At 46.8% G+C, this 49841-nt stretch carries 38 protein-coding genes, 2 tRNA genes and 1 pseudogene; 22 read left to right on the top strand and 19 right to left on the bottom strand.

The features are described from left to right. Positions 1–356 precede the first annotated feature (356 nt). The 5 genes from B3K42_RS00525 to B3K42_RS00505 form a co-directional block, all read right to left on the bottom strand. Positions 357–1478, bottom strand: a complete 1122-nt coding sequence (locus tag B3K42_RS00525; protein ID WP_110991208.1) for an aminotransferase class I/II-fold pyridoxal phosphate-dependent enzyme — start codon at positions 1476–1478, stop codon at positions 357–359. A 110-nt stretch (positions 1479–1588) separates the two neighbouring features. Beyond that, positions 1589–2872: a histidine kinase dimerization/phospho-acceptor domain-containing protein gene (locus B3K42_RS00520; protein WP_110991207.1), complete on the bottom strand. Its 1284-nt coding sequence runs from the start codon at positions 2870–2872 to the stop codon at positions 1589–1591. Further along, on the bottom strand, positions 2862–3548 hold the full coding sequence (locus tag B3K42_RS00515; RefSeq protein WP_110991206.1) for a response regulator transcription factor: 687 nt from the start codon (positions 3546–3548) through the stop codon (positions 2862–2864). The genes B3K42_RS00520 and B3K42_RS00515 overlap by 11 nt, the downstream gene beginning before the upstream one ends. A gap of 6 nt (positions 3549–3554) precedes the next feature. Then, a complete protein-coding gene (locus B3K42_RS00510) occupies positions 3555–4229 on the bottom strand; it encodes a hypothetical protein (protein ID WP_110991205.1) in 675 nt (224 codons plus the stop codon). Positions 4230–4350: 121 nt separating this feature from the next. Then, the gene (locus tag B3K42_RS00505) at positions 4351–5235 is read right to left on the bottom strand and encodes a DUF4382 domain-containing protein (RefSeq protein ID WP_292596228.1); all 885 of its coding nucleotides are present in this window, start codon (positions 5233–5235) and stop codon (positions 4351–4353) included. A 325-nt stretch (positions 5236–5560) separates the two neighbouring features. Between B3K42_RS00505 and B3K42_RS00500 the strand changes: the two are divergent. Continuing rightward, positions 5561–6112 (top strand): annotated as a pseudogene (locus B3K42_RS00500) (acyl-CoA dehydratase activase-related protein); the annotation flags it as partial. Between the two features lie 236 nt (positions 6113–6348). Here the strand turns inward: B3K42_RS00500 and B3K42_RS00495 are convergent. From B3K42_RS00495 to B3K42_RS00475, 5 genes are all read right to left on the bottom strand, one after another. Continuing rightward, positions 6349–7542 carry an FprA family A-type flavoprotein gene (locus B3K42_RS00495; RefSeq protein WP_292596226.1) on the bottom strand — a complete coding sequence of 398 codons (1194 nt, stop codon included), beginning with the start codon at positions 7540–7542 and terminating at the stop codon, positions 6349–6351. Positions 7543–7621: 79 nt separating this feature from the next. Further along, positions 7622–8683 (bottom strand): ABC transporter permease, encoded by a 1062-nt coding sequence (locus B3K42_RS00490; RefSeq protein ID WP_292596224.1) that lies wholly within the window; start codon positions 8681–8683, stop codon positions 7622–7624. Further along, entirely contained in the window at positions 8676–9839 is a 1164-nt protein-coding gene (locus B3K42_RS00485; protein ID WP_292596221.1) for an ABC transporter permease, read from the bottom strand. The genes B3K42_RS00490 and B3K42_RS00485 overlap by 8 nt, the downstream gene beginning before the upstream one ends. A gap of 9 nt (positions 9840–9848) precedes the next feature. Continuing rightward, positions 9849–10742 (bottom strand): ABC transporter ATP-binding protein, encoded by an 894-nt coding sequence (locus tag B3K42_RS00480; RefSeq protein WP_414674481.1) that lies wholly within the window; start codon positions 10740–10742, stop codon positions 9849–9851. Between the two features lie 104 nt (positions 10743–10846). Beyond that, the gene (locus tag B3K42_RS00475; RefSeq protein WP_292596217.1) at positions 10847–12613 is read right to left on the bottom strand and encodes an ATPase; all 1767 of its coding nucleotides are present in this window, start codon (positions 12611–12613) and stop codon (positions 10847–10849) included. 534 nt (positions 12614–13147) lie between these two features. Here B3K42_RS00475 and B3K42_RS00470 point away from each other — a divergent pair. Further along, on the top strand, positions 13148–14422 hold the full coding sequence (locus B3K42_RS00470) for a fasciclin domain-containing protein (protein ID WP_292596215.1): 1275 nt from the start codon (positions 13148–13150) through the stop codon (positions 14420–14422). Between the two features lies 1 nt (position 14423). Here the strand turns inward: B3K42_RS00470 and B3K42_RS00465 are convergent, their stop codons facing one another. Further along, entirely contained in the window at positions 14424–15365 is a 942-nt protein-coding gene (locus tag B3K42_RS00465; protein WP_292596213.1) for a hypothetical protein, read from the bottom strand. 394 nt (positions 15366–15759) lie between these two features. Between B3K42_RS00465 and B3K42_RS00460 the strand changes: the two genes are divergently transcribed. The 10 genes from B3K42_RS00460 to B3K42_RS00415 all read left to right on the top strand — a co-directional run bounded on the left by B3K42_RS00460 (position 15760) and on the right by B3K42_RS00415 (position 31287). Then, on the top strand, positions 15760–16881 hold the full coding sequence (locus B3K42_RS00460; RefSeq protein WP_292596210.1) for a succinylglutamate desuccinylase/aspartoacylase domain-containing protein: 1122 nt from the start codon (positions 15760–15762) through the stop codon (positions 16879–16881). A 32-nt stretch (positions 16882–16913) separates the two neighbouring features. Continuing rightward, entirely contained in the window at positions 16914–18653 is a 1740-nt protein-coding gene (gene ggt, locus B3K42_RS00455) for a gamma-glutamyltransferase (protein ID WP_292596208.1), read from the top strand. 22 nt (positions 18654–18675) lie between these two features. Further along, on the top strand, positions 18676–19239 hold the full coding sequence (locus tag B3K42_RS00450) for a DUF6305 family protein (RefSeq protein WP_292596206.1): 564 nt from the start codon (positions 18676–18678) through the stop codon (positions 19237–19239). A gap of 56 nt (positions 19240–19295) precedes the next feature. Then, positions 19296–20363, top strand: coding sequence for a succinylglutamate desuccinylase/aspartoacylase family protein (locus tag B3K42_RS00445; RefSeq protein ID WP_292596204.1), 1068 nt, complete (start codon positions 19296–19298; stop codon positions 20361–20363). Between the two features lie 10 nt (positions 20364–20373). After that, positions 20374–21738: a TRAP transporter large permease subunit gene (locus B3K42_RS00440; RefSeq protein WP_292596203.1), complete on the top strand. Its 1365-nt coding sequence runs from the start codon at positions 20374–20376 to the stop codon at positions 21736–21738. Positions 21739–21947: 209 nt separating this feature from the next. After that, positions 21948–23195, top strand: a complete 1248-nt coding sequence (locus tag B3K42_RS00435) for an MFS transporter (RefSeq protein ID WP_292596201.1) — start codon at positions 21948–21950, stop codon at positions 23193–23195. Positions 23196–23228: 33 nt separating this feature from the next. Next, positions 23229–24350: a hypothetical protein gene (locus B3K42_RS00430; protein ID WP_292596199.1), complete on the top strand. Its 1122-nt coding sequence runs from the start codon at positions 23229–23231 to the stop codon at positions 24348–24350. 242 nt (positions 24351–24592) lie between these two features. Continuing rightward, on the top strand, positions 24593–27670 hold the full coding sequence (locus B3K42_RS00425; protein ID WP_292596197.1) for a PD-(D/E)XK nuclease family protein: 3078 nt from the start codon (positions 24593–24595) through the stop codon (positions 27668–27670). Next, complete coding sequence (locus B3K42_RS00420) at positions 27651–30575, top strand: UvrD-helicase domain-containing protein (RefSeq protein WP_258367316.1); 2925 nt, start codon at positions 27651–27653, stop codon at positions 30573–30575. Before B3K42_RS00425 ends, B3K42_RS00420 begins: the two co-directional genes overlap by 20 nt. Beyond that, a complete protein-coding gene (locus B3K42_RS00415; RefSeq protein WP_110990630.1) occupies positions 30565–31287 on the top strand; it encodes a PH domain-containing protein in 723 nt (240 codons plus the stop codon). Before B3K42_RS00420 ends, B3K42_RS00415 begins: the two co-directional genes overlap by 11 nt. 11 nt (positions 31288–31298) lie before the next feature. On the opposite strand, the gene B3K42_RS00410 is transcribed toward B3K42_RS00415, so the two are convergent. After that, positions 31299–31375: transfer RNA gene (locus B3K42_RS00410), tRNA-Arg, on the bottom strand. 15 nt (positions 31376–31390) lie between these two features. Continuing rightward, positions 31391–31480 (bottom strand) — tRNA-Ser (locus B3K42_RS00405). Positions 31481–31935: 455 nt separating this feature from the next. Between B3K42_RS00405 and B3K42_RS00400 the strand changes: the two genes are divergently transcribed. The 4 genes from B3K42_RS00400 to B3K42_RS00385 all read left to right on the top strand — a co-directional run bounded on the left by B3K42_RS00400 (position 31936) and on the right by B3K42_RS00385 (position 34344). Beyond that, a complete protein-coding gene (locus B3K42_RS00400; RefSeq protein WP_110990628.1) occupies positions 31936–32403 on the top strand; it encodes a GNAT family N-acetyltransferase in 468 nt (155 codons plus the stop codon). Between the two features lie 220 nt (positions 32404–32623). Further along, complete coding sequence (locus tag B3K42_RS00395; RefSeq protein ID WP_258367315.1) at positions 32624–32908, top strand: DUF2905 domain-containing protein; 285 nt, start codon at positions 32624–32626, stop codon at positions 32906–32908. 14 nt (positions 32909–32922) lie between these two features. Further along, positions 32923–33960: an L-threonylcarbamoyladenylate synthase gene (locus B3K42_RS00390; protein WP_110990627.1), complete on the top strand. Its 1038-nt coding sequence runs from the start codon at positions 32923–32925 to the stop codon at positions 33958–33960. 27 nt (positions 33961–33987) lie between these two features. Then, positions 33988–34344 carry a hypothetical protein gene (locus tag B3K42_RS00385; protein ID WP_110990626.1) on the top strand — a complete coding sequence of 119 codons (357 nt, stop codon included), beginning with the start codon at positions 33988–33990 and terminating at the stop codon, positions 34342–34344. 1 nt (position 34345) lies between these two features. Here B3K42_RS00385 and B3K42_RS00380 read toward each other — a convergent pair whose 3' ends face one another. The 4 genes from B3K42_RS00380 to B3K42_RS00365 all read right to left on the bottom strand — a co-directional run bounded on the left by B3K42_RS00380 (position 34346) and on the right by B3K42_RS00365 (position 39693). Further along, complete coding sequence (locus B3K42_RS00380; RefSeq protein ID WP_258367312.1) at positions 34346–35773, bottom strand: HD domain-containing phosphohydrolase; 1428 nt, start codon at positions 35771–35773, stop codon at positions 34346–34348. Between the two features lie 80 nt (positions 35774–35853). Next, the gene (locus B3K42_RS00375) at positions 35854–36903 is read right to left on the bottom strand and encodes a P1 family peptidase (RefSeq protein ID WP_292596192.1); all 1050 of its coding nucleotides are present in this window, start codon (positions 36901–36903) and stop codon (positions 35854–35856) included. Next, entirely contained in the window at positions 36858–39032 is a 2175-nt protein-coding gene (locus B3K42_RS00370; RefSeq protein ID WP_292596190.1) for an ABC transporter permease, read from the bottom strand. Before B3K42_RS00370 ends, B3K42_RS00375 begins: the two co-directional genes overlap by 46 nt. Then, positions 39025–39693, bottom strand: a complete 669-nt coding sequence (locus B3K42_RS00365) for an ABC transporter ATP-binding protein (protein ID WP_110990623.1) — start codon at positions 39691–39693, stop codon at positions 39025–39027. The genes B3K42_RS00370 and B3K42_RS00365 overlap by 8 nt, the downstream gene beginning before the upstream one ends. Positions 39694–39817: 124 nt before the next feature. On the opposite strand from B3K42_RS00365, the gene B3K42_RS00360 reads away from it, so the two are divergent. The 6 genes from B3K42_RS00360 to B3K42_RS00335 all read left to right on the top strand — a co-directional run bounded on the left by B3K42_RS00360 (position 39818) and on the right by B3K42_RS00335 (position 48110). Then, positions 39818–40387: a 5' nucleotidase, NT5C type gene (locus B3K42_RS00360; protein WP_110990622.1), complete on the top strand. Its 570-nt coding sequence runs from the start codon at positions 39818–39820 to the stop codon at positions 40385–40387. Between the two features lie 20 nt (positions 40388–40407). Next, entirely contained in the window at positions 40408–42909 is a 2502-nt protein-coding gene (locus B3K42_RS00355) for an alpha-amylase family glycosyl hydrolase (protein WP_110990621.1), read from the top strand. A 42-nt stretch (positions 42910–42951) separates the two neighbouring features. Continuing rightward, complete coding sequence (locus B3K42_RS00350; protein WP_110990620.1) at positions 42952–43287, top strand: DUF4258 domain-containing protein; 336 nt, start codon at positions 42952–42954, stop codon at positions 43285–43287. Positions 43288–43381: 94 nt separating this feature from the next. After that, positions 43382–44953 carry a tetratricopeptide repeat-containing diguanylate cyclase gene (locus B3K42_RS00345; protein WP_110990619.1) on the top strand — a complete coding sequence of 524 codons (1572 nt, stop codon included), beginning with the start codon at positions 43382–43384 and terminating at the stop codon, positions 44951–44953. Between the two features lie 14 nt (positions 44954–44967). Continuing rightward, the gene (locus tag B3K42_RS00340) at positions 44968–46530 is read left to right on the top strand and encodes a tetratricopeptide repeat-containing diguanylate cyclase (RefSeq protein ID WP_110990625.1); all 1563 of its coding nucleotides are present in this window, start codon (positions 44968–44970) and stop codon (positions 46528–46530) included. A 743-nt stretch (positions 46531–47273) separates the two neighbouring features. Further along, positions 47274–48110 (top strand): MBL fold metallo-hydrolase, encoded by an 837-nt coding sequence (locus B3K42_RS00335; RefSeq protein WP_110990618.1) that lies wholly within the window; start codon positions 47274–47276, stop codon positions 48108–48110. Between the two features lie 521 nt (positions 48111–48631). Here B3K42_RS00335 and B3K42_RS00330 read toward each other — a convergent pair. Continuing rightward, positions 48632–48970, bottom strand: coding sequence for a DUF86 domain-containing protein (locus tag B3K42_RS00330; protein ID WP_110990616.1), 339 nt, complete (start codon positions 48968–48970; stop codon positions 48632–48634). Next, positions 48967–49266, bottom strand: coding sequence for a nucleotidyltransferase family protein (locus B3K42_RS00325; protein ID WP_110990615.1), 300 nt, complete (start codon positions 49264–49266; stop codon positions 48967–48969). Before B3K42_RS00325 ends, B3K42_RS00330 begins: the two co-directional genes overlap by 4 nt. Positions 49267–49841: the final 575 nt, after the last annotated feature.

Raw genomic sequence — 49841 nt, 5'->3', positions numbered from 1 at the left:
GTTCTGAGAGAGCCTGGGGGTGAAACCCCCCTGGGCTACTCACCAGATCCAAGTTGCCAGAATCAGAAGAACGATACCAGTTTTCGGTTGGCCGTTCTCCGAGAAGAGTTGGTCGCTCTTAAGAGCCCCCTCTCCGTTCGGCGATTATAGCTTCATCCAGAATCATAGAGGAAAGAAAAAAGACGCTCTAAAAGCGTCTTCACTCGTAATAATATCACGAATAATCGTTAAAGTCAACCGGTCTTGCTGTTGCCGGTAGGTTAAGAAATCTCGCTCGGGGATCCGTAATTCTTTTGGCTTTGTCGATCTGAATTTATTATTCACATATAGACAACAGTGGTCGCTTAAATGAATAATCATCTATCGGATGACTCCAGAAACTCATCCAGCCGGTCCAACCCTTCTGCGAAGCTCTTTCGGCCGAATCCCATTCTAAAAAAGCCGCCTTCAAAATCGTACATCGATCCGGGAAGAAGTAAAATTCCCGCGCTTTCCAGGACCGCCGAGCAGAAGTCTTCAACATCCCCTCCAACGAAATGTACAAAAGCTATGGGTCCTGCCTTTGGCCTCGAAACTTTGAACTCCGACGAGTGCTTCTCGAAGAATAGGGCAGCTCGATCCCAGTTCTCAACAACTATCGCTCTGTTCCTTTTCAGGATCTTGTCACCTACACACAGCGCCTTCCAGGCAAGATACTCCGAGGGCGCGCTGTTACAGATCGTAGTGTAATGTTTGAATCTAGTCATTGATTCCAGGACACTTTTGTTGTGAGATACAACCCAGCCGATTCTCAACCCGGCCAATCCGTAAGATTTCGACATCACACCCAGTGCAAGAGAGTTGTCGGAAATATCTGCAAAGGACTCCTGCTTCTCTATGGATTGATCAAGCTCAAGCCCTCTGTAGACCTCGTCGGAGAAAACGAAAATCCCCCTTTCTTCGGTAAAGGAAGCGATCTTCATCAGATCTCTGTTAGAAACAAGGTATCCGGTCGGGTTATTAGGATTGTTTATCACAACCAGTTTAGTTTCTGGGCGAACAAGATCCCTCAGCTCATCTACATCAAAGCTCCATTCTTCACCGCTTCTTCTCAGTTCCCAGCGGGTCACTTCACATCCGATTGCGTTGGCGACTTCGTACAGTGACTGATAAACTGGAAACTGGCAGATCACATGGTCGCCTTTCTGAAGAAAGACATTCATGAAGTTGAAGATCGCCTCTTCAGCGCCTGAGTGAACCAGAACCTCGTCCGTTTTGACGCTCGCGTAAAGCCTGGCAATTTGCGCCCTCAAATCGCGATTGCCGGGAACTTCGGTGTAGCCAAGCCACGTATCCATGAACTTCGAGGGGGGTTCCCCGTTCATTTTCAGCAACTCGCCGATCGTCATGGCTTCACAGTCAGACTGAGCAAGAAGGTGTGGTGCGTCGAACTCGTGCTTTTCAAAGTAAACTTCCAGTTTGAAATCATTTAGCTTCATTTTCTTCCTCCGGCTGTCAGTGATACTCGATCTTACCAGACTACTCTCAAACTGGAACCTATGAATGGATGCAGACGACGAGTCGGCCGGCTTCCAGGACGTGTCTTATGCTATTGAGAACAGGTCTCACAGGGAAATTCGATCATGAATCTATTGACACCCTCTTTATGTTCGTAATCAAGCCTAAGATTGTGCGCACGCAAAATCGACAAGACCACTCTCAGACCGAGACCGTATCCCTGACCTTTCACTTCCTTCACGGATTCTTCAAGGTTCATGAAATCGACGGCTTTTCCCTTGTTGGAAACAGATAACAGAGAGAATTCCTCTTCACGGGTCAGCCTGATCTCCACAGAGTCGTCCGTAGAATACTTGCAGGCATTGTCAAGAAGATTCATTACAACGTGCTCGATCATGTATCCGGAGGCATTAATCATTATCTCGGGGAGGATCTGTATTTCAATCTCTTTGTCGGGATGAAGAATCATGATCTTCTCAGTAGTCTTCAAGACAAGTCGGGAGAGATCTATCTCTATCTTCTCGATTGGTACCGAAGTCTCTGAGCGCGACAGAAGCAGATACTCTTCAGAGAGTCTTATGAGCTTTTCCACTTCCTCAAGGGTTTCTCTCAAGGCTTCGTGCATACTCTCTTCCGAAGAATTGCCGGTCAAAGAGAGCTGAAGATTCGATTTCATTACTGCGAGGGGCGTTCTCAACTCGTGAGCGATTCTTGAAGAGAACTGCTTTGCATCGTTAATCAACTGCTCTATTCTACTCAGCGCCTTATTGATTTCGCTTTCCAGCTTTGAAACCTCGTCTCCACTCTTCTTCAGCACAATTCTGGCATCCTTTAGTCCCGTTCTGCTGATTAGCTCCATTTGGTTGCCGGCCTCTTCAAAAGGTCTTATCAGTTTTCTCGTGAATATTGTTCCAATGAGGCTTACGGCCAACAGGATCGATAACGAGGAAAAGACCACTACTGCAAGAACAAACTTCAGATACTCCTCAGACTTTTCGAGATTGTAGAAAGTCACGAATCTCTCTTCGGCTCCTTCGATAAGCTCGACAGTCGCTCTATATCGATGGTCACCTTTTGTGCCGATTCCTGCAACTTCCTTGAACAGTTCCGGTTCAGCCCGAAAACTCGCTACTGGTTCATCTTCTATGTATATGGCGAATCCAAAGTCTTCATTTCCCGCAAGGCTCAGAAGTCTGTTTTCTTGACCTGCGAATTTGTACGTGTTGACTATATCGTTATGAAATGATAGGAGAAGATTATCTATCCTGCGAAATTCCAGATTCCTCAGGACAAAAAAGACCGTCAGGCCCAGTGAAATCACCACGGTGCCGTAAGTTACAAGGTAAAGGAGTGAGATCTTTCCCCTAACCGTCATCTGCCAAGCTCCTGAATCTGTACCCCTTTCCCGGAACTGTCTCGATCATGTTATACATCCCCGCCGATTCGAGTTTCCGTCTTATGTAGTTAATATAGACATCAACAATATTGCTGCGCGGTTCAAAGCCTGTTTCCCAGATCTTGTCGGTTATCTCTTCTCTGGAGAACACGGTTCCCGGGTTGCGGAAGAGCAGTGCGAGGATCGAAACCTCTCTCGAGGTTAGGTCCAATCTTCCCCCGGAGCAGGCGAAGACTTCCTTTCTCGAATCGTAACGTAGAGGACCGTACTGAACTATCGACTCTATCTTCAGCTGATTCCGTCTTACAAGAGCTCTTACTCTGGCTTCTAGCTCACGCAGATCGAATGGTTTGGGAACGTAATCATCGGCTCCGATCTCAAGTCCTTCAATCCTGTTGTCAACTTCGCCCAGTGCGGTGATTATTATTATAGGAACATTGGACTTTATCTCTTCTCTCAGAAAGCGGCAGAATTCATAACCGTTCATGCCGGGCAGGAGGACATCGAGAACAATGCAATCATAGCTACGCTCAAGGGCAAGATCAAGTCCTTCTTCTGCGTTCTGAGAGGCATCCACAAGAAATCCCGAACGCTCAAAAAAGGAGACGACATTATCGAGAAGTCTTTTCTCATCTTCAACTATCAAGAGTTTCATCGAGCATCAATTCTTTCCGTTTTCTTTGCCGGGAGGAGTGTCTGGCTTGCCCGGATCGTTGGGCTTACCTGGATCGTCGGGCTTGCCTGGATCCTTGGGTTTGCTTGGATCATCGGGTTTGCCTGGCTTTTCCGAAGGAGTCAAATCCTCTTCCTCGCCCAGTGCTTTCTCCAGTCTTTTGCTGGCCTCCTCAAGCGCCTTCTCATTTGCCATTACATTTAGCGTTGAAGCAAAACTGCTTCCTAACCTGTAAGATTTCGTCTCGGTTATTACATGCCAGAAGTGACCGTTCTCTTCCTGTACAAGAAAGATACCGCGAACCTCCTCCCTTGACTGTATAGAAACAAGAGAGAAAGCGTCAATCATCTTTACTTCTGATGAAATGCCGACCTCGCTAGCTTCGCTTATTTCTGAAATCTCACCATCTGAAGAGAGCGTGACTACTCTGGAGTCGGTCACAACCCTTACCAACCCTTCGGGAAGAACAAACATAGCGAGAATCTCGCCAGCAGCTATCTGCTGCACCTTCAGAATTAAGGTGATGCTGACTGATAGCTCAAAGTCCCCGCCCCCAACCAGGTAACCAAGCAAAGACTGCTCGCTTTCAAGCACAGTACCAACCGAAAGTGCGGCTGAAAACATAAAAACAATAGCGGAGACAAGACAAATGACTCTCTTCATATGAGCTTCACCTTCACTTCCGCAAACCAATGGCAGTATTGAACAGATGAACCCCTCGTGCTTTCCAGTTAATCAATCCAAACTCCTTGATGACAAATCGAGATTTAACTCTTTGCAACACCTATTTCTCAACCAAGACAATTGTACCAAGATCGACGTCTTTGTCTGCAACGGTAACTGAAATGGATTGATATCTGGATTCGCTTTCATCGACCGAGAATCCCTCATCCCCGTAATTGTCGAAGAACTCCAGTCTATACTCCCCCGGGCCAACCTTGCAGAATCTGAATTCGCCTGCTTCCCAAATCGGATTGTCGATATGGGTAAACGTCGTAAGAGCCTCGTCTTCACCTTCGGGAAACAGCGCTACAAGGAGAGGCAACTGATCCGAAGAGACAATTCCCGTTACATCAAAAAGGCTTCCGTGGCGAACATGGATTACGGGCGTCATGTGGACCTTGTCTTCGTGGCTCTTCTTCTCGCCTGAGATCTCAGCTTCACTGACGATGTCCTCCCACCGGCCGTTGATTTTCAGTGACTTTGACAAGTCAAAGTCAAGAACAACGTTCGTCACAGAACCTTCGATGATCTCGAGGCCCAGATTGTTGATCTTCAGTGATCCAGAGTTGACGGTGACTGGATAGACTATCTCATTGGCGGTCATAGTTGCCGCAGACACTTCTATCCGCAACTGGTTATATACACCGACGACTCCTGTAGTGTCGGGCAGTTCGAAAGTCGTTCCCACCAGAGTAAGAATGTCTACTTCAAATGGTTCGTCCACAATCACAAAAGGCTCGTATTCATCTGGAGGAACCTCCTCGGACCCATAGAGCTTTATGCTTTCAATCCTTACCATAAGAGAGTCAATCTCTTCGATAGGGATTACCGCATCGGTAAGAACAACTCTCACCGTTCCCCTGTCAGCCTCTGGCAAAGTAAGATCCACGCACCCAGAGAAGAAAAACGCAAAGACCAAGACAATCAAGAATAGTAGCTTTTTCATTTTCTTTACCTCCCTTCTTCGTTTGGTATTGAACCAAGTTTATCCAGGATGTTATTAAAGAGAGATTAAACCGACGCTCGCAGGAGTTGTCCGAACCTGGTCCTGATCAGAAGCTACTACATTGCCAGCATTGTTCCAGTCGACAACGGGTGCTATATTTTATATTGGCCAAATGTCAGGACCTGTCGGTACGGGCCAGTGAGGAAGAGATAAGTTGAAGATAGGAATACCTGGAGCTCTCTTATATTATTATTACGGGCCGTACCGGGTCCATCTGTTTGAAGAACTGGGAATAGAGGTAATCACAACGTAAAAGACCGACAAGAAGACGATTGAGAGAGGGATCGGGGTTTCGGTTCCCGAGATCAGCGTTCCAATCAAGATATACAACGGTCACGTCCTCAGGTTGGTCGATCAGGGCGTTGATTACGTATTTGTGCCTAGAATGGTTTCAGTTGAGAAGGGCAAGTACTTTTGCCCCAAGTTCATGGGACTACCCGACATGTTAGAACATGGAATCCCGGCCGCCAGGTCGAAGTTGCTCGCACTTGAGATTCAGAGCAACACTGAAGACATCACTTCACCAAGGTTGATTTGTCTCATTGCCGGGAAACTGGGTGTCTCCAGGAGCGAGATCCGAAGAGCCAGTCATTCCTCAGCTAGGAGATGGAAGAAGTTCAGAAATCTCTGCCTGGAAGGTAAGACCATCAAAAAGGCGTGGGCCGAACTCGACGGGGGTGCCATAGGCCCGCGATTCTCGCTCTCGAAGAGATTGAGAGAAAAACTGTGGAATCTTCCTTCAAGTTTGACTATCTCAATCTCGATTTCAGGCCTTCCAGCTTCATTTGCAACGGTTGTTCGAACAGCTGCGAGGTAATCGACGCGAAAGCCGACGGAGAAATAATCGCAGTTTGGGGCGACCGGTGCGGCAAACGGCAGGAGCAGCTTAGAAGAAAGGAAAGAGCCTCTACTACCTGAGAGGCTCCTTGTCGTTCCTTCTGAAATCCTTAAAGATGAGCTATTCAGTATGAAATAGATCTTTCGATGATATGCGCCGATCACACTTCTCACAGAATGTGTCCCGATCGACTTTGCAGAAGGAGAGGCAGCAATTCATGACCTTATCGCCGCTGCCATGTTCAGACCCAGTTCAACGCACTTGTCGAGATCCTCTTGCGTTGGACAACTCTTCGACTCAATCACCGGGCCCACCTGATCGCACTTCGATCTCGAAGCGAACTGCTGAAGTTCTTTCAGGGCTCCCCCGCTCCAGGTATAGGAACCGAAAACTCCTATCTTGTGATTTTTCATCATCCTGTTCTCTATCGCGCTAACCAGTTGCTTCATCGGAGGGAAGAGCTCCGCATTATAGGTACAACTCCCCATCACTAGGCCCTTGTATCTCCAGATGTCTCTTATGATAAACGAAATGTGCGTCGTAGAGATATTGTGAACCCTGACTCTCTCGACGCCTCCCTCGACAAGACCGGAAGCCACCGCCTCCATCATTTTCTGTGTGTTTCCATACATTGAACCGTATACCAGAACGACGCCTTCCTCTGTCTCCTGTCTGCTCCAGCGATCGTAAAGATCGAGAATCCTTGAAGGGTTCTTTCTCCAAACGGGTCCGTGAGTAGCGCAGATAACCTTTATGTCAACACCTTTGAGTTTTTCGAAGGCCTTCTGAACCATTGCACTGTATCTACCGACTATGTTTGAGAAGTACCTGAGCACCTCGTCCTCGAAAAAATCGACATCAACTTCGTCGTCAAATATCCCGCCGTTCAGTGTGCCGAAACCTCCAAAAGCATCTCCGGAAAACAGCACCCCCGTGGTCTTTTCAAGTGTCATCATCGTCTCTGGCCAGTGCACCATAGGGGTCATGTAGAACCGGAGGATCTTTGAACCAATGCTCAACTCCTCGCCATCCTTGACTGCGAATGTATTGTCTGCTACACCATAAAATGCATTGAGCATGTCTATCGTTTTCTCATTTCCGACCACACTCATTTCAGGGAAGGCCTCTTTAAGGACCTTGATCGAACCGGAGTGATCTGGCTCCATATGATTAACCACGAGATAATCGATCTTCTTTCCAGCGGGAAGAAGCGACTTTATCTTGTCGAGATATGCCGAGAAAAAAGGCCCCTTGACAGTGTCGATGAGAACGACCTTTTCATCGATCAGAATATATGAGTTGTAGGAAACTCCTCTTGGAAGCGGCCATAGGGCCTCGAAAAGATGAGTCTCAAAGTCATTCACTCCTATCCAGTGGATCCCTTCAGCGATTTTTACAGTTTCACTCACTCAAAAAGCCTCCTTTCAGATTCTTTATATAAACATTGTTTGATCATGTTTTCTCGAAGAACAAATCATGCGCTCTTTCTCAAGAAGCGCTCAAATAACGCTTTCCAGTGAAGTAAAGAAGCAATACTCCACTGAAAGACAGCACGATATTAGTAATAACAAAGTACGCTGTGGAAACCAATTCTATCCCAAGCGAATGTCTTATTAGTTCAGCCACGTACTTTACGGGAAGAAAGATCGATATAGTTCTCAGATAACCGGGCAGGAATGTCAGTGGAAAGTATATTCCTGCAAGAAAGATCATTATCACCATAAGTATACTGGCTGCCGAATCGGCCGTTTCCGGATTCCTGAAGAGAAGTGTAAGGAAAAGGCCAAGAGCCATCATCCCGAGAGTTGATGAAACTATCGATATAAGGAAAAGCGGCCAATCAATCTGAAAGCTTGTCTTGAACAAGAGTCTGCTTACTAACAAGATCAGGATGATTGACACCAGACTGACCAGGAATCTCGTCAGAGTGCTTCCAAGAATGAAAGTCATGGGTTTGAGCGGAGTGATCTTGAATCTATCAAGTACTCCCCTCTTTCTGTACCTTCCAAAGACGCTGATCACTGAAAACATTCCGGCCGAAAGGAGTGAGATTGCTACGACGCCTGACATCATATAATCGACATCGGTTGCGCGAACTCTTCCGGCTGTCTCGGGAATGTTCTCAACAACAATCACCGATTTCACATTGTTGATTTTCTTCTCAACGGCCGCCGAGATACTTGCCCTTGCCATTTCTATTGTACTAAGTTGACCAACATCACCCTCACGGTAGAGATAGGAGATTTTCTCGCCATCGAATGTAACTCCCAGCAAGATATCCCCGCTTCTTATCTCTTCTTCCAGGCTCGTCTCATCATCGAAGTGGCTTAGTCTCCATGCCCCCGTCTCCTCGATAACCGGAGAAATATCGTAACTTCCGGTCTGATACAGCCCTACGGAGGGCTTTTGATAATCACTGGAGCCACCGAAAAAGAAACCGAAGAGCAGGAATATCATTGGGAAGAACAGCGTGAAAAAGACTTCCAGCTTGTTTCTGAACGCTTCCTTTGCAAAGGCGATGAAGACAGCTTTCAACTTGTTTCTACTCATAGCCCATCACCTTCTTGAAATTCACGGCAAAAACGACCAGTGAGAATGTGGTCCAGATTAGAGGTACCGCTATCAGCCAGCCAACCGAAAGCGGCGCGAACTGGTAGCCCATTACCCTTCTACTTAGCTCAACAAGATAGGTGGTTGGTAATGCGTAGACCAACCAACGGATACCCCATGGGAGATCGAATACGGGGAAGTAAAGGCCCCCGAGAAACATCATTATCTGGTACAAGCTCTGCCCAAGAACGCTAACTGTTGAGAGCTTCTTTGAGAAGGAAGCTATCATTAGACCGAAAGATACCGTAACAATCATTGAGAAGAGCAGAGTCAAGATGAACCTGATATCGAAGATTGAACCGCCCACCCTGTACACAAAAGTGGCCATAAGGTACAGAAGTATTAATGAGATCAGCATAGTTATTATCAATTTGAACAAGTGACCCGCGAAGTATTCAAGAGATCTCAAAGGAGTTGTGTAGAGTTTCTTATTCACACCGGACACTCTGTACTGAATTAGACCAAAGGGGCTGTTTAGAAGAGCTACCGAGAGAATCATCATCAAGGCAACCCCCGGAAAGATGTACTCTTTGTAGTCAAAGGGCTGTTCTTCAATTGCGGAGATAACTCTGGTCTCCGTGACAATATCGAGAAAATCTCCCTCGCCCCGCCGTTCGATCTCGAGATTCACTTCGTTTATTACTTCCTCGATAATGCTCGAAGCGATTGTGGACGATTCCTTGCCGCTGATATAGTGAACTTGAAGGGGCACTTCTCCCATCTTGAGTGCCAGCGCGCTTGTCATTTTAGCGTTGGTTCCGGCGGGAATGACGAGCACGATATCCTGTCTTCCCTCTCTAAGATCAACTAGAGCATCATCGATTGACCCATACTCCTTCTTGACAAACGGACCGCTCTCCGAGGAGATCCCTTCAATGACTTCATCGATAATCTTTCCAAATCCCGCAAGATTTTCCTCCCTCACAATCCCGATTCTGAAACTCACTCCCTGAGTATCGTTCCCGTAAAAGGACCCGAAAACCGATGTCAGGATGAAGTAGAGAATCAACGGAAATATGAAACTCCAGAACATTACCTGGAACTCTCTGATTTCGCTCTTGAAAAGCCCTGACGTGAAATTCCACAATCTGCTCATGGAATCACCTCAGTCCCTCAGTTTTCTGCCGGTAAGGGTGATGAAGACATCCTCCAGATTGGGCTTTCGAATCGTAACGTCGTCCAGGAGTAGACCAAACTTCTTGGATCTCTCGAAAAGCCTGCCTAGAATTCTCTCTACATCCCTCGTTGTCACCGAATACTCGCGGTTCTCAACATGTTGAAGACCTTCCATATCCAGAAATTCCTTAGGTACTGGATCCTCTCCCTGAACACCGAAAGTGACGATATTCTCAGCATCGATAGAGTCAATGAGCTCATCCAAAGTCCCTCTAGCGATTATCTTCCCGTAATCCATTATGATTATTCTGTCGGCCAATCTCTCTGCCTCTTCCATGTAATGAGTCGTAAGGATTATCGTCTTTTCCTTCTTCTTCAGAGCCAATATCGTCTCCCACAACATTCTCCTTGCCTGAGGATCCAGTCCGGTAGTCGGTTCATCCAGAAATACTACTCTCGGATCATTTACAAGAGCCACTGCAACCGCCAATCTCTGGAGCTGACCTCCCGAAAGATTCTTGGTGTAGGTTTTCTCTTTATCTTCCAGTGAGACCTCTTCGATCAGGTCTTTTGATGGAATACTCTTCCGGTAAAGACCTCTGAAAAGGTCAAGAGTCTCCTTCACAGAGAGATATTCGAAAAAACTAGACGACTGGAGCTGAACTCCGATCTCCTCCTTCACTCTTTCACTGGAAGGAGGGAGTTTCTCCTCGAAATACTCTATCTTACCTGCGTCGGGTTTTCTCAATCCTTCGAGCATCTCCACAGTTGTGGTCTTGCCGGCACCGTTGGGACCCAAAATGGCTAGCACTTCTCCCTCTCTGAGATCGAATTCAATTCCGTCAACGGCCTTTGTTTCGCCATAATATTTCCGGAGATTCATCACTTCAATTACGGTTTTCGACACTTCTATCACCACCCAACCGATACGTCTGTCATCGCCAATACTTATAGATTCTACCAGCTGTAGCAGGTATTAGCTCTATCTCAATCCTGCTCGTCTATAGCCTTCAACAAAGCCTTCGCGGCTCGCATAGGCCCGTCCATCTCGAATCCCGGTATTCCTAACCTCGTCCTGACCTCGCCAACGGTTACCCCCGCTTCTATCATGGCTTTTAGATAACGATCGGCTATTACCTCATGTTTATCTCGCCTTTGAATTGCTCCAAAAGGATTCGCGAAGTAACTGTAGGTCAGACCCTTTTCGGATGTAGTCCCTTTGGCTATCCTGGCGCCCATCGAAAAGACCTTCGCCGCTTCGGCAGGGTCACTGAAAATGCGAAGGTCGTCCTCGGTGTTCTCGTCGAAGTTGTTCGCATAGAGGAAATAATCAATCTTTGTCGGCTTAATTATCTCCGTATAGTTGGAATAGGGGACAATCACCCTGGCGTTTATCTCGTTAGGGTTCATGAATATGCTTCGATCCATCGTTGAATAGGCGTACCCCGGCTGAAGATCATCCAGACGCACAAAGGCTCCTGTCTCAGTACCGTAAGCGACCACGGAACCGGATGAAGTTATGTCGAGAGATCCCATGTCATCGATCAAGATGTTTACCTCGGACACTTCCGAAGAAAGCCTGTTCAAAGCGTCGAGGGTTTCGGACTTACCGGCTCCGCTGTCGCCAATCAGCATTACGTTGGCCTTCTCCCCATTCCTAAGTTTTATGTTCGCCAGGGCACCGTGAATCGGCAACCTTCCCTCGTCGATAACAAGAAGATTGTGAATCGTGAGTATCATCTTCTTCATATACCCAAAATAGTCGATCGTGGGATCGTCTCCGACTACGCCCACATAAGTGCCGTCGTCTTCTCTGTAAATAACTCCGTTGAAGTCCCCTGTCTCTTCGAAGAGAGAGTTGTCTAATCCCAAAACGTATATGCCATCTGGCTTCTTGTGCTTGACGATATCGAAGCTTGCGAGCTCGAATAGATTCCCCAGACCGGCGGCCAGAGCCAGGTACTCTTTGTTGACCACCACGAAGACAAGTTTGGAGCCTACGTGAATGGGGAACAAGAACCAGTCTTTTCCCGAAGAAATATCCAGTCTTCTCAGAACGGGCTTGTCGTATACCTTAAACAATCCCTGTCTTTTGTTTGACCTGGTATAGAAGATTACCGGCGGCTCGAAGACTATACTCCAGACGCATGCCATGTCGTACAGAAAGTCGGCTCCGGCTACCCTAACTCTCTCATCTACTTCAGGGCGGTCCACAATGAATCCCACCTGAGCACCCCCCGGCTCCTGTCTCAAAATCTTGAGTCTGACGTCGGAAACATTTATCAGTATCTGCCTGTAAAGGCTGAGTACTAAACCCTTGAGATCGGTGTTAGTTCTTACAAGAACCATCTGCTTGAAAATTCTATCGAAGCGATTCGGGGTGTACTCATCCCTCTTGACAATGAATCTGTGCTTGTTTCTCCACAGAGAAAACAAGCTCTCGACAAACCTTACAAGAAGTTCTTTCTTGTTGCTCATCTTTGGGAAGGAATAATACGGCGAACCGTCAATCTTCTCAATCGGATCGATCGTAAGTGCAAGAAGAAGCTCTATAATCCCCTCGATATCGTACTTTCTGGAAATATCTACCGTATCTGTATTCTTCAAGAACGGCTCGAACAATGAAAGAAGCGAATTCTTCTTTTCTTCCGAGTCCCTTATCAACTCGTCGAGAATCTCTTTGAAGGTGTTGCTGTTAAGTATTTGAGAAGAAGCATTGTATGCTACTTCACCATTAATCAGAATACTCCTCATTGATCATGGCCTCCTCATTTCAATGTAAGTATATTATACTTGCAGGTCCGTTGATTTCCTTTCGTTTCAGTGAAGATCGTACAATTCAAGCGTTTGGCCGGCAAAGTGAACCTTCGGGCGGTTCGTCTTCAAATGAAATTCAACTTCTCTTCGAGTCGACGATATTGCTGTTTGTCCGCTCTCCAATTGGAGCAATGAGTTTTCATTCCAATATTTGTTATAGCAGGGTAAATATAAGAAGCAACTTACAAAGAACAGTGCTAGAATTCAAGTGATGCGGACATGAGCCGCGAGGAAAAGAGGTGTCCAGTATGGCGGACAAGAAGAAAGAAGTTAAGAAAGAAGCAAGAAAAGAAACCAAGAAAGAAAAACCAAAGAAGTAATTCCTCCAATACCTACTCCGGGAGGCGGGTGAAGATTGCCCGCCTCCCGTTTTCATTTATACACACCTCACTTTGCTCCGGGAAATAAGATATTCGATGTAGAATCCTGATGTGAGCGACTTCTTCTAAGTCAAGAAGGGAGGGTGAAGCGATGAGAAAAAGAATAGGTTTGCTGGTTCTGTTTCTTGCAGTAATAATAGCATTTGGACAGAAAGACATTCTTTCAACCCTGCACGATGTTGAACAGTTGAGTACCCTTACCGAAATGGTTCAAGTTGCGGGACTTGACGATCTTCTTTCCGGTCCGGGACCCTTCACATTATTTGCACCTAACGACAGTGCCTTTCTGCAGCTGCCGAATAAGACTGCGGAAGACCTTTCAAACAACCTGTCTTTTATGCGGAGAGTTCTTCTCTTCCACATAGTTCGAGGAAGCCTATGCTCTCAAGTGATCGTCCAGAATCCAGAGCTTGAGACGCTTCTCGGTCAGTCACTTGCGATCGATTCAAGAGGCGGAATTAGAGTTGACGGTTCAACGATGGTGGTCAGGGACATCCAGGCATCGAACGGCACTATTCATGTAGTAGATTCGGTTATATTCCCCCGTGAAGAACCCGACATCGCTCAGGTAATGAGGAATACCGGAATACTGGACGTGGCAATATCTGCTTTTGAAGAGACGGCCGTTGTGGATGCTTTGAAAGGTGAGGGCCCGATGACCGTCTTCGTGCCGAGCGATGTTGCCTTTGCCAGAATACCGCGTGAAACAATGGAAGCTCTACTAAGTGACATGGAATGGCTAAGAGAGGTGCTTCTTTATCACATATCGGAAGGTCTCTTCGCAACTGGTGATTTGATCTTTGAAAACGAATTGAGATCGTTGCAAGGAGAGATAATTGAGGTGAAAGTAGCTGAGTCAGGACTCTGCGTGCAAAACACTCTAATAAGCGTGCCCGACATAGAGGCCAGAAACGGAATCATTCACGTTATCGATCATGTGATGTTCCCCCGGAATTCGCGAAGAAACCTGCCATCAATCAAGGAGACTCTAGAAGAAAAGGGATTCGATCTCATGCGGTCGCTTCTCGAAACACTGGATCTAGATATCCAATCAAATGAGAAGCATCGTATCACCGTCTTTGCTGTACCAAATGAGGCACTCCTCAATCTCGAAGAGTATCCTAAGTTGATTTCCAGCGACCGAGAATCCCTGGAGAAACTGCTCGCCTTTCACGTCATTCCAAACGAATACCTCCATTCTGAACTGAGGATCGCTCAGACAATATTTGCAGCTAATGGAAAGCCCTTGAACATAAGGATAAGTGATCAGTCAACCGTAAACGGAATCCCGATAATCGAAAGAGATATTCTGTGCAGAGACGGAGTAATCCATGTAATCGAATCTCCTTTAATGCTGGAACGGTAGTCTATTTAGCAGCTCTCTTTCGGATAATCATCTTTCCGAGGGATACCAATCCCCTCGATGAGGCCACGCTTCCAAAGGCAAGCGTTCCAAGTTTTCCGCCGGCTCCTCCGAAGTGATTCGCGCTATATATGAACATTATCCCCATAATCAGTCCACTGAAGAGGACTGCCGTTTCGCTTCTTAACTTCTCTCTGGAGGACATGCCAACAAAGGAGGCAGCCATCACAACGGCCGCCAGTACTGCCGCGTTTTCGGCACCAAATGCGGGAAGGAGTAGCCCTCCAAGCAGACCGACCAAACTGGAGGCAAATACAGGGCCGTTTCTCAGCCTAATGCTTAGTAAATAGGTTAGGACGGCCGCGCCAAGACTGAAGAGCATTATGCTGACTCCAAAGTGACGAAATTCCACGAGCTCATCGAGCAACCTGCATCTGGAACTGATTGAAACAAGTATCCAGCTACTAAAGGCTATCGCTCCGAGCTTCCCGCCATATCCCTTGAACACATCCCTTGTCAAAAAGAATATTGTACCCGCGATCACTCCTGCAATGACAGTGTGTCCGAAATCATGAAGTACATCGGGAGAGACCATCCCGACAAAGGCTCCGCAATAGACCTCCACAGCATATTCCTTCACAGTGGCAGCACCGACGAGACCGACAAGCGAAGCTGCAATAATAGCCCCTAGGCCGAGGTAAATGTTGGCGAAATATGCCGAAAGTGTGCCTGCAACAACCGCTATCAACACCATCGGGTATCCCTTCAGTTCCTTCGGGACCGGTTGTTTTGCCGGTAACTCCCGGAAAGCTTCCCAGACGAAACCTACGACGATTATGGAAAGAAAGGGGACCATGAAGCTCTCCGATTCAAGCGACGAAACTGCCGTTTGAACAAAGAGAAGAAGAGTCATGAAGACCAGTATCGTGAATCCCAACCATCTCATCTTCAGCCTCCAAAGCATCTGTAAGAGAGTATTAGCCCGTATTGGTTCCCGAGCGTAATTCTTACATCAAGATTCTAGTTCGTACACTTAACACACATGGGTCGATTCAGTTATCACTTGCCGTACAAAGTCAATTGTGAAAAATCAGGCAAATGCTGAAGCAGTTTCCCTCTTTTCGAGTCATTTATCTTCTCGTCAATGATAGGTTGATATTTCTGTAAAGACCATTTTAAGTGCGATTAGGTAGTATAATGATTATATCGTACCATCATTTTTGAGCCCCCAGATTACTGATTAAGTCTCAATGACCTCGAGGTGTTTTTTCTGCCTGGCTCCTTGATACAAGGATTATTCATTATCAGATAATCTTCCAGGGCGGAAAGGGTTGGTATCCTTGAAAAGACATTTCAAATTCCTGATTTTCGTTGCTATTGTTGCAGTGGTTGTGGTTTTATCAGCCTTTTCATTTACCGCCATGTGGGAAGATCCACCGATTATTCCCGGCTCCGGCGTGACGGAAATCAGAATGTTGAGCGAATGGCTGCCCTCTATTGAAGGCACGATGCTGGACACTGAGGTTTATGTGATCAACGGCTCCGAAGAGGGGGGAAAGTTTCTCCTTCTCGGCGGGACGCATCCCAACGAACCAGGCGGTACTCTTGCAGCAGTTGTCTTTATCGAGAACGTGTCTGCAGTTTCGGGAACTATTTATGTGATACCTAGATCCAATCACAGCGCCTTTACCCACAATGATGCGATGGAAGGTTCTCCTCAATTCTTTTCAATACAATTGCCTGACGGCTCGCAGAGAGTCTTCAGATTCGGTTCACGGAGAACTAATCCCATTTCTCAGTGGCCCGATCCAACAATATATCTTCACCCGACGGGAGCCACTCTTGGAGGCGGAGAAGTTTCTAACCTGAACAGGACCTTCCCCGGACGAGAAGACGGTTATTCTACCGAAAAGGTAGCTGCCGCTATTATGAATCTTGTGCTTGAAGAGGAGATAGATCTGGTCTGCGATCTGCACGAGTCTTCACCGGAATATCCAGTAAACAATGCAATCGTCTTTCACCAGGATTCCGCAGAATTGGCAATTATGACTCAGATGATGCTCGAGATGGAAGGTGTCGACATCAGACTTGAAGAGTCTCCAGTCAATCTCAGAGGGCTTACTCACAGAGAGATCGGAGATAATTCAGACGCTCAAGTTGTTCTCCTCGAAGTATCTAACCCTTCCCAGGGAAGACTGCGGGGAAAGACAACGGAAGATCTCGTTACAAAGGGAATCGACAAGTTCTATTTGCAGGCTTCCAAAGACGGGAAATTGTTCGCTCCATATAACGAAACCGGATATCCTCTTGATCTCAGAGTCGCGAGACATGTGGCAACAATCAGAGTTCTGATCGATTCCTGGAACATGATGTTTCCCGAGAGGATGATCCTTCTTTCGGACATTCCGCCCTACGAGGGGCTGGTTGATGGTCTGGGGACTTATCTCAATCCAGTTTCATGAGAAACACACATTTCTAGATTGGAGGGGAAAGAATGAAAAAAGTAGTATTACTTGTTACACTTATCGCCTTTGCATTTACGGCCTCGTTTGCTACCGTAACTGCTCCGACAGTTGCCTCGAGCAACGGAATGGTGGCTGCAGTCAACAATTACGCAGCTGAAGTCGGCGCAAGGATTCTCGAGATGGGAGGAAATGCTGTTGACGCTGCGATTGCAGTGAGTTTTGCTCTTGGCGTTGTCGAACCCTACGCGTCCGGTTTAGGCGGAGAAGGCTATGCCGTAATCACAATGGCCGATGGAAGCAAATTCGCTATCGACTTCAGGAGCGCCGCTCCGATGGCTGCCTCTTACGATGCTCTTTCAGAGCTCGGACTGACCTTAAGCAAAGCAAATTACACTCCAAGGGGGGCCTGTGTTCCAGGAGTTCTTGCCGGAATAAAGAAAGCCTGGCTGCTCGGAGCAACAATGCCTCTTAAAGATCTTATCCAGCCGGCAATCGATCTTGCAAGAGATGGATTCATAGTTGACGAGACGTTCGCCCAGACAACTTCCGACAAATACGAGCTGGTACTCAAGAACGGCTTCGATTTCTTGAACGAAGGTTTTGTCTGGGAAGTCGGGTCAGTATTCACAAATCCTCAGCTGGCAGAGACTCTTGAAAGGATAAAAGAGGAAGGCATCGATACATTCTACACGGGAAGCCTAGCAGATGAGATCGAAGAGTTCATGATTGAGAATAACGGTTTCATGAGGAAATCAGATCTCGAGATGTACAGTGCGATCGTAAGGGAACCACTTCACGGGACTTACAGAGGTTACGACTTATACGTTCCACATCCGCCGGTTTCCGGCCCTCAGTTTATCGCCGTTCTCAATACTCTTGAGAACTACAATCTTCCTGCAATGAGCTGGGACGATCCTCTGGCAGTTCACATTATTCAACAGGCACTTGTTCTTGGAGACGTCGACAGGAGAGCCTACATAAGCGATCCCGAGTTCTACGACCTCCCTTACGAAGCCTTCATGAACAAAGAATATGCGAAAACAAGATTCATGGTGATCGATCTGTCACAGGCCTTCGATCCCGCTTCTTACTACGACTATCAGGGAAACGCTTACCCCTTCGCCGACGGATCGTCGTACGAAGAGGTTCTTCTCGAAGCTCTCGAGTCGGTAGCCGCTAATGAAAGCGGAGTAGAAGAATCGCCATCGACAACCCATTTCTCTATTGTTGACAAAGACGGAAACGCCGTAGCCTGGACCCAGACGATCTCGAGCTTCTTCGGTACAAGCGTTTATTTCAAGGGTTTCTTCTTCAACAACGAAATGGCCAACTTCGCTTCCTCATACAGAGAAGGAGACGTCATCAACCTTACCGGCGGAATGAGACCGCGAACGACTATCTGCCCGACAATAATTCAGAAAGATGGAAAGGTTCGCTGGGTAATCGGTACACCTGGAGGCGGAAGAATAATCTCCACCATGGTTCAGCTGGCGGTTGACCTGATTGACTTCAACATGCCTGTGGACCAGGCAATAAGAACTCCCAAGTTCGTAGGATACACAACTTACAAGGATCTTAGAATTGAAGAAGGCTATCCGCAGACCACTCTTGACTTCCTCGAAAAGGTTCTTGGCCACGATCTAAATGTGTACTCCTACCCCGATCTCTTCTTTGGCGGCCCGAATCTTGTTTCTGTTGAAGAAAACGGTTTGATGATTGGAGCCGGCTCCATAAGAAGATTAGGATCTGCTTCTGCACCAGAATTTTAAGAAATAGAAAGGATGATGTGATTTGAAAAGGTTACTTATTGTATTTCTGATTATCGGCGTCGTGTCTGTAGGATTTGCTGCAGATGGGACCGAGCAAGGATTCATTCTTGAAGAACCCGTTGCAGTTACTTCGGCCGGGCAGTCTCCCGGTGCGCTACAGTTCACAGTAGTTGCAAAGATGATCAAGCTGCAATACACTTTTGAAAAGCTTCTTAGCGTTGAGACCGTAGAAATCTCTCAGTTCAAGACCCTTGTGCTGGTCGTTGGAGCCAGTGGAAAGGGCCTTGGGGCTGCCAACATAGATATCGAGGCAGAGATCCTGAGAGTGAAGTCACTCGCCGAAGCGGCAGAAGAAAGTGGTGTAAAGGTAGTTATCTGCAATCTTGAAGGCGAATCTAGAAGGGGGCCGTCTTCCGACAGAATAGTCACCGAACTCGCACCTTTTGCAGACGCATACTTTGTAAAATCAGACGCTGATCAAGACGGTTTCTTCACTACGTTCAGCGAAGAGGCCGGAGTACCCCTGGCAACTTTCGAAAAGACAGTTGACCTGAAAGACGTACTGGCCAAATACTTCGGCAAATAGCAATATGAATAGAAGGGGCGCACTCCTGCGCCCCTTATTTCTTTGGAGGAAAACTAATGAGAATAAAAGCAATTCTACTTGTGGTTCTATTTCTGACTTCCGCACTCTTCGGAACTTTTTTCAGACCGGATGTGCGTCCCGGATACGGTGTTACCGACATCGGCTGGTTGTCTGACTATTTCTCTCCACTGCGAAACACGAATATGGATACTCCCGTGTATTTCATGGACAGCGGCGTCGAAGGACCGACCTTTCTTCTAATGGGAGGAACCCATGCGAGAGAGATCTCGGGCACAACGGCAGCGATAGTCTTCATAGAGAATGTTATAGTTACGAAAGGCAGGGTAATCGTAGTTCCCTTTTCAAATATCAGCGCGGCTTCAATAGCTGACGAGACGGGAAAGTCACCTCATCTGATACCGATTGAAAGCAGATCCGGCTCAAGGTTCCTAGTGTACGGCGACAGAAGAACCGATCCGCTTGATCAGGGCATTCCTGATCCTGAGATCTTCAAACATACTCAATCTGATTTCACTCTCGATGATGGGGCGGAATCCAGGAATTTGAACAGGCAGTATCCGGGAGTTGCAGACGGAAATCCTACTCAGCAGCTTGCCTACGCAATAATCCAGCTCGTAAAAACCGAGAACGTAGATTTCAATCTTGACATGCATGAGAGCGGAACGCCTGACAGCTACATCGACAGCAAGGGAAATCAACGATCAGGTAGCAGCCTGGCTTACACACTGGTCTGTCATCCTGATGCTCTGGAAATCGGGGCGGTTGCAATAATGGAGATTGAGGCATACTACGGAGTCTCAATGAAGTTGGAAGAATCAAACAAGGCCTTCAGAGGTCTCAGCCATCTTGAGATACGAGATGCCACAGGCTCGCTTTCATTCCTTTCGGAGACACCAAATCCAGGACAGGATTCATGGAGAGATAGATTTGATGTTATCAACGATCCCGATTATCCGTTGAGCCATAGGGCAGGTTTACAGCTTCAGATAATAAGATCTCTGTTCGGTGCTTACGAAATGATGATTGGTGAAACGGTAGAGGTCGAAAATCTTCCTTCTTATGAGGAAGTCATGCAGAATGGGATATTCTCTTACTTGAACTGAATTTCCGGGGGTGAATGTCATCTATACGCCTGAAGTCTGGTATTTTTTAGTAATGCTGATAACGTTCGTGGGTCTGGCAATTATTAAGATCCCAATTTCCGTTTCATTGATGTTCTCCGCACTTGCTGGCTCAATAGTCTTCGGGGAGTTCTTCCCTCTAAGGCATCTCGTGGAAGGTGGATTTGGCTACATTGACACCATACTTGTGATTGGCTCTGCGATGATTTTCATGGAATCGATCAAAGTGTCTGGCCTTCTTGATACAATTGCAGGCAACATGACGATCGCCCTTCACAAGAAACCAACCTTTCTTCTCGTATTGCTCACTTTCTTCATAATGATTGCGGGCATGATAACCGGGTCGTCAACGGCTACAGTCCTTACTACCGGTGCAATTGCCTTCCCGGTGCTGAAGAATCTCGGATTGAGCAAGCGAAGAGCTGGTTCTATAATCGCAATGAGCGGAATCTACGGCATGATAGCACCTCCGATCAACTTGCCCGCAATGATCATCGGTCAGGGCGTCGACATGCCTTACATTGGATTCACTACCCCTCTTCTTCTTATGACTTTTCCCCTGGCAATTGTCACCTCGCTCATAATCGGAGCTCGCGAGGTAAAACCGGTCGATCTCGAGGAATTCAGGAAAACCAGAGAGAGGGAACCGATCAAGGGCTTTGCAGTGTACTTGCCTCTGATTCTCATGGTAATACTTATGGTTCTGGAAAACGTGAGCTGGGGCTTCTCCCTCGGTCTGCCCCTGATTTTCATGCTCTCCGCGATAGTCGCAACAATAACGGGGGCAAAAGGCAATCTATTGAGGATCTCAATATCGGCCATACAGAACTCTCTTGGAATTCTATCAATACTCATCGGCGTGGGAATGTTTATTCAGATCATGACACTGAACGGCGTCCGGGGTCTTATTGTGGGCTTCCTCAACGGCCTTCCGCAAGGAGCTCTACTGGCCGGAATCGCTCTGGGTATTCCGGCCTTTGGCGCTGTCTCATCTTATGGCTCAGCTTCGGTGCTTGGAGTTCCCTTCTTGCTTGCCTTTCTTGGCAACAACGATATCGTCGTCTGTTCGGCTCTTTCTCTGCTCGCCGGCCTTGGAGATATGGTGCCGCCAACGGCCCTTGCGGGCATATTCGCCGCTCATGTTGTCGGAGAGAAGAACTATTTCAAGATCTGGCTAAGCTCGATGCCCGCCTTTTTCATTACGATGATATTCGCTACCATTACCATAATCCACTCGAACGCGGTGGGAAGATTCGCAAACAGCTGGTACTTCTATCCAGTTTTCATAGTTGGTCTTGTAATCGTTGCGGTCGCGCTTCTTTTGGTAGATAAGGGAAAGGAGATGCCGGTGTCGTGACATTCCTATATATTGCGATTGCAGTTTATCTTGCTTCCGTTCTAATTTATTCGGCTTATAAAACTGCGAAGAAATGGGAGTGGGTCATGAGCGCTATGATACTCATCCCGCTAATCTTAAGGATCTTTCTTATTAAGTAGAACTACCGCACCCGGAGAGTTTTTCCAGAGTATAATTTCTCTAGGTAAACTCTTCGGGAGGGGTAGTAGTTGCAGATTAAACGAGACAGTCAATTCTACAGATTCGCTGCGTACGGTTTTCTGAAGAACCTTCGTTTCTTTGATCCATTCTTGATACTATTCTTCAGGGAGATGGGCCTTTCCTTTCTTCAGATAGGAACTCTTATATCCGTAAGAGAAGTAGCCACAAATTTCCTTGAGCTCCCAACTGGAATAATCGCCGACTTGTACGGCAGAAGGTTATCCATGGTGCTGTCAATGGTGTCCTATCTTTCATCTTTTATGATCTTTTACTTTTTTCCCAGTTTCTATGTCTATATGATAGCCATGATAGCTTTCGCGTTCGGAGAGGCTTTCCGTACAGGAACTCACAAAGCGATGATACTGGAATATTTGAGAATCAATGAGATGACCGACATGAAGGTTCATTACTACGGAGCGACTCGAGCGGCATCACAGTTTGGATCGGCAATCAATGCTTTAATAGCCGCCTTTCTGGTATTCTACTCTGGCAGCTACAAGATAGTATTCCTTGCTTCTGTCCTGCCTTATGCCGCCAATCTCGTCAACCTGATGCTCTATCCCAAGGAACTTGACGGCGAGTTGAGATCCGGAGAAAAAAGAGAAACGATCAAAGCCTTTCTGGGGATTTTCAGGAATGGAGACGCTCTCAAAGGAGTGCTAAATTCCTCTCTTTACGATGCGTTTTTCAAAGTTGTTAAGGAATATCTTCAACCGATCCTCAAAGCCCTGGCTCTCGGACTACCAATAATGATAGCCTTCAGCGCAGAACAGAGGACGTCCGTAATCGTAGGCATAGTATACTTCGTGATCTACATTGCCACAAGCTATGCCTCCAAAAACGCTGGAAGACTAAGCGGCAAGTTTGGAAATGAAGCGAGAGCCCTAAATTACACGTATATTTTCGGTGCAGTTCTAATCATATTTAGCGGTCTGCTTCAGATCTTCGCGTTGCAGGTCTTGGCTGTTGTCATCTTCTTCTTTTTGTTCATCCTTGAGAACTTTAGACGCCCCATCAACATAAGCTATATCAGCGATAACATTGATCACAAAACGATGGCTTCCGGTCTCTCGGTAGAATCACAGTTGAAGACTCTGCTGATGGCGATATTCGCTCCCTTGATTGGCTTCATGGCCGACAAACTGGGAGTAGGTTCGGCAATTACGATAGCCGGGGCAGCTATGCTGGGCCTCTTCGCCTTCGTTAAACTTAACCCTCCTAAAACAGTCAAAGGGAGTGAAAGGGAAGGTGCCTAGTGAACAATAAAAGTCGAACGGAGGTGATATCTTTTGAGAAGCGCATGCTTAGTGATCATTATGTTTCTTCTTTCCACGACAGCACTAGCTGTTGATTCAGACATTGAGAGTGCTTCAGGAAACATCGAAAGGATAACTGTTAGCCAGGTTATCTATAGCGAAGAGGCCGGCGTCGCGAAACCACAGAAAAGGGAGACAAAGAGAATAGAGGTATTCTCTGAGCAAGGATTGCCGGTTATTACCGCACTTCACACGAACGGAAAGGAATACAGCAGAGTCGAATATACCTACGATACCGCTGGCCTGGTTCTGGAGAGTCGATATTACAGGAACGCAAGTGCAAACTTCACTTCCAAAACACAGTTCAGCTATGATTCTTCCGGTAGAGTCATAGAAGAGAAGACATATGACTACTGGCCCCCGCTTCTTGGACCACACAGACTGGTTGAAAGAGTCGAGATCACTTATGAACTGGAAGGTCGGGAGATTCTCAGAGTCAGAACAAATCAACTCGGTGCGGTTCTCTCAAAGACCAAACTCATTCTTGACGAAGACGGTAGAGTTCTGGAAGAATCGGTTTTTGATGGAAGCAACAAGCTCACTTCCAGGGTAATTTATGAATATGACGACTTTCGTCTTTCGAAGATCGGTTCAATGAACAACTTGCTTTCTCTGAACGAAGAAACGATAATCAGTGATGTGGATTTCATTTTCGATAGAAAAATCAATACTCTGTCAGGCGAATCAGTCGTTCAGAGTCTGAGAAGAGTGTCGGACGGGTACTTTGAAATTGTCGAAAAGCATGAAGTGGGCGGGGAAGCTGAAGGGAACGTTCAGGTTTCACTCCCTGTGGAGCCCTTCTATGTTTCTCGAGAATACTCGGGCTCTCTGAAGACGGCCATTTGGAGGAATGCTGAGGGAGATGTCGTTCTTCTCGAGGCCTTCTGCGGAGACGAAACATTGGTAATTGCCGAATACAGTTATGATTCAACCGGCTTGCTTACCTCCAGGGAATACATTTCGGGAGAACTCCACCTAAGGATCGACTACACTTTCGATTCTCGAGGAAACTGGATTGAAGAACGGCTGTATAAGGAGGAAAGCGATAAGTTCAGGCTCTTGTCAGCAATTGAGAGGATAATCGAATACTATTGAAGTGAGCTGGCCGTCATAGATGATAGATCCGGAATTCCTCACAACGACTTTCGTCGTTACTGGCGTCGAGAGCTGCATAAACAGGTAGATCGAATAAGAAGCTAATGTGTCCCAAGAAATCTCAGTTTGATCTTCTTCAAGATTGAACGGAGTATCTCTTTGCGAAAACACTTCCGGAATCCAGTCGCTCTTTGCCTGCACTGCTTTGTGGGTGATAGAATCTTACCAGTGGGAGGAGATCTATGAGAATCACGCTTTTCATCGGGCCTTCGGCCTCCGGAAAAACAGAAAGAATGCTTCAAGAGCTAGAGGCAGTACACAGGAAAGACCCGTTTTCCTATTTTTTTGTTGGTCCTTCCGGCGATCATGTCAGATATTTCAGAGAAAGCTTCATCTCAAGAGTTGGAACGATTCCCGCTTCCAGATTTCTTGCGATGGATCAGTTTGCCGTCGAGCTTTTCAGCACACTTAATCCGGCATCGTTCCATGTGGGAAACCATCTGATAAGGATGGAGATTGGGGATATTCTCGATCAAATTGGAAGAGGGGAACTCGCTGATTCGCCGGTATTCGTCGACTATCTGCTTGAAATGGTGCACGATGTAAAGGAAAACGGTGGTTTTGGAGAGATATTCTCTGAAGACGATGAGGTGTCGGCGATTCTCAAGTCAATCTATGTCGAGCTCCAAAACAGATTGTCAAAGAAGGGCATTTTTGACACTTTCGATGCTTACACTCAAATCGATGACTGCGAAAGGGATCTCAGATCCGGGGAGTTTGGCAACTACTTATTCCTTGATGGGTTCCACGACTTCAGTCACGCTCTTAAGCATTTCTTCAAGGCCGTAATTCCAGCTTATGACGAGGTTTTCATCACCGTTCCCCAAGAGCCCGGAAAGGAGTTCCTGTTTTCGAATATCGATTCGATTCTGGAAACGGTAGATGAAATAGGCGAGAATCTACCCGAACTGGAGATCAGAAGGATTTTTTTCGAGAAGACGCCACCTTCCGGCGGATTCGAGAGTTTCAAGGACTCTCTATTCTCATCCTCAAGCGCGAAGCAAGCCTGCGAGTCGGTCGATGTAGTTGTTTACCCCGATATCTTTGCGGAGATTGAGGGCATATCAAGGTTTGTGAAGTCCTTGCTCATATCTGGGTACGAACCGGGCGACATTTCAGTTGTAGCTTCGGACTTCTTCGCTTACAGAAAACTGCTTTCGGGAAAGCTCCGGGAATATGGAGTTCCCAGCAGAATTGAAGGTGATGAGCAGCTCTACTCCTCGCTCTCGGTCAGAAGGTTGATTCTTCCTCTAGAGACTGCCGTTCTGGGTTTCCCGCCTGAGAAGATCATCGCAATGGGCGACTGCGGTTATGGAGGAGAAATCGATTCGAGATTTCTTGAGTCCGTGTCTTCAATGTCTAGAATAATATACGAGAGGGCAGGTCTCAGGCTCTCGCTCCAAAAGAGAAGACTCTCCTGGCAGGAACACCTTGGAAGGCTTGTTCATCACATTGAAGCGAGGCGCGAGGCCATAATCTCACTGGCCGAGGATGAGCTTGAACTGAGAGCTGCGGAAGAGCTCGCAGGGATCGTTGAACGTATTAGGGGTGATCTCCTGCCCGCCATTGAGAAGATTTTCGCCGTTCTTGAACCTTTCAGAAGCTTGAGAAAGAGGGCTGTGGAAAGTTATCGTGAAATGCTGATAGCCTGGGAGAGGGAACTCTCACTGACAGATACCTTCAATGAGTATCAGGATGATTTGCAGGAGCAAGAATTCGCGGCAGTCAGAAGACTCTTTGATCATTCTCTCACCGATCTCGAGAAACTCCTCAAGTTCATGGGCAAGGAGCTGATCTCTCCGCAGGAGTACTACCGGTATCTGATGCTTGTGCTCAGGCATGACAAATTCCCTCTTTCGAGGAGCAAAGCAAACAGAGTCGAAGTGCAATCGCTGATAAATTCGCGCTTTGCGAAGAAGAAGATCAAGCTGTTTGCCGGCTTCGTGGACGGCGCATACCCTCATGTCAGTTTGAATCCATTGTACAGTTTCACCCAGTTTGGAGAGATCAAGCCCAGGGACCTTCTTCTGGATGAGGAGATGCACCAGAGACTGAATCTACACATATCAGTAAGTTCTGCACTTGAGTCTGTAAGGTTTACTCTGCCCGAATCAACGGTTGACGGCGAACCAATTCTTCCATCTCCTTACCTGAAGAGTGTTTTGGAGAGTTCGGGGCGTGAAATCGTTCGGGAAGGGAGAATGGCCGGCAAAAGATTCGGATATATTCCGGAACTGGGATCATCGATGAGTGAATCAGAGCTGAAGATTGCGGCAGCAAGACTGTTCAGAAGCGAAGCATGGAACGAGCTTAAGGAATTTGGGCCACTGAAACCGCTCGATTCAATCCTTTCCCATTTTGGAAGAGAGTTAAGCTGGTCTATCGAAAAGACAGGAGACCTCGGCAGGATCGTCGGCAAGGTTTTCTCATTCTCGCGTCTGAAGTCTTACGACGATTGCCCATTTTCATTCTTTCTTTCCTACATTGTAGGTCTCGATGTCTCTTTGGAAAGGATTTTTGAGCTGACAGCCCTCGATGAGGGAAACATTTTCCATTCCGTTCTTAGAGATTTCTTTTCCGGAAAGACCAAGGACTGGCAGAGTTCTCTATCCGAGAATATCTCCAGACACCTGATGCACGACAGCAAGGTAGTCTTTCGGTTTGAATTCGAAAGGCTTAAAGAGATTCTCAGAGACTACATTACGGAAAGAGAATCCAAAAAACCGAACTTCATGCAGGGAGATTTCGTTCCTTTCGCTTTCGAGAAAGCCTTCGGAATTGGAGATACGAAACCCGTAGAACTGCAGTCTGACTTCTTCTTGAGAGGCAAAATCGATCGACTTGATCTCGATGAATCGAGCCGCGCAATGTATCTCATAGATTACAAAAGAGGCGACAGCGGTGACGAGAAGCAGCTTCTCCTGTATTCAATCGTTGCGGACAGGCTCTTTCAAGAGAAAGGATACTATGTTGCAGGCGGGGTTTTCAAGACACTGATCGGAAGGGTAGTCAACAAATCTGCCTTCAGAACGATTTCTTCAGACGAAGAGAAGTCCTGGGAGTTTGCGAACAAGAGAAAAGCAGAAAGAATCGTTAGAGAGTCTCAGCTTTTTGAATGGCTCCGGAAGATAACCGAAGGAATCTATTCGGGCAGATTTCCGCCCTCGTTCATCCGTTCTTCGAACCAGTGCTACAACTGCAAATTCGCAGCTGTCAAGAGAGCGATCACCTGGAGGGAAGGTGAGTCAGAGAGTGAATAGCGACATGTTTGTCACCGCTTCTGCCGGTACAGGAAAGACATATACACTGGTTAAGGAGTATGTCGGGGTATTTGAAAGAGCATTCAGGCTTGGCGAGCAGCTCGATGTCCACAACGTGGTTGCAATTACCTTCACCAATAAGGCTGCAAGAGAAATGAAGGACCGTGTAATAAGCGAATTTGATCTCAGGATCTCTCACGCTGAGCCGGGCAAATGGAAGTTCTTGAGAAGCAAGCTCTCATACGCCTGGATCTCCACCATTCATTCTTTCTGCGAAAGGATACTGAGGGAGTGCGCCCTCTTCGCGGGAATCGATCCGGGATTTCAGATTATCAACGGAATGAGGAGATCTTCTCTTGAGGAAAAGGTTGTAAGGACCTACTTCGAAGAAAACCTGGAATCCATTGAGCCGCTCATTCGGCTGATGGGACTCGACAAGGCGTTTAAACTGATGAAAGATGCATTGTCGAGGGAGAGGCACTCATTCTATCTTAACCCCTCTCCCGTTGAGTATTCAGGCAGAGATCTGGGCTCGGATGCCGAAATAATCATCGACGGTTCGAAGTCATTCGCGGAATCTTACAGGGCAATTCTGTCTGATTACGAAATGAGAACTACGGGTTTCGGGCTCCTGGACTTCGATCAACTCCTGACCAGAACGAGAGATCTTCTGCTGAAAATGCCTGATGTGCAACAGAAGTACAGCAATCGGTTTAGATACATCTTTGTTGACGAATTTCAGGATACAGATGAGCTTCAAAACGAAATAATCAGATTACTCAAGGCCGAGGGCAAGAACAATGTCTTCTTCGTAGGAGATGCCAAGCAATCCATATACCGTTTCAGAGGAGCCGATGTATCGGTCTTCAACAAGACAATGGAGACCTTCAAAAGAAGCGGAGCGGGTGTCAAGAATCTCCGAATCAATAGACGCTCACATCCCGACCTTGTCTCATTCCAGAACAGATTTTTCAAGAGAGTGATGCAAGAGAACCCTGAAGGCCAATTCTTCCGTTCAGTTTATGAAGAAGACGTCGAATCGATCCCGTATGAAATTGATACTAACGCCTCAAGAGTGAGAATAATTGGCAGCGAGACCTCGGACGACTCAAAAGGAGTGGCAAAGTCTATAAGGGCGCTTCTCGAAGAGGAAATTGTTTTCAGAAACAAGTCAGGAGAATGCGTAAGGCGTCAAATAACTCCTGGAGACATTGCTATCCTCTTGAGAACGTTTTCCAGAGTCTCGAGTTACGAAGGAGCTCTCGAAGAGATGAATATTCCCTTCTACACCATCGGCAGCAGAAATTTCTACGAAAGGCCGGAGGTAACCGGTCCCCTATCCTGGCTTGATCTCCTCGTCGATCCCTTGAATGACAACAATCTCGCGTCGTTCTTGCTATCACCGGCCTTTGGAGCTACACTGGATGAAATGCTCTCGCTGAGGGCCAGACAGGACATGAGACGTGTTCCGCTGTATTTCGTTCTGCAGGAAAGCAACGATGAAAGATTTGGCCAGGTGAAGGAGTTGCTCGATAGATTCGGGAAGCTCAAGCATATACTCTCCCCGAGCGATATTCTCCAGAGATTTGTTGATGAAACGGAGTATCTGGCAAAGCTCGCGACACTTAAGTCCGGCGAGAGAATGATTGCCAACGTGAAGAAGCTTATTGAGCTAGCTCAGGACCTTGATAGAATGGGTAGTTCGCTTCGCGAGCTTTCCTCAAACATAAGGGCGTTTGTCGACTCGAGCGATGAATCTGAAGCTACTCTCGAGACAGAAGAGTCAGACAGCGTCAAGATACTTACTGTTCACAAGTCGAAGGGACTGGAATTTCCCATTGTTGTAATTGGCGACATGTACTGGAAAAAAAGAAATTCCAGTAAGCGGCTCTTCTTTGATGAGAAGGGATTTCTCATAACGAAGAGTAAGCCTGACAGAGATGAAGAGGGCCGAATTGGACGACTGGCCAGACAAGAAGAGGAAAAGGAACTGGAAGAAGAGAAGCGGACACTTTACGTTGCCTTATCACGGGCACGTGAAATGCTTATCCTTAGCTTAAACGGGAAAGGAGACTCTTCACGCCCGTGGTCAATTTTGCTTTCAGGATCTCTGCTCGAGCCGGAAAGCGGCGAGATAAACAGTTACTTGAAGGAAATAGCCGAACCGTTCTTTCCAGGGGAATTTGCTTCCCTTGAGGACAAATCCTCCAGAACTGAATTCTCATTACCGAAAATCACTTCGGTAATGCCGGTTGCCGATTCCTCTTACATCAAATACCTCTCCCCGACCTTCATAACTTCTGACTACGAGGCCGAGTTCGAAACTGAATCAGATGCCGGAAGTCCGGACCTCGTTAAGCGAACGGCAAATATCGGGTTACTGGCTCACAGCATCCTGGAACCGCTGGGAATGAAAAGCATTCAAGGACTTCCCCTAACTCTGAAATCGATCATCGATGGAGGAAGGCCAATCTCTGTTGACAGGGTTAGCTTCAGCGACGATGATCTGACTGAAGTGAAGAGAGTTCTCTCCGGACTGGTCCACCATCAAATCATCAAGGAAATTGAAGATTCGGAAAGAGTGTTAAGCGAATTCCACTTTCAACATGGGTTTGGGAAGTATGTTTTGATCGGAATTGTTGATAAACTATACTTGAAGGACGGAAAGTGGAGGATCGTAGATTTCAAATACGCGAATTGGAGTTTCGGATTCATCGAGAAGTACCGATTCCAGATGCGGTTCTACCTCTACATTCTCAGAGATCTCTTGTCCCCCGTTGAAGCGACACTGCTCTTTCTCAAAGACGGAAAGGAAGAGAAGATTGTACTTGAAGATCAAGAGAGCTTCGAGGCGGAACTCCTTCAAATGATCTCAAAAGTCGGAGGCGATACGAATGAACCTTAAACCAACACGTCGCTCTTTTATGATCAGGTACTTTATCTACCCTTACTATTTCCTTCTGGGAATCGTTTTCTATCTGAATTTTGATCTGTCGGGCATAGACGGAAACAATCGCCTTTTTCTTATAGGAATCTGGATAGCCTTGACAGTAGTTCCAGGAATTCTACTGGCTTTCTCCCGAAGGAGATTCGGCTGGTTCTTCTGGCCGGCGCTTTTGAATGCTGCCGGCTGGTTGATAAGGTACGTTTTCCCCGAGAAGACCTACAATGATCTCAAGCCGCTGTTCGACAACGGGCCGGTCCTTCTTTTCATTGTTGCAGGGCTGCTCGGTGTCGTCTTCGTGGAGATTTACAGGACATCTTTCAAGTACGATCTCAGCGATGCCGGAGTAGAGATTACCCACGGAATGTTCAGCGCAAACTCTCATATGATTGTTGCCAGACACATTACGAACGTCATGCTAAAGAGAAACTTCTTCGAACTCATAATGGGAGTTGGTCACGTGATTCCTGTAACCTCGTCTGGAATGGGCTCAGGAGACAGAGGGGTGATGGGCGGCTTTACGACCGATGCGGGTACTCAGAACCTTCGTGGGGGAGCCTTTGTGGGAAGCGTCAGCACTGAAAAAGAGTTTGTTGCAAACCCGGCAAACTGCATATACGGCATATCGAAACCGAAAGATGTAATGGAGAAATTAAAGGAAATGGTTTTATAAAGAAAGATTAATGGCGTGCCCGGGGCGATTTGAACGCCCGGCCTCCAGATCCGCAGTCTAGCGCTCTATCCAGCTGAGCTACGGGCACCCATAAACAATATAATGGCGGAGAGAGAGGGATTCGAACCCTCGGAGGGTATAAACCCTCACGTGCTTAGCAGGCACGCGCCTTCGGCCTCTCGGCCATCTCTCCACCCTACAGAGTTCATTCTATCATGGTGAGGTTGCGGTGTCAATACAACTTAAGTTCTGAAAGGCTCTTCAAAAGACACTGGTTAAGCGTTTCACAACTCTCCTATCTCATCTCTTTAGTTTGGATCACTGCAATAAGCGGTTCGGTTTTTCCGCCCGAGGACCATCTGTTTGAAGGGATCGAGCCAGCTTCAGTTCAGAAAAAAGCTGGCAAAAATGTAGTCGAATCTTTCGATGTAAAGGTACAATCATTGCAGGAGTTTCGTCCAATGGGCTTGTTTGCCTGATGAGTCTGTGCATGTCGCTTTTCAACACCGATCGGTTATCAGTAAGGAGGGATGTTTTTGGGACAGAGGTTGAAGTGGATTTCGTAATTCGGGACGAAGTGATTGCTTTTGCTCATTGTTCAATGCAATAATCGCTTTGAGCAAACGATGATGAAGGAGTGTAAACGGATTGACGATAAGAGAAGTTGAACCAAGAGATGTCGCAGGTCTCATGGATATCATTGTCGATATCGGATGGTTCAAGGGCAAGGGTCTTGAAGAGGAAACATACTTGAAGAGAATTGAAAAGATGGTTCAGTGGAGTGTGGAGAGAGACGATCACCTCATTCTCGTTGCTGAAGACGAAGGCGAGTTGACAGGATACGCCAGCGTGCATTTCATTCCTTATCTATTCATGGGCGGAGCCGAAGGTTATGTTGGAGAGTTGTTTGTGAAAACACTCTGGCGGGGAAAGGGTATCGGAGGAAAGCTCCTGAGAAGGGCGGTAAATGAATCCGAGAAGCGAGGCTGCTGCAGGATAAGGCTGATAAACATCAGGTCGAGAGAGTCCTATCGCCGTGGATTCTACTCAAAGCAGGGTTGGCAAGAAAGAACAGACGCTGCCGACTTCATGCTCAGATTGAACGAATCGAATTGAACCGAGCAGACAATGTGCTGCTATGGAGTCGAATCGCTTAGACTTCAAAAACCATGTATATTATTCAGTGTTCTAGAGCTTACGGTCACCTTCCCGCCGCAGCGCGCTCATCTGTGGTCTACCGTGAAAGCCTGCGGCGTACTTTCGCTATCTGGCTTTTTTGAAAGCACTACAAAGTCTCTCGTGTTATAGGATAGTATCGACTTCACGGACGCCCAATTTGCCGATCGGAAAAGGGTCTATAATCTATCTGGAAGGCAAAGAGGTGATTATTCTGGAGTATTTTGAGAAACTGCTGATCAGAATAGGACTTATTTGCATTACAGTCGCGCTTGTTCTATTTCTGCTGCGAAGACTCGGTCTGAACATCGGAAGACTACCGGGAGATATTCACATAAAACGCAGCAATTTCGAATTGTGGTTCCCGATCACTTCCGGATTAATCGTGAGTGTTATAATTACGGGAGCCCTTTGGCTCTGGAGAATTGTCAGAAGATTGTTTTGATCGACGGAGGAAGAATGGATACTGTCTATTTACGGGTGAATTCCGAGAACCCCGATGAAACAAGTCTAAAGAAGGCTGCAGAACTAATCGGGAAAGGCGAACTGGTGGTTTTTCCTACGGAGACCGTATATGGATTGGGCGCGAATACCTTTGATGAAACGGCCATCAAGAAGATTTTTGAGGCAAAAGGCAGGCCCCAGGACAACCCGCTTATAGTACACATTTCCACCATGGAGATGTTGAAAGAAATCGTCTCACAGGATGTTGGCGGTTTTTCGGCTCTGATGGATCTGGTCTGGCCAGGGCCGGTAACGTTGATCTTCGAGAAAAGCAAGGCAATACCTGACTCCGTTACTGCAGGGCTGAAGAGCGTGGCCGTCAGATTTCCTTCCCACCCGGTGGCCCAAGAACTGATACGACTCTCGGGCGTTCCTATCGCAGCACCCAGCGCGAATCTCTCAGGCAGACCAAGCCCTACAATGGAAGAACACGTGATCGAAGACATGGACGGAAGAGTGAGCTGCATTATCCTTTCGGGTCCGACGGTTTTCGGACTGGAATCAACGATTATTGATCTCTCGAGAGGAAGACCTTCCTTATTGAGACCGGGCCCGATCGACCCGGATCAACTGAAGGGAGTTCTTCCAGATCTTCATGTTCCGGAATTTGTTTCGGGCAGAAAAGAGTTTCTTGGTGATCCGGTGTCGCCGGGTTTGAAATACCGGCATTATTCTCCAGACATTCCATTGATACTCGTCGAAGGAGAAACCGGAATGGTTGTCACAAAGGTAGGAATAGTGGCTGGAAGAAAGAAGTCTCTCGTTCTTTGTTCTGAAGAAATGAAGGATTATTATCCCGTTCAGGTCAAGAAGGTCGTTCTCGGTTCGAGAGACAACCTCCTTGAGGTTGCGTCGAATCTCTTCAAAGAACTGAGAAATAAAGAGAACATGAAATACTCTCAGATCATCGCCGAGCCTTTCCCTGAAACAGGTGTGGGACTTGCGATCATGAACAGGTTGAGGAAGGCTGCCTGGAAAATTGAAAGAGCTTAGAATTCCGACTCGGGGAGAGTGGTCAGTTTGAAAAGAAAACTCAAGAATCTTTCGGGAGAGATCTTCGTTGTACTGGGAACAGTTCTCGTAGCACTGGCTTTCTACCTCGTCTTTACCTGGGGCGACAGGGCCGTGACTATGATTGAAATAACCGTGGTCGAGAAAGTTGACAATTCCGAAGCCGGAAAATCTGATTACAGAGTGACGGCAGATACCGGAGAGGAATTCGTGATTCAAAACGCCGAAAGCCAGGGCTTCTATGCTGCTTCAAGGGTCTTCAAGATGCTTGAAGTAGGAGGAACCTATCAGGCACTTGTGACGGGAAGAAGAATACCGATTCTTGGTATGAAGAGAAATATCATCGAGGCGATTCCCTCTCCATGATCTACTCGAAAGAGAATCCTTCTTCCAGTAAGCCGACACAAGCTCTCGTAACCGAACCATCGTAAAGAGTACCTGCTCCGGAAGTGATCTCTTCTATTGCCACCTCTATTCCAAGTGCCGGCCTGTAGGGTCTGTGCGACGATATCGCTTCGACAACATCTGCCACAGCGATTATTCTGGCCGGCAGGAGTATCTCCTCTCGCTTTAGCCCATAAGGGTATCCAGAACCGTTTAGCCTCTCATGGTGTTGAATCACGTAGTCGGCGATCGGAAAATCAAACTCAATTTCCTTTAGAACTTCATAGCCAAGCCGAGAGTGCTCTTTGACCATCTCAAACTCTATATGATTGAGTCTTCTGGGTTTGCTTAGAATCTCGGAAGGAATCCAGAGTTTCCCGATATCGTGGAGAAGGCCACTCATCCTTATGTTCTCGCAAAGTCTATCTTCGAGTCCCATTCTCCTGGAAATTGCGGCTGCCAGAAGCCCCACTTTTCTCTGATGCCCCGCAGTGTAGGGATCTCTGATCTCCACGATTCTAGAAAGCGCATTAATTGTGCTTGAGAAGGTGGCCTCGAGTTTCTTCTTACTCTCCTCGGCCTCTCTTCTCGCGACCCTAAGATCGGTGACGTCTGAGATGAAGCCTTCGACGAACACTTCGCCCCCATTTTCGCCGGCAACTACCTTTCCCCTTTCAAGAACGTACTTCACGTGACCCGACTTGGTCACTATCCTGTACTCTATCTCGTAGGGATCGCCCGCTGCAAAGGACTCCTGGATTAGGTCCCACACCATCTCCCTATCTTCGGCATATATCAGATCCGAGTAAGAAAGTTTCTTGCTTCCAATAATCTCTTCTGGGCGGTAGCCGGTGAGCTCTATGATCCCTCTACTGACAACTTCCATGGTCCACTCTTTATCGTTTTTACAGCGGAAAGCGATGCCGGGAAGATTAGAAACCAATCTGTCAAGCTCTGGTTTGCTCTCTCCCAGTTTCGCGCAAGCATCGACCGAATCGCTGAGGTCATCATAAACGACTGCAATAACGCCTTCGTTCAGTCTGTAAACCGACATGTCTCTCAAGATATCTATTCTCGAATCCGAGCAGGGCTTCAGACTAATGTGACGGGGAACACCCGTACTATTGACTTCCCTTATCGTGTCTGTGATTCCGAAATCAACGGCGCCCGGAATCACCCGTTCGAACTCTTCTCCAACAAGCTCATCTCTTGAAAGGCGTTCTATTCTGAGTGCGGCGGGATTCGCATTGAGAATAGTACAGCTCCCGCCTTTCGATACACCGCAGAGCAGAATGCCGCTTCTTGCCAGAGAAAAGAGATCACGGTAGCTGGCAGCATCAATAGTGGAACAGCAATCAAGACATGACCGGGAATCTTCCTTGAAATCCGGTCTAGAATTCGAATCGCCCATTTTTCATCTCCAAATCGGTAGATGCTCCGATCATATCATTCTTAGAGTGTCTACAAAATCACCGACGGAACTCTATTTGATCAGAGGTTTGATTGTATCGCACTTCTTAAAGAGTCCACAGAGCCTTTGAATCCAGTCATAGCACCTGAGCAGAGCATCGAATCGACTATGGCTTCGGCGCACGCCCAGACAGCTGCCCTGAATATTTCACTCAGCGTGTTCCCTTCGTTCATTAAGCTCTGCTCGGACAAACTGTACTCTCTGGATGTAGTGAAAGCAAGTGAAATGTCTCCACTTCCATGGTACCCTGGAGCTCCAAGTAGCCCAATCGCAAGATTCATGTGGCGCGTTACTCTCTTCAACTGAAGTGGCATCAAAGGTAAGTCTGTTCCCAGGATCATTATGAGCGATCCTTTCTCCCTATCGGGATCTTGTACTTCGTAACGCAATTCCAGAGAAGGAATTCTAAGGTCGGACGATCTTCCGAAATTCGAAAGAACGAAAACCCCCACGGTGTATTTCCTGCCTCCGAACTCGATGATTCTTGAAGACGAACCGATCCCGCCCTTATAACCAAAGCAGACCATCCCGGTTCCCGCGCCACAGCTGCCGAGCTTGAAATCCTTTTTCGCGTCCCCGACCGCATCGGCAACCATCTCTTCTTTTATCGCCAGCGCTCGAATTTCATTTAGAAAGCCATCGTTGCACTCCATGACGACTACGTTGAGCGACGACAATTCAGGATTACTCTCAAGGGCGAGTCTTACAGCACCCTGATGTACGGCTCCAATTGAAAGTGTGTTGGTCAAAAAGATATCGCTCTCGATTGTCCCGAGTTCTTCTATCTGAATGAGGCCCATTGACTTTCCATAACCGTTGAAGACGCTGGAAGCTGCTGGGATGGGTCTTTCATATACGGAAGGAATCCTTATGACGCTTATTCCCGTACGCAGACATCTCGGTGAATCCTCAGTCAAAGTGTAATGCCCGACTCGTATTCCCTCAAGATCGGTGATCTTGTTCAAAGTCCCCGTTTCATACCCGTCTCCCGGGCGAGCGAGCTCTCTAAATCTCATCTCTTCACCTATCTTTCGATAATTGATATTGGATCCTGTTTCGAAATCAAGCATCTTGCCGTGATTACTCCGACCAAGAGAACAATGACGGTCATTACAGAGATTCTGAAGAGTGCCTCGGGAACTACGATCGACGAAACATACAGCCCCTGTAGAAAGACGGATCTAAAAATCTGCCAGCAGACCGTTGCCAGAAGATATCCAATTGCTGCACCTGTAAAAAGAACCAATAAAAGTTCTCCGAAAAAGAGAAGACCAATCTCGTCTCTCCTCTGTCCCAAAATGTTTCTGATTGATATCTCACTCCGTCTTGCCAAGGTCACCCTTGTAACAGTAACCACGCCGATTATTATGACGACGAAGAACTGAAGATAGATGATAATCGAGGAAATCAACTCCATGAACTGTGCCTCGGCCCGGATCTTCGACTCGAAAGTCTTCCTGTCTACTACTTCCACCTGACCGATCTCCGAGGCGAAACGTCTGATTTCTCCTGCAAGATCACGGTCGTCGTATAATACGAGGAGACCGTCAGATTCTATTCTGTCTTCCACTAGAACACCAGCGAGACTTTCGAGACTTGGCAGAACCTCCATCGAAGAGTAATCCAACCCCCTGACAGAACCATTGACAATCAAGTCGAAAAGACCCCTGCTAACATATAGCGTACCGGCCGCCGGCTCTTCGTCGAATATCGAGAGAAGTCTCGAATGCTCAGTAGATACAACTGGAATGAAGAGTTTCGTGGTGCCGAACATAAGCTTCACATCCGAGTCGAGAAGATCGGCAGGAAGGACAGCCGTTGACTTCGATGAAATTTCTTCGGGAAGCCTTAGCTCCTCCAATTCCGAGGTCTGAATATAAGAACATCGATCGAACAACCAGCCGCTGTCTCGAACAGTGTCCGTCAATGAAGACAGAAGCGAACCAAAAACAGTCACTAGCACGGCAAACGCGATGATGTTCACAAAAAGAGATCTGTAGCCGTCGCTTCTCAGAGGAAATTGGAGCCAGGGCAAACCGACATTCCTGAATCTGTTCTTAAGCAGACCGACTCTTTCTTCAGAGCTCTTCAGAAGACCGACGAGATCTCTTCTCAGATGTCTCCCTATCAATATCTGAGATAGAACAATCGTGGTGAACGGTATGATTAACGTGCAAATAGACGAGACGTTGCTGTCGCCTATATAAAGACCATTGGGCGTGAAGAAGCGATCTTCGAATAGTGAAAGAACAGCTCCACCAGCAAGGAGGCCCAGGATCCAGCCAGCAATTCCCTGATAAAGCGACTCCAGAAAGAGTCTTACCTTCAGACTCCCTGGAGAATGCCCTATGGCGGCAAGAATAGCATACTCCTTTCTTCTTTCACGAATGCTTACCGAATTAAGCATTGTAAGAGCAATTATGAAAACCAGAGCGACAAAGAGATTTGTCAACAAGACTCCCAAATAGTAACTTGCGTACTGCCTCTCAAGGGTCTCCCGGGAAGAAACAGGTCCTTCAATCGAAACTGAGAGTTCTTCTCCGATGATCCTTGATCTCAGCTCGTTTTCAACTGCTATTAGGAACCCATCTTCAGCGAATACCAGGAAGCCAAACGATCCCTTGCCCCTCGAAATTCCCGACGGCCCCAGTCCAAATACCGAGGATCCTTCCAGAGATGCGACCACTGTATATAGACCTACGCTCGACATTTCGGAGATTTCCTCATAGACATTTTCCAGATCTACTCCTGAGGCTCTTAGAAATGAATCGGAGACAATGATTTCATTTGTCCCTGGGGAAAATACCGTCCCTTCTGAGATGTAGGCATTGCTCTCGCGCAGCATCCGAGATATCTCCGTTTGCTTGATTCCATAAACAGGGAAATTGGCTCTTGCACTTCCGAAAAGGTTGTAGCCGAGATAGGCTATATCTACCGGAATAACATCTGAAAGACCAAATACGTCTTGAAAAACCTCGATGAGACTGCTGTCAATTGACTCGTCTCTCCCGCTTTCAGAGAGATACTGTACCGTAATCCAGCTTTCGTTGATCTTTGATATCCTGCTTCTCGTCTCTCCGAAGGACAGAAAGATTGAGCTAATCACAAGGCTCATTGATACACCGAGAGCGACAACGAATATGAAGACCAGAATTCTGCCCGGCCTTCTTTTGAGATATAACCACATGTATTTAAGCATTCACACCAACCTCATAGACCTGGCCATTCTCCACTCTGAGTCTTCTTCTGAAATCCCCAATAATCTCAGACGAATGAGAAACGAGTATCAGAGTCGCACCTGACTTCGAGCAATAAGACTTCAGGAGCTCTATTACCCTGCTGCCATTCTCGTCATCAAGGGAAGCTGTCGGTTCATCGGCGAAAACAACTTTCGGACTTGCTATCAATGCTCTTGCCACAGCCACCATCTGACTCTGTCCAAGTGAGAGCTCATACGGGAATCGCTTGAGGAGTTTGTTCAATCCAAGCGCAGTAGTGATTTCTTCGAGCCTCTTTCTTGCTCCTCGTTTTTCTTTCAGGGGGAGCAGAATATTCTCTCTGACAGTTAGGTGGTTTATCAAGAAGTGCTCCTGAAACACAAATCCGAACTCTTTTCGCCTAAGTTCGGCTTTTGCGGAAGGAGTAAGAGCCGTAAGCTCCTTGCCTTCGTATTTGACTTCTCCGCGACTTGGCTCCTTTAGTGTGCTCATAATGAAGAGAAGCGATGACTTCCCCGAACCCGAAGGGCCGAATATCCCAACTTCTTCCCCCTTCTCTATCTTGAGGTCTGTCGATTTGAGCGCCGCCAGAGCCTGCTTCTTCGTCTCATATATCAGTGCGACTTCCTTCAATTCGAACATCCTACTTCCTCCTTTGAGAAAACCTACTGCGATTATCCCACAAACGCTCCGTACTGGAAAACTTGGCGAAAGAGAAAAAAGAGGTAATAGTTATGATATATACTGTTCTATATGGAGGTGAACGATGAAGATAATGATCGATATAGATGATATTCTTACGGACTTCAATCGGGCCTTTCTAAAAATCGCCCACGAAATGTTTGAAGAGGTACCGCTAGAAGTCGAAGTCAAGGTCTGGGATTTCTGGAAAAGCGTCCCCAACCTCACGCTTGAGATGGAAGAAAAGGTGTGGGAAGTCATAAGGAATACAGAAGATTTCTACGAATCGCTGCCTCCATATGCTTCGGGGGAAGACTTAATGAGGCTTGGCGTTTTGATTGCCGAAGGTCGTCACGAATTCTATTTTATTACATCCAGATTCCCGACGAAGGGAAGAAACGTTCAGATACAATCTCAGAGATGGATACAGAAGGTGATTGACGAACCGGTATCGGTAATTGTAAGCTCCAGAAAGGGTGAACTATGTGAAGTTCTGGGCATTGAATACGCCATTGATGACGCACCGCATCATATTGAGAACCTGCTCGATCACGGGATCAATACTTACATTTTGGATTGGCCGTATAACAGGCATATCGAACACCGATTGAGAGTCAAGAGCCTTGGGGAGTTTCTAGATAGTATATTGATCTGAAAAATCTGGAGGTGAGAGACATGAAAAAGCTGCTTCTTTCTCTTCTTCTAATTGCTTTTGTGACGATGGCCTGCTTTGCAAGAACTGCCTGGGAGGATCAGATTGTGTATTTCATTATGATAGACCGTTTTTCGAACGGAGATCCGTCCAACGATGACATGGGATATGGAGAGTCCGGCAGCGACAACTCGAGATATAACGGCGGAGATCTCAAAGGAATAATCGACAAACTGGATTATGTCAAAGGACTGGGTGCAACGGCTATATGGATCACCCCTCCTGTTGCCAATCAGTGGTGGAATCCTTGGGTGAACTATGGAGGCTACCACGGATACTGGGCAAGGGATTTTAAGAGAATCGACGAACACTTTGGTGACATTGAGCTGTACAGGAAATTGGTCAAGGAAGCTCACGAAAGGGGGTTGCTGGTGATTCAGGACATTGTCCCGAATCATGTCGGTGATTACTTTCGCTTCGTGAATGGAGAGTTCGAGTTGAACACAGAAAGTATACCGACATCTTCTCCTGAGCAATATCCATTCTCCCTGAACAATTTCGACGACCACGAGACTGATCACATATATCACTGGACGCCGGACATCTCTGACTTCAACGATCAATACCAGAAGCTCAATTATCAGATGTCGGGTCTCGACGACCTTAACACAGAGAATACGGCTGTTGTTTCGGCCCTTAAAGACTCCTTCACTTTCTGGATAGAAGAGGCCGATATCGATGGATTTAGGATCGATACAGTAATCTACGTTCCTCTAGAATTCTGGAACGAGTTTCTGAATGGTGAAGAAGGTATCTACGAAGTTGCCTCCAGGAATGGCAAAACGGAATTCCTTACCTTTGGAGAGGCCTGGGTGAGGAGTGATCCCTTCGACGACAGCGGAGAAATCGTAATTGGGGAGTTCTTTGATGCCGGCATGAACGCAATGCTCGATTTTCCGTTGAACATTGAGCTTAGAAGTGTGTTCAAAGAAGGGAAAGCCACTGCAAATCTAGGATACAGGCTTGAAGTGAGACAGAGCAGACTCGATCAGACCAGGCTCTTAACCTTCATAGATAATCACGATATGGAGCGATTCCTAAAAGGGGGAGGACTTTCGAACCTCAAACAGGCGTTAGCTTTCATCTTCACAATCCCTGGAATTCCGGTGATCTATTACGGTACAGAACAAGGATTCTTCGAGACAAGAGCCACTATGTTCGCCGAAGGCTTTCAGTCCGGCGGAATAGACCATTTTGACACTCAGTCCGAGCTTTACAACTATATAAGGGATCTCTCGAAACTCAGACAGGAGTACCCGGTCTTCAGATACGGAATAATCGAGATCTTGAAATCGGACTCTAACGGGCCTGGAATTTTTGCCTACCGACTCGAACACAACGGCGACAAGGTATTCGTGATAATGAACACTGCAGGTGAAAGAAGAATTCTCGCAAATATGAAAAACGGACTGGAAGAGGGCCAGGTCATCGAGCCGATCTACACGTTCAACTCGCTAGCAAAGGGTTATCCCGTCGAAAGAGAAGGGAAGCTTGTTATGTCAATGAATCCTCGTTCAGTCTACGTGGGAATCGCTTCGGATGAGTCTCGCGAAATTGAGATTCCGAATATTGAGTTCACGGCAGATCTCGAAGATCATCAAAAGATAGACTCAACTTACACTATAACAGGGACCACATCAGGAGCGTCATCGGCAAAGATAATATTCGACACGAAAATTGAAGAAGCTGAAGATATCGAGATCGTAGACGGAAAATGGTCTTACGAATGGGATATATCTAAATTCGATCCGGGAACTCATTCAATTCTATTCAAGATCTACGGTGAGACAAGAAGAGAATCAATCTACAGTAACGACTACACCGTAATACTGGACATCCCTGAATTGCTTCTGGCATCTCTTTCCGATCCCGAAGGCGACGACAGAGGCCCTCAGGGAAGATATGAGTATCCTACAGACATTACTTTCAAGAACCAGATGGATCTTCTCGAGGCGAATCTAAAACAGATAGGGGCTTCGCTGGTCTTGGGAATGAAGATAAAGGACCTTACTGACTCATGGGGACCGCAAAACGGATTTGATCACGTTACATTCCAGATCTTCATAGACGACCCAGACAAGAAGGGCGCTACAGTCCTGCCGTTCCAGAATGCATCCATGCCCGATGGGCTAGACTGGGATTACTTCATCTTCGCAAACGGCTGGTCCATAGTTGCATACTCCGCAGAGGGAAGTGGTCCCGGATCTTTCGGAACTGCCATTTCACCAACTCCCCTGGTCCAGACAAACAAGATGAACAACGAGGTCATTCTGAGGATCGCCGGGGAGACTATCGGAAGGCCAGATGATTTGAAGGGATTCAACATTTACATAACCACCTGGGACTTCGACGGAATCGAAGCAGTTTACCGCGATATCTATCCCGAGCCGAAAAGCTATCACTTCGGAGGAGGAAACAAGGAAGATCCGTATATTATGGATGATATTTTGATCAGGATAGACTAGAAAATTGAGAATAGACCAAAGAGCGGATGTCTGGAGGCAACTATGCTTTTCACTTTAGCCGTGATCTTTGCTGTGATAGTCACTGCACTCCTGATTAAGTACTTAAGCAGGGAAGATGATAGAGAACAGAGCGAGGAAGAGAGGGAGATCACTTTCAGTCAGCATGCGATTCTGAGAATGAATGAAAGAGACATCGAGCCGGAAAGAATATTGAGAGTTCTCGAGGAGGGCCGTAAAGTAGAGATTACCAACTACAACAGAATGAAGATAATGGATGACGAAATTACGGTGATACTTGAGAAGAAGCTTGCCAACTTCGAAGTAATCACGGTATATTGGAATAGTGGCGATCGAGAAACCCCACCGTTTGATGGCTAGTATACAATTCCGATTTCGCTAAGGGAAGGGCGTTCTCGGCTTTTCGCGCTAATTGGAGCTGCAACCTGAGGTTTTTCAGAGGAACGGGGACTATATGGAAGAAAATAAGAACAAAGTTGTCGAGTTGCTCAAACAATACATGTCTACGCCTGAGAACGAACCTTCAAGAGGCATATCATATCTTAAAGAAGCGGTATTCATCCTTAATGGGCAAGGTAAGACACTCGCTGCACATGAGATTTTGGAGAAAGAACTCAGGAAGTTCCACGACAACTCAACAGTAGAGATGGCCATTTTGTTGAATATGATGATTAAACTGAGCGCTCTTGTCGGCGATTTTGCGGGCGCGGTAGAGTATTCGAGAAGGGCTCAGGCAATATGCGAGGCAAAGAATGAAAGAGAACTGCTCACGAAGGTTATTATTAACACTTCGGGACTCTACTTCAAAATGAAGGACTACGATAAGGCATTGATGCATGCAAACAAAGCCCTTCAAATGGCCAAGAGGAATGGTGACGAGATCAATGCCGCCTGCTGCCTGAATAATATCGCCATTATACATGAGAACGGAGAGACAGGAGAATCTGGGATTCCCTATCTTGAAGAGGCAGTGAAGATCAAGGAAAAGCACGGTATGAACGCTGAGCTCCCCAGCAGTTATGTGAACCTTGCCGAACTGTATTACGAATCGGAACGAAAAGCAGAAGCAGCCGAGCTTCTCGAAAAAGCTAGGACAATCGCCAAAGCGAACGAAAACGAGTATGCAATTGTCGAGGCCATGAAATACGAAGCCCGTTTCTTGAAAGGCGAGGGAGATCTCGCCTCGGCTATCAACCTGCTTGAGGAAGTCAGGGAATACCATCAAGAAAACGGAAACAAGACTGAATTGCTGGGAGTATTGAACGATATCTCTTCAGTATATGAGTTGATGGGAGACTCGAAAGAGGCCCTGAACACGTTCAAACAGATCACGGAATTGAGCCGGAGTATTTTCAAGGAAGAACAGGCAAGGTCGATAGCCCAGCTGGAATCATCATTCGAGGCGAGGGAAAAACTCAGGGAAATTAACGACCTGGCCGAGCAAAACAAGAGACTGAGAACGGTCAACGAAGAGATATCGGAGAAAAACAACGAACTCCAGGAAATGAAAGCCAAGCTGGAGGAAATCAATAGGCTCCTGGAAAAGCAAGCGGAGACCGACCCATTGACCGGGCTGTTGAATCACAGGAAGATGAAATCAGTACTGGACAGTGAGATTTCCAGAGCTGAGAGATACGAAACTCCCCTGACCATGATTATGCTTGACCTGGACGACTTTAAATCAATCAATGACTGTTACGGGCATTTGAAGGGCGACGAGCTACTCGCAGCCATCGGGAAACTGATTAGATCATCTATAAGGAAGAATGATTTCGCTTTCAGATACGGTGGCGAGGAGTTTCTCATCCTCCTTCCCTCGGCGGATATGCAAAGGACGACGGAGGTTTACTCAAGATTGAAGGAGTCTCTTCGAGAGCATCTTGAGATAGCTGTCTCTTTCAGTGCAGGTGCGAAGCAGTGGAAAGGTGAGTCCTCGGACGAATTCATTTCCATTGTGGACAAATTGCTCTATGAAGCAAAAGCAAAAGGAAAGGACAGGCTTGAGACAAGTGAAGCGGCTATTTGAGAAAGGTGGATGAAATGGGCCAGACAGATCACGAGAAGAGCTACACTGATTATTACGAGGAATATCTTTCAAAGAATGAGTTGTGTGTCGAGGAAAGGTTGTCGCTTCTCAGAAAGTTCCAGCAAGCTTTGCTTAACTCGGGAGAAACTCTAGTAGCCTTCGAGACTGTAGGCAGAGAACTTGAGAAATTCCGAGGAATGACTTCCCGCGAGCTCGGTCTTACCTACAACGGTATGATAAGAATCAGTTGTCAATCAGGTGAGTTCTCAAAGGCTCTCGAATATGCTTCCGATGCGATTGCCGTCTTCAACGAACTGGAAGATGAAAAGTCGCTGTCGATGGTCTACAACAACATCGCCGGTGTCTACATGAAAATGGAGAATTACGAGAAATCACTAGAATATACAGAAAAGGCGATTAGCCTTGCCGAAAGGGACAACGACGAGCTGTCTCTTGCCAAGTATCTCAACAATAAGGGAATAGCTATTGAGAACATAAAAGAAGACGGTACTGGTGCGCAGTTCATTCGAAAGTCGATTGAAATCAAAGAGAAAAACTCTCTTAAGAGTGCTCTCCCCAATAGCTATATGAACCTCGCCGATATCTTTCTGTATACCGGAAGAGAGGGTGAGGCTATTGATCTCTTAAGGAAAGCCCGTGAGGTAGCAAACGAAAACTGTGATGACTACTCTCTTGCGGATGTTTGCCGCTACGAAGCCGATTACTACAAGGCGACGGGAGACTTGGATTCTGCTTTGGTCTCCCTTGAAAACTCACTAGAATATCACAGATCGAAGGGGAACAAATCGGAAATCCTTCAGAAGCTGAGGGCTATCTCCGAGATCCATGAGGCAAAAGGTGATGTTGAGGGAGCCCTGGAACAATACAGGGAGATGGCAAGATTGAATTCCGAGATATTTAGGGAAGAAGAAGCTAGAGTAATTGCAAAGCTGGGAGCCACCTTTGCCGCTATGCAAAAGCTCAGGGAAATTGAGGACATGGCTGCAAGAAACATAGAGCTTTCAGAAGTCAACAGATTGATCGACAGAAAGAACGAAGAGCTTTTGAAGATGCAAAGTGAATTGAAGTCTGCTAACGAGCTGCTAAAGCAAAGAGCTGAGACAGATCCCTTAACCGGCCTCATGAACCAGAAGAAGATGTTTGAAGTAGTGGAGTACGAAATAAATAGGGCCAAGAGATACGGAAATGCGCTCTCCATTATTATGCTTGACATCGATAACTTCAAGGAGCTCAATGACGGCCTTGGCCATCTGAAGGGAGACGAGATACTCGAAATCCTTTCTTCGCTTATCGTTTCAAAAATAAGGAATATTGACTATGCTTTCAGGTATGGAGGGGAAGAGTTTGTAATACTACTACCTTCCACTGTTCTGGAAGGAGCAATGTCTACGGCGAAAAGAATACGAAACTCGGTTGAAGAAACGGCCGATCTGCCGATAACCTTCAGTGCCGGTGTAACTGAATGGCAGGCTGAATCTGTTCAAGAATTACTGCTGAAAGTTGACAAACTTATGTATCAAGCGAAGAACAAGGGAAAGAACAGAATAGAATCTTAGAGGCCTCCTGACTGAGAGGCACGAAAAAATGTCCGGCTTCACGTGAACTGACCAAACTCATGTTTGTTCAGGAAAGAATCTCCAGGCTTTTCAAAGTGAAATTGGAGAAATATCGATTAATAGAGTGCTGTTTAATGAACTAGCAGACCCTGTCGACAACCTGGCAAGGTTCGTCTGCCTTTCTGGAGAGCATGATGCCAAAGTTTCAGTCGGAAAGCGACGCCTCAACCGGCCTTCATAACCAGTAGATTCCTCACAATAGGCTAGAGAGGCCGCGAAAGAATCGTCGGCTGCACCAAAGAACTCTCAGTGACAATGCTTGATGTATAACCTCGAGACAATTAACGATGTCTTTAAGCAGCTGATAGGCGATGAGTTTGTAAAGGCAATGTCCCGCATACTTGAGTATGACTTGGAAAGATAGTCGGGTCGTCAGATCTGGAAGGAGTCCCTTCTATTGCTGCCTTGAACTGGTTCTGCAGGAGCAATCAAAGTCGATAGAAGGTTTCTGAAGAAACCGAAAGCATTCGACGGCCCTTCCGCGGAGTATTGCAGTGGTCTAGCTCAGCGCTTGAGGAAGAGGCCGACCGATTTTCTTTTAAGAGCAGACGAACTTATGTACAGAGGGAAAGCATTTGAGTAAGCGAACGGAAAAGGAGTAGCTTTTTCATTCATGGATTGTTTTGAACAATTGAGAACTTCAATTTTCGCTCGCTGACGAACCATCAACAAGAGGAGGGAGCATGAGAATAGTATTTCTTGGAACTGCGGCATACGAGGGCCATCCAAATGTGTTTTGTGACTGCGAGAACTGCAGAAGGGTTATGGAAGCCGGTAGTGGTGATTTTCGCCTCACTTCAGCCGTGCATGTTGACGACGATCTGCTCATTGACTTCGGACCGAACATCATGGCCGGAGCTCATAAAGCGGGAGTCACGCTTTTCAATGTCAAGACGCTATTGATAACTCATTCCCATTCAGACCATCTTTATTTGCCAAACTTCGGTTACAGAATGAACAGGTACAACGCTTCATATGATAGGCTTCCTGCATTGAGCGTCCTCGCGAATTCAACGGTTCTCTCAATAATTTCCAGCTCGGTATACTTCGACCCGGACAAGACAGTGCTGATAGAAGCGGAGCCCTACAAGGAAGTCGTGGTAAATGGGTGCAGCATCGTCCCCATACCTGCCATTCACAAAGTTAAGGAGGGGGAGCAGCCCTATGTATTCCTGCTTAAGAAAGGGGGCAGATCCTTCTTTTATGCCACCGACACAGGACCCATTGATGAATCTTCACTGAAGCAGTTGAGAAAGTTTCTTGACGGCCCGCTCGATATTGCCGCAGTAGATTCGACTCTTGGATTCATGAAGGAGGTTATCTTCCCCTATCACCACACTGCGGAACAGGTGATCACTACAATACGCAAAATGAGGGAGATCGGAATCACAGACGACAGCAGTCTGGTAGTAGCTCATCATTTCTCTCACTATCCAAATCCACCTCAAAGAGATCTGGAAGAGTTCTACGGGCGATTCGGAATCTCTGTGGCAAGTGACGGTCTCTTGCTGGATATATAGCTAATGCCTCAGGCGAGATGTTGAATGCAGTTCAGATGACGGAATGTAGCATTTTCAGAATAACCATATGCTGTCATCCTCGTGCTTCTGGCCTGGATCTCGATCTTTGACGCGAAAAACGCGACCTTATTTGCATCCAAGAGCCAGTCTGCTAACGCAGGCCAGTCAGGCTCCGCCTGGCCAGTCTCGCCTTCGTCGAGGCGAGTTCCGACTTCGTCGGGCAAAAAAGCCAACCTTTAGTCAACAGAGAAGCGCCTTTAACAGCGATCAGCGGGTTTTATGCTCTTAAGCGTACAGCGTATCTTAGGGCGTCAGGGAAGGCTCAACGGGATGCCAACCCCTTCACGTCATCTGACAAAGCTCCTGGTAAGAATCTCGATATTCTCGTGAGCGAAGCTAACCTCTCGAATGTGATCTTTCTCCCGTGTTCTTACCCACAACAGACAAGCCACAACAGCTCTCAATGCCTGCGAAGAGATACTGGCAGAAGGGAATGATCCTGGTTAACAGTAGAATATACTTCAGTCGTCAATTATCTTTTGGGCGGCAGTTCTTAAGGGCAGTAACTCTTTTTGAATCGTGTTCCAGACAAGATTCATATTCACCCCAAAGTATTCATGAATCAGTATGTCTCTCATTCCCGCAATGCTTCTCCAGGGGATCTCGGGGTAGTTGTCGGTTATTTCTTTCGGTAGTTTTTTGACTGCCTCGCCAATTATCTTGAGGCTTCTGATTGTTGCCCTGACAGTCTTTTTGTCATTCAGAAATTCGGAAGCGTTCTTGATTTCCTTACAGAAATCGAAAATAAGATCGATTTCAGCTATTATGTCATTGAGATAGTCTGAGTATATGCGCTTCAAATTTCAATGGCCTCTCTCAGGATATTTTCTCCGATTAAAGGTTTCAGAGTGCTTTCATCAACAAGATCTATCTTCACTGACAGGAGGTTCGACAGCTCATTTCTGAGGTCGATGTAGTCAATCAGCGTTAGCTGCGCACTTTCTTCAAAGCGAACAAGAAGATCCAAATCGCTTTCTTCGTTCTGCTCACCACGGGCATAAGAACCGAAGACTCTCAGCGATTCGATTTGATAGCGCGATCTGAAGTAAGACATTTTGTCTTTCAGTACGCTTAGAATCTGATCAAGGCCCTCCATCAGTTCTCACCTCAGAAAAATTATATCATTGCAAGTCATGGCCCAGAAGTCGACAAGAAATTGCAGATAAATGGGGACTCCATTTTTAAATTGTAGTAATGAAGTTCTTCGTTACACCGAGCTAGTAGCTTTGTTCTTCATTCTTGGTCAAAGAGCGCCAGAGAAAAGAGAGGGCGCGACAGAAGAGATGAGATCCCGTACAGGAACACTACGGGATGACAAAGTGAGTGGATTTGGGGGCAGGCTCAACGAGATGACGGTTATGAAGGGGAATTCTCGCTTCTCATAAAGGTAGTGAGCGTCCCAGAATATCCTATCTCGATTGATCTTAACGAAGGACGGGGCCGTGATCTGGGACGGACAACGAAGGACGGATCTTCCAGCGATCAGCGGGTTCACCGCCCCTTCAGCTAGAGATCACTGTTCGTAGTAAATCACTGCTTCGAGATTTTTCTTCACGAAAACATTCTAACTCAACTTTGACAGCAAAAGGGAATAAATCGCAGGAAGAAGCTCTGAAAGGTGCATAAGTTCGTGATAGATATTTGAATCGTCTTTGAAATGCGGTGCCACGT

It is taken from the genome of Mesotoga sp. UBA6090, from assembly GCF_002435945.1.
GTDB lineage: Bacteria > Thermotogota > Thermotogae > Petrotogales > Kosmotogaceae > Mesotoga.
This window is presented reverse-complemented; position numbering and strand designations above follow the sequence as displayed.

What these genes read in the sequence shown, in the direction of transcription:
- B3K42_RS00525 (WP_110991208.1), bottom strand. Translation starts at nt 1,478, where the DNA reads ATGAAGCTAAATGATTTCAAACTGGAAGTTTACTTTGAAAAGCACGAG.
- B3K42_RS00520 (WP_110991207.1), bottom strand. Translation starts at nt 2,872, where the DNA reads ATGACGGTTAGGGGAAAGATCTCACTCCTTTACCTTGTAACTTACGGC.
- B3K42_RS00515 (WP_110991206.1), bottom strand. Translation starts at nt 3,548, where the DNA reads ATGAAACTCTTGATAGTTGAAGATGAGAAAAGACTTCTCGATAATGTC.
- B3K42_RS00510 (WP_110991205.1), bottom strand. Translation starts at nt 4,229, where the DNA reads ATGAAGAGAGTCATTTGTCTTGTCTCCGCTATTGTTTTTATGTTTTCA.
- B3K42_RS00505 (WP_292596228.1), bottom strand. Translation starts at nt 5,235, where the DNA reads ATGAAAAAGCTACTATTCTTGATTGTCTTGGTCTTTGCGTTTTTCTTC.
- B3K42_RS00490 (WP_292596224.1), bottom strand. Translation starts at nt 8,683, where the DNA reads ATGAGTAGAAACAAGTTGAAAGCTGTCTTCATCGCCTTTGCAAAGGAA.
- B3K42_RS00485 (WP_292596221.1), bottom strand. Translation starts at nt 9,839, where the DNA reads ATGAGCAGATTGTGGAATTTCACGTCAGGGCTTTTCAAGAGCGAAATC.
- B3K42_RS00480 (WP_414674481.1), bottom strand. Translation starts at nt 10,742, where the DNA reads ATGAATCTCCGGAAATATTATGGCGAAACAAAGGCCGTTGACGGAATT.
- B3K42_RS00475 (WP_292596217.1), bottom strand. Translation starts at nt 12,613, where the DNA reads ATGAGGAGTATTCTGATTAATGGTGAAGTAGCATACAATGCTTCTTCT.
- B3K42_RS00470 (WP_292596215.1), top strand. Translation starts at nt 13,148, where the DNA reads ATGAGAAAAAGAATAGGTTTGCTGGTTCTGTTTCTTGCAGTAATAATA.
- B3K42_RS00465 (WP_292596213.1), bottom strand. Translation starts at nt 15,365, where the DNA reads ATGAGATGGTTGGGATTCACGATACTGGTCTTCATGACTCTTCTTCTC.
- ggt (WP_292596208.1), top strand. Translation starts at nt 16,914, where the DNA reads ATGAAAAAAGTAGTATTACTTGTTACACTTATCGCCTTTGCATTTACG.
- B3K42_RS00445 (WP_292596204.1), top strand. Translation starts at nt 19,296, where the DNA reads ATGAGAATAAAAGCAATTCTACTTGTGGTTCTATTTCTGACTTCCGCA.
- B3K42_RS00425 (WP_292596197.1), top strand. Translation starts at nt 24,593, where the DNA reads ATGAGAATCACGCTTTTCATCGGGCCTTCGGCCTCCGGAAAAACAGAA.
- B3K42_RS00415 (WP_110990630.1), top strand. Translation starts at nt 30,565, where the DNA reads ATGAACCTTAAACCAACACGTCGCTCTTTTATGATCAGGTACTTTATC.
- B3K42_RS00390 (WP_110990627.1), top strand. Translation starts at nt 32,923, where the DNA reads ATGGATACTGTCTATTTACGGGTGAATTCCGAGAACCCCGATGAAACA.
- B3K42_RS00380 (WP_258367312.1), bottom strand. Translation starts at nt 35,773, where the DNA reads ATGGGCGATTCGAATTCTAGACCGGATTTCAAGGAAGATTCCCGGTCA.
- B3K42_RS00375 (WP_292596192.1), bottom strand. Translation starts at nt 36,903, where the DNA reads ATGCTTGATTTCGAAACAGGATCCAATATCAATTATCGAAAGATAGGT.
- B3K42_RS00370 (WP_292596190.1), bottom strand. Translation starts at nt 39,032, where the DNA reads ATGCTTAAATACATGTGGTTATATCTCAAAAGAAGGCCGGGCAGAATT.
- B3K42_RS00365 (WP_110990623.1), bottom strand. Translation starts at nt 39,693, where the DNA reads ATGTTCGAATTGAAGGAAGTCGCACTGATATATGAGACGAAGAAGCAG.
- B3K42_RS00360 (WP_110990622.1), top strand. Translation starts at nt 39,818, where the DNA reads ATGAAGATAATGATCGATATAGATGATATTCTTACGGACTTCAATCGG.
- B3K42_RS00355 (WP_110990621.1), top strand. Translation starts at nt 40,408, where the DNA reads ATGAAAAAGCTGCTTCTTTCTCTTCTTCTAATTGCTTTTGTGACGATG.
- B3K42_RS00350 (WP_110990620.1), top strand. Translation starts at nt 42,952, where the DNA reads ATGCTTTTCACTTTAGCCGTGATCTTTGCTGTGATAGTCACTGCACTC.
- B3K42_RS00345 (WP_110990619.1), top strand. Translation starts at nt 43,382, where the DNA reads ATGGAAGAAAATAAGAACAAAGTTGTCGAGTTGCTCAAACAATACATG.
- B3K42_RS00340 (WP_110990625.1), top strand. Translation starts at nt 44,968, where the DNA reads ATGGGCCAGACAGATCACGAGAAGAGCTACACTGATTATTACGAGGAA.
- B3K42_RS00335 (WP_110990618.1), top strand. Translation starts at nt 47,274, where the DNA reads ATGAGAATAGTATTTCTTGGAACTGCGGCATACGAGGGCCATCCAAAT.
- B3K42_RS00325 (WP_110990615.1), bottom strand. Translation starts at nt 49,266, where the DNA reads ATGGAGGGCCTTGATCAGATTCTAAGCGTACTGAAAGACAAAATGTCT.